Consider the following 54,938-nt stretch of genomic DNA (forward strand, 5'->3'; position numbering starts at 1 on the left):
GCCTGGTACTTGGCGCGCAGCTCGACGATCGACTTGTAGGTCGCCTTTTCTTCGTCGGTGACCAGCAGCGCCTCGACCTTGGCCATGGTCTCGCTGCCCTTCTTCACGCTCTCGGAGATCACGTCGGCGAACAGCATCGGCAGCGCCTCGTCGGTGGTGCGCGCGATCATCGAGGTGCGCGCGATGGCCGAGTAGGTCAGCACGTACCAGTCGGAAATGAGCCGCTCCTTGGCCAGCGGGCTCTGCATCATGATGCGCGTGGCTTCGGCGTTCTTGTGCGCCGACATCAGCCCCACGGCGCTGGAGATGAGCGTCAGCCCCAGCACGACGGCGAAGGCAAGGGTCAGGCGGGTGCCGATGCGCAGGTTCGAAAAGAATGTCATGGGGTGGTCCTCAAACGGTGGCGGCGGCTTCGATAAGGCCCATTTCTTCGCTGGACATCAGCCGGTCGATGTCCACCAGGATCAGCATGCGTTCGTCCAGCGTGCCCAGGCCGATCAGGTAGTCGGTGTCGAGCACCGAGCCCATCTCGGGCGCCGGCTTGATCTGCTCGGCCGTGAGCGTGATCACGTCGGACACGCTGTCCACCACCATGCCCACCACGCGGCCCGCGATGTTCAGCACGATCACCACCGTGAACTGGTCGTAGGTGGGCGCGCCCAGCTCGAACTTGATGCGCATGTCGATGATCGGCACGATGATGCCGCGCAGGTTGACCACGCCCTTGATGTAGTCCGGCGCGTTCGCGATGCGCGTCACGGCGTCGTAGCCGCGCAGCTCCTGCACCTTCTGGATGTCGATGCCGTATTCCTCGTCGCCGAGCTTGAAGGTCACGACCTCCAGGCGGTTGGCCACGGCGGACGCGGACGGCGCCGCGCCATTCGATCGCGGTGATGTGTCTCTGGTGTTGTTCAACATGTGTTCTTCTCCTCGTTCAATACGCATCCCGGGCGCCGGCACCCTCGCCCGCCCCGGTCCTGAATACCCCTGCGGCCCGGACCAGGCCCTGCGCCTGTTCCTGCAGCGACTGCGCCGTGGCCGACGCTTCCTCGACCAATGTGGCGTTCTGCTGCGTCACCTGGTCCATCTGTGCGATGGCCTGGTTGATCTGCTCGATGCCCGAGGTCTGCTCCTGGCTCGCCGTCGTGATCTCGCCCATGATGTCGGTCACGCGCTTCACGCTGCCGACGATCTCCTGCATGGTCCGGCCGGCCTCGGCCACCTGCTTGCTGCCCGCCTCGACCTTCTCCACCGAGTCGCCGATGAGGGTCTTGATTTCCTTCGCGGCCGCGGCCGAGCGCTGCGCGAGGCTGCGCACTTCCGACGCGACCACGGCAAAGCCCTTGCCCTGCTCGCCCGCGCGCGCGGCTTCCACGGCCGCGTTCAGCGCCAGGATGTTGGTCTGGAACGCGATGCCGTCGATCACGCCGATGATGTCGACGATCTTTTTCGACGAGGCGTTGATCGAGCCCATCGTGTCCACGACCTGCGACACCACGGCGCCGCCCTTCACCGCCACTTCGGAGGCGGAGACGGCCAGCTGGTTCGCCTGCAATGCGTTGTCCGCGTTCTGCTTCACGGTCGAGGTCAGCTCTTCCATCGACGCCGCCGTCTGCTCGAGCGAGCTGGCCTGCTGCTCGGTGCGCGAGGACAGGTCCTCGTTGCCCGAGGCGATCTGGCTCGACGCCGACATCACGCCCGCGACGTTCGCGCCCACGTCCGCGACGATCGCGAAGAGGTTGGCGCTCATCTGGTTCAGCGCGCGCAGCAGCCCCGCGATCTCGTCGCCCGGCCGCACCGTGAAGCGCACGAGGTCGCCGCCCGCGATGGTGCGCGCGACCTCGATGGCTTCGTCGAGCGGACGGAACACCGTGCGCCCGAGGAACGCACCCAGGCCCAGCCACGCCAGCGCGGCGCCAAGGCTGCCCGCTGCCACGGCGGTGGGCAGCCAGCTGTGCGCGCCGGACGCAGCGGCCAGACGGGACGCTTCCATCCAGCCCATCGCGCCCAGGCCCGCTGACAGCGCCGCCGCCGCGACGGTCACGCCGAACACGCGGCGCCGCACCGGGATGCGCCGCAGCCGCGCCAGCGGATTGGTCCAGCCGCTGCGCACCACCTCGCCCTGCAGCAGTTCGAGGCCCTTGGCCTCGCCCTCGCGCATGCGGCGGTAGAGCGCATCGGCGGCGGCCACGTCCTCGCGCGCGGGGCGGCTGCGCACGGACATGTAGCCCTCCACGCGGCCCTGGTGACGGATCGGCGTGACGTTGGCCAGGACCCAATAGAAGTCGCCGTTCTTGCGCCGGTTCTTGATCAGGCCGGTCCACGGAAGGCCCTGGTCCAGCGTGCGCCACAGGTCGGCGAAGGCCTCGGGCGGCACGTCGGGATGGCGCACGATGTTGTGCGCCTTGCCCAGCAGTTCGCCGGCCGTGAAGCCGCTGGCCGCGACGAAGGCCGGGTTGACGTAGGTGATGCGGCCCTTGAGGTCGGTGCGGGACACCAGGGCCTCTTCCTTCGAGAGTTCGTATTCGATGTCGGTGACGGGCAGATTGACACGCATGGCCGGTGCGTCGCCTTCAGGCCAGGGCCAGCGCGTTGCTGTGGGCGCTGCTGCCGCCGAGGCGGAACACGCCGACGACCTGCGACAGGCTGCCGGCCTGCTCCTGCAGCGACTGCGCCGCCGCCGAGGCTTCTTCGACCAGCGCCGCGTTCTGCTGCGTCACCTGGTCCATCTGCGTGATCGCCTGGTTGATCTGCTCGATGCCCGAGGTCTGTTCCTGGCTCGCTGCCGTGATCTCGCCCATGATGTCCGTCACACGCTTCACGCTGCCCACGATCTCTTCCATCGTGCGGCCGGCTTCTGCGACTTGCTTGCTGCCTTCTTCGACCTTCTCTACCGAGTCACCGATCAGGGTCTTGATTTCCTTCGCAGCGGCTGCGGAGCGTTGGGCCAAGCTGCGGACTTCGGAGGCGACCACGGCAAAGCCACGACCTTGCTCGCCAGCGCGTGCGGCTTCAACGGCCGCATTCAACGCCAGGATGTTGGTCTGGAACGCGATGCCGTCGATCACGCCGATGATGTCGACGATCTTCTTGGAGGACGCATTGATCGAGCCCATCGTGTCTACGACCTGCGAGACCACGGCGCCGCCCTTCACGGCCACTTCCGAAGCGGAGACGGCCAGCTGATTCGCCTGCCGTGCGTTGTCCGCGTTCTGCTTCACCGTCGAGGTCAGTTCTTCCATCGAAGCCGCCGTCTGCTCCAGCGAGCTGGCTTGCTCTTCGGTGCGTGACGAAAGATCCTGGTTTCCCGAAGCAATCTGCCCCGAGGCCGTGGCGATCGTCTCCGTGCCCGTGCGCACTTCGCCCACCACCTTGGCGAGATTCGCGTTCATGTCCTTCAGCGCCTGCATCAGCTGGCCCGCTTCGTCGCGGCTGTCCACACGGATGTTCGCGCTCAGGTCGCCGGCCGCCACGGTCTCGGCCACTTCGAGCGCATGGCCCAGCGGGCGCACGATGCCCAGCGTGAGACGCCAGGCGAACAGCGCGCCCAGCGCCAGCGCGATGGCCGACAGCACGAGCAGCGTGGTGCGGCCTTCGGTGTGGTCGGCCGCGATGCCCTTGGCGGCGGCGTCGATCTTCTCGCGCTGGTGGTTGGCCAGGTTTTCGACGGCGCCGGCGTAGACAGAGAGCGCCGCGCTGAACTTGGTGTCGACCAGCACATTGGCTTCGTCGATCTTCTTCTCGTCCTTGAGCTTGTTGAGCGTGCCCACGGTCTCGAGCACGACGACGCGCGCCGCGACCACCGCGGCATAGAGCGCCTTTTCTTCCGGCGTGGCGAGCATGGCTTCCAGCTGCTTCTGCGCCGGCGTGATGCGCGCCGAGCCGGCCGCCTGGAGCTTGGCGAAATAGGCCGCCACCTCGGGGTCGGTGGTCTTGACCATCGCGTAGTTGGCCACCGTGTTCGACTTGAGCAGGCTGAGCCATTCGGCCGCCAGCCGCTCCTTGACCAGCGCGCCCTGCACCATCTCGTCGGTCGCCTGGCCCACGTTCGTGAGGCGCAGCACGCCCGTGCCCGCAATGAACGCCATCAGCAGCAGCAGCACCGCGAAGCCGAGCCCCAGGCGGGTGCCGATTTTCAGATCCTTCAAACTCATTGCGCTTCTCTTCCTTCAATAACGGGGGACGGTGGCCGCATCGCGCGGCGGGCCACCGGCATGACATGACGGCATGGCGGGACGGCGGCCTGCGCCACCCCGTCTCCCTGTTATCGGCAGCGCGCCGCCAGACTTGAGTCTTTTTTCTAAAGAAAGGCGCGGATCGGGACGCGGGCGCATGCGTTCTCTGTCAGGCGTCGGTGGCGTTGACGTGCTGGAACACCCGGTCCAGCCGCTCGGCGACCTTGGCGTCATGGTGACTTGCACGGGCTCGTGCGTGCGCCGCGACGCCCGCGAGACCCAGGCCCGTCAGGCCGGCGGCGCCCGCCAGCGCCCACACGGCATGGAGCGCCCAAGCGCAGCCGGTGCCGACATGGAAGCCGAGGAAGAGCGCCACGGCCAGCAGCAGGAGCAATGCGGCGAAGCCCATGCCGACGCGGCGCAAGGCTTTCGGATGGAAATGCGTGGACACGGGGCGTTCAGGCCGCAACGGCTTCGTCGGCGTCGAGCTTGAAGGTGCTCACGGCCTCGACCAGAGCGCCGGCCTGTTCCTGCAGCGACTGCGCCGCGGCCGAGGCCTCTTCGACCAGCGCCGCGTTCTGCTGCGTGACCTGGTCCATCTGCGTGATCGCCTGGTTGATCTGCTCGATGCCCGAGGTCTGTTCCTGGCTCGCAGCGGTGATCTCGCCCATGATGTCGGTCACGCGCTTCACGCTGCCGACGATCTCTTCCATCGTGCGGCCGGCTTCTGCGACTTGCTTGCTGCCTTCTTCGACCTTTTCTACCGAGTCGCCGATCAGCGTCTTGATTTCCTTGGCGGCTGCGGCCGAGCGTTGGGCGAGGCTGCGGACTTCGGAAGCCACGACCGCAAAGCCACGACCTTGTTCACCAGCGCGTGCTGCTTCCACAGCAGCGTTCAACGCCAGGATGTTGGTCTGGAACGCGATGCCGTCGATCACGCCGATGATGTCCACGATCTTCTTGGACGAGGCATTGATCGACCCCATCGTGTCCACGACCTGCGACACCACAGCGCCGCCCTTCACTGCCACTTCCGAAGCAGAGACGGCCAGCTGGTTCGCTTGACGTGCGTTGTCCGCGTTCTGCTTGACCGTCGAGGTCAGCTCTTCCATCGACGCCGCCGTCTGCTCCAGCGAACTCGCCTGCTCTTCCGTGCGCGACGACAAGTCCTGGTTGCCCGCCGCGATCTGCCGCGACGCCACCGCGATCGAATCGGTCGAGGCCTTGATGCGCGTCACGAGGTCGGTGAGCGTGTCTTCCATCTCGCCCATGCCGCGCAGCAGCCGGCCGAAGTCGCCGCCGCGCTCGGTCTCGAACTCCTGGCTCAGGTCGCCGGAGGCCACGGTCTCGGCGATCAGCAGCGCCTCGGCCACCGGATCGGCGATGCTGCGCGTGAGCAGCCATGCGAGCACCGCGCCCAGCGCCAACGCGGCCACGGCCAGCGCGACGATGTAGATGAGGCCTGCGCGGTACTGCGCGTCGATGGCGGCGGCGGTGCTGTCGATGTGCTTCTGCTGGTGCGTCACCATGGCGCGGATGCCCGCGTCGTAGCCGTCGAGCATCGGCAGCAGCTGCGTGTCGGTGCGCGTCGCGGCCTCGTCCTTGCGGCCTTCGGTCTTCAGCTGGAGGATCTGCTGGCGCAGCGCGATGTACTCGCCGCGCCGCTTCTGGATGTCGGCGCTCAGCGCCAGCTCTTCCGGCGACACGAGCAGCGCCTCGAGCGCCTTCTGCGTCTCGGAGATGGTGGCGCTGGTGGCGGCGATCTGCTTTTGCAGGTGGGCCTGCACCTGCGCGTCGTCGCTCTTGAGCAGCGAGAAGGTGCGCACGCTGTTGGTGGCCGTGCCCAGCTGCCAGGCCGTGGCCAGGCGCTCCTTGGACAGGGTGCGCGAGGCCATGTCCTGCGTGGCCTCGCCCACGCCCTGCAGCCGCAGCACGCCGATGCCCGCCACGGCCACCAGCAGCGCCAGCACCAGCGCAAAGCCGGCGCCCAGCCGCATTCCGATCGTCCAGTTCTTTATCGTCATTCGCTTGTCTCCTCTCGGGGCCTCTCGTGTCGTTGTTCTCGGGTCCGGGCAGTCAGGCTGTGCGAGCGGCTCAGCCGAACTTCTGCATGATGCGAACCAGCTTCTCGCCGTACTTCGGGTCGGTGGCATAGCCCGCGCGCTGCAGGCCGTGCGCGGCCTCGGCCGGATCGGCGGTCGCCAGCACGTTCGCGTAGCGCGGGTTGCGCGTGATGAAGCGCGCGTAGTCGGTGAAGGCCTCCTCGTACGAGGCGTAGGCGCGGAACTTCGCGCGCACCTTCTGCGGCTCGCCGTCGATGTATTCGGTGGTGGTGGTCTCGACCGTCGCGCCCTTCCAGCCCTTGTCGGCCTTGATGCCGAAGAGGTTGAAGCTTTGCGTGCCGTCGTCGGCGCGGATCTCGCGCTTGCCCCAGCCCGATTCGAGCGCGGCCTGCGCCAGGATCAGCGGCGCCGGCACGCCGCTGGCGGCGCTGGCCGCCTGTGCCGAAGCGCCCATGCGGTCCACGAACGCATCGACCTGGCCTTGCAGCGAGGCGTTCGCGGCCGGTGCGGGACCGCTCTTGACTTGATAGACGCCCAGATCGGCAGCCGTCGACACGCGCGCGCCCGGCGCCGAGCCGATGGGAATGCCCGCGCGCGGGCCGTACGGCAGGCCGGCGGGTGGCTCCAGCGACATCGGCCGCGTGCCGATGCCCTCGTCGGCTTCAGGCGCCGCCGAAGGCAATTGCCGCCGCAGCTGCGCCAGCATCGCCTCGGCCAGCCCCACGCCGCGCCCCGAGAGGTTCTGCGTGAGCTGCTGGTCGAACATCGACAAATAGACCTTCTGGTCCTGGCTGTCGAGCAGGCCGCTCGACGGCGTGGCCTCGCGCATGCTCTTGAGCACCATGTTCATGAACAGCGCCTCGAACTGGCGAGAGACCTGCTGCAGGCCCTCTTCGGGCGAGGTGCGCACCGTGCGCCGCAGCGCATCGACGCCCTGCACGTCGAGCGCAAAACGCTGGTCGAGCGCGCCGCTGCGGCTGGCCGCGTCGGTGCCGGTCCATGCGCTGTGGGGAGAGATGGTCATGCCGTCGGCCTCAGATGATCTCGAGCTCGGCGCTCAAAGCGCCGGCCGACTTCATGGCCTGCAGGATCGACACCAGGTCCTGCGGGTTCGCACCCAGGCTGTTCAGCCCCTTGACCACATCGGCCAGCGAGGCGCCGCCGCGCACCATCTGGATCGCGCCGCCGCCCTGGTTGACGGAAATCTGCGAGGTCTGCGCCACCACCGTGCTGCCGCCCGAGAACGCGCCCGGTTGGCTGATCACCGGCTCGGTGTTGATCACCACCGACAGGTTGCCGTGCGCGATGGCGCAGTCTTTCACGCGCACCGCCTGGTTCATCACGACCGAGCCCGTGCGCGCATTCACCACCACCCGCGCGCCCGCCTGCGTGGGCGTGACCTCGAGCTCCTGCAGCTGCGCGAGAAAGCCCACGCGCCGCTGCGGCTCGGGCGCCTGCACGCGGATCACGCGCGCGTCCATCGCTTCGGCGGTGCCGGCGCCGAACTGGCGGTTGATGGCGTCCGTGGCGCGCTGCGCGGTGCCGAAATCGGAGCGGTTCAGCTCGATGGTGAACGAGCCTTCCGCGCCCACCGGCGCCTCGACCGTGCGCTCCACCAGCGCGCCGGCGGGAATGCGCCCCGAGCTCAGCTGGTTGACCTGCACCTTGCTGCCGTTGGCCGACGCACCCGCGCCGCCCACCACCATGTTGCCCTGCGCCACCGCATAGGTCGCGCCGTCCACGCCCTTGAGCGGCGTCATCAGCAGCGTGCCACCGCGCAGGCTCTTGGCATTGCCCATGGACGACACGGTGACGTCGATGTTCTGGCCCGGCCGCGCGAACGATGGCAGCGTGGCCGTCACCATGACGGCCGCCACGTTCTTCAGCTGCATGTTCACGCCCTGCGGGATCGTGATGCCCAGCTGCTGCAGCATGTTGTTCAGGCTCTGCGTGGTGAACGGCGTCTGCATCGTCTGGTCGCCCGTGCCGTCCAGGCCGACCATGAGGCCGTAGCCGATGAGCGGGTTGTCGCGCACGCCCTGGATGCTGGCGAGTTCCTTCAGGCGCTCCGCATGCGCGGGCGCGATGAACAGGAGCGCGCACAGCGCTGCGATGCGCCAGCGATTCGAAGCAGGTGAAGCCTGGAGGTGTGTCATCAGAAAGGCATCACGTTGAGGAAGATGCGCTGCATCCAGCCCATGTGCTGGGCCTCGTCGATGTAGCCCTTGGCCGAGTACTCGATGCGCGCATCGGCCACCAGCGTCGAGGGCACGGTGTTGTTGCCCGACACGGTGCGCGGGTTCACCACGCCCGAGAAGCGGATGTACTCGGTGCCCTGGTTGATGCCCATCTGCTTCTCGCCGCTCACGAGCAGGTTGCCGTTGGACATGACGTCGGTCACGGTGACGGTGATCACGCCGTTGAAGGTGTTGTTGGCATTGGCGCCGCCCTTGGCGTTGAGCGTGTTGGTGCCCGACAGCTTGGTGTCCTGCCCGTCGAGCAGGCCGCCGATGAGCTTGGGAATGGCCGCGAACACGCTGGTCGTGTTGCCCGTGCGGCTGGCATTGGCGCCCGAGTTCTTGGTCGCGTTGACCTTCTCGCTGATGAGGATGGTGAGGATGTCACCGACGTTGCGCGGGCGGCGGTCTTCGAACAGCGCGTTGGCGCCGGGGCCGTCCTGGAAGATCGCACCCGGCGCGCGGCGCGCCTGCACCGCCGCGTACTGGTCGGCGCGCGCCGTCATCGGCTGGTGCACCAGCGGCTCGCGCGGCACCTGCGCGCAGCCGGCGGCCAGCGCGGTGGCGAGCAGCAGCGCCGCCGCACGGCGAAGAAGACGCACCCCCGCCCGCATCACAACTGGGCCAGGCGCTGCAGCATCTGGTCCGAGGTCTGGACCGCCTTGCTGTTGATTTCGTACGAGCGCTGGGTGGCGATCATGTTGACCAGCTCTTCCACCACGTTGACGTTGGAGGCCTCGACATAGCCCTGGCTCAGCGTGCCCGCGCCGTCCACGCCGGGGTTCACCTGGTTGGGCGCGCCCGAGGCGTCGGTCTCGGCGTACAGGTTCTCGCCCTGGCTCTGCAGGCCCGTCGGGTTGACGAAGGTCGCGAGCTGCAGCTGGCCGACCTGCACGGTGTTGGTACCGCCCGCCTGCACCACCGACACGATGCCGTCGCGGCCCACGGTGATGCTGGTGGCGTTGGCCGGGATGGTGATGGCCGGCTGCACCGGGAAGCCGCTGGCGGTGACCAGCTGGCCGTCGCGATCGGTCTGGAACGAGCCGTCGCGCGTGTACGAGGTGGTGCCGTCGGGCATCAGCACCTGGAAGAAGCCGCTGCCGCTGATGGCCACGTCGGTCGGCTTGTCGGTCTTCGTGAGGTTGCCCTGCGAGTGGATGCGCTCGGTGGCGACCACGTGCACGCCGGTGCCCACCTGCAGGCCCGAGGGCAGGCGCGTCTGGTCGGAGCTCTGGCCGCCGACCTGGCGCAGGTTCTGGTAGACCAGGTCTTCGAACACGGCGCGGCTGCGCTTGAAGCCGGTGGTGCCGACGTTGGCCAGGTTGTTGGAGACCACGTCGAGCTGCGTCTGCTGCGCGTCCAGGCCGGTCTTGGCGATGTAGAGGGAGCGGATCATTGAAAGGAGTTCCTGGAAGAGGGTCAGCCGTAGGCCAGCAGCTTGTTGGCGGTCTGCGCGTTGATGTCGGCGGTCTGCAGCGACTTCATCTGCATCTCGAAGCTGCGCGCGTTGGCGATCATGGCCACCATGGCATCGACCGGCTGCACGTTGCTGCCCTCGATGGCGCCGGAGATGAGCGTGACGGCCTCGTCGGCCTCGGCCGGCGGCAGGTCGGCGCGCATGCGGAACAGGCCGTCGTCGCCGCGCACGAGGTCGGTCACGGGCGGGTTGACGAGCTTGAGACGGCCCACCTCGGCGATGCCGGTGAGCACGGTCGAGGCCGCGTCGCGCGAACCCACGAGGCCGTTGGACGCAATGCTCACGGCCGAACCCGGCGGCACGGTGAGCGCGCCGTTGTCGCCCACCACGGGGCGCCCGCCCATCGTCGTGAGCTGGCCGTCGGCGCCGATCTGCAGGTTGCCGACGCGCGTGTAGGCCTCGCTGCCGTCGGCCGCCTGCACCACCAGCCAGCCCTGGCCGCCCACGGCCACGTCGAGCGCGCGGCCGGTCTGCGTGAGCGGGCCGTGCGTGAAGTCGGCGCCGGGCGTGGTGGCGGCCACGAAGGCGCGCGTGGGCGCTTCTTCGCCGATCACGGGCACGGCGCGGAAGGTCGCGATCTGCGCACGGAAACCCGGCGTCGAGACGTTCGCCATGTTGTTGGCGACCACGGCCTGCTGCTCCATGGCCTGCTTGGCGCCGCTCATGGCGACATACAGCATTCGATCCACGAAGTGCTCCTGCTCAGCGGATGTTCATGAGCGTCTGCATGACCTGGTCCTGCGTCTTCACGGTCTGCGCATTGGCCTGGTAGTTGCGCTGCGCGACGATGAGGTTCACCAGCTCGGAGGTCAGGTCGACGTTGGACGACTCCAGCGCGCCCGAGGCCAGCGAGCCGGCCTTGGTGCCTTCGCCCGGCGTTCCGGTGAGCGCATTGCCCGAGGCCTGCGTCTCGGCCCACACGTTGTTGCCCTTGGGCTCCAGGCCGTTCGGGTTGGCGAAGGACGACAGCACGACCTGGCCCAGCAGGCGCGTCTGCTCGTTGGAGAACTTGCCGGTGATGGTGCCGTCGGGGTTGATCGAGAACGCGGTGAGCTCGCCCGACTTGTAGCCGTCCTGGCCCAGCTTGCTCATGCCGTTGGCGCTGCCGAACTGCGTGGTGCCCGTGAGGTCGACCGAGGCGGTGAGCGGCGAGGCGCCGTTGGTGAAGGTGAGCGGCCCGATGTTGAACGCGCCCGAGGCAGGCGCGGTCATGACACCCTTGGCGTCGAAAGTCACGTTGGACAGCGCGGCGCCACCGTTCAGCGGCGCGCCGTCGGAGGTGCCGTACACGCTCCAGGTGTTGGCCGCGGTCTTCACGAAGTACACGGCCACGTCGTGCGGGTTGCCCAGCGAGTCGTAGATGGGGCCGATGGCGTTCGGGTAGTTGTAGGTGGCGGCGTCGGTGGGGTTGAACGGCGTCTTGGCTGGCACCGTGCTGCGCGCGTCGAGGTTGAACTGCGCGTCGATGTTGGCCGTGGGCTTGGGCGGCATCATGCCGCCCTGCACCTGGATCGGGCCCGGCGTGCCGCCGCTGATGCCGCCGCTGGCGTTGGCGCCGTAGCCGGTGAGCTGCAGGCCCTGCGCGTTGACGATGTAGCCGTCCTTGTCGCGCGTGAACTGGCCGTTGCGCGAGTAGAAGACCTCGCCGCTGGGGCTGGCCAGGCGAAAGAAGCCGTCGCCGTTGAGGATGGCCACGTCCAGCGGGCGCGTGCTCGACTGCGTCACGCCCTGCGTGAAGTTCTGCGTCACGCCCGACACCGAGGCGCCCAGGCCCACGCGCGAGCCGGCGTACACGTCCTGGAAGGTGGCGGCGGCCGACTTGTAGCCCACCGTGCCCGAGTTGGCGATGTTGTTGCCGATGACGTCCAGGTTGGCCGCGGCCACGCCGAGTCCGCTGATGCCTTGGGAGAAACTCATGAGGGGGTCCTTGTTCGGTGCGAGGAAGAAGAGTGCGAAGGGCGCGGCCCGCACGGACCACGCCGAAGACGAAGACGAAAGCTCAGAGGAACAGGCGCACGTCGCCCAGCCCGATGCTGGCGCCCGAGGCCAGCTCCAGCGTGACGCCGCCGGCGCCCTGCTTCACGGCGGCCACCTGCGAGAAGGTGAGCGCGGTGGCCTTCACCGTCGTGCCGTTGTTGCTGGCATCGACCGTGAAGCGGTAGGCGCCCGGCGGCACCGCCACGCCCAGGTCGTCCTTGCCGTCCCAGGTGACGGCGTTGACGCCTTCCTTCATGGCGCCCGCGTCGAGCGTGCGGATCACCTTGCCGGTGCTGTCGACGATCTTGATCTCGACGTCGGCGGCGGTGCCCGGCAGCTGCACGGCGAAGGCCTGCGTGGCGGGGTCCTTGCCGTCCTCGGGCTTCTTGGTGGTGAGCACGTCGCCGGGCGACAGCACGTTGTAGCCGATGAGCGAGGTGGCCTGCAGCAGCTGGTTGGCGCCGGTCTGGTTGACCAGGCCGGAGAGCGTGGCGTTGAGCTTCTCGATGCCGCTCACGGTGCTCATCTGCGCGAGCTGCGAAGTGAGCTCGGCGTTCTGCATCGGGTTGAGCGGGTCCTGGTTGTTCAGCTGCGTGACCAGCAGCTTGAGAAAGCGCTGCTCGCTGTCGGCACTGGAGACGTTGTTGTTGCTGTTCGCCGCCGTGGGCGCGTTCAGCCCGCTGATGGACGAGGTGTCGGAAAGGGCCATGGGGTCGGTGTTCTTCCTGCGGGAGGCGCGTGTGCGTGCGTGGGTTACTGGCCGATGGTCAGCGTCTTGACCATCAGCGTCTTGGCGGTGTTGAGCACCTCGACGTTGGCCTGGTAGCTGCGCGAGGCCGAGATCATGTTGGTCATCTCCTCGACCACGTTGACGTTGGGCATCGCCACGTAGCCCTCGGCGTTGGCGTGCGGGCTCTTCGGGTCGAACACCAGCTTGGCGGGCGACGGGTCTTCGATGACACCCGCCACCTTGACGCCGCCGATGTCGCGCCGGCCCGAGACCGCCACCTCGAACACCACCTGCTTGGCGCGGTAGGGCTGGCCGTCGGGGCCGGCCACGCTCTCGGCATTGGCGAGGTTGCTCGCGGTCACGTTCATGCGCTGCGATTGCGCGGTCATGGCGGAGCCCGCCACGTCGAAGATGTTCATGGCTGTACCGCCGACAGGAGCGACTTGATCTTGGCGTTGATGAGGGTCAGGTTCGACTCGTAGCGCAGCGCGTTGTCGGCGAAGGCCACGCGCTCGACGTCCATCTCGACCGTGTTGCCGTCGAGGCTGGACTGGTGCGGTACGCGGTACAGCAGGTCGTCGCCGGCCGTGGCCTGTGCCTGGCCCGCGAGGTGGCGCGACGAGGTGGTGGCCATCGACACCGACGATGCGGCGCGGCCGCGCTCGACGGCGTCGCTCAGGCGCGCGCCGAAGTCGAAGTCGCGCGCCTTGTAGTTCGGCGTGTCGGCATGGGCGATGTTGGCCGCGAGCACCTCCTGGCGCTGGGCCCGGAGATGGAGCGCTTCGCGGTGGAAGCGAAACGCCGCATCCAGCTTGTCGATCATCTTTGTTCCATCTGTTGAGGCGTCGCCAGTGCACGGGGCGCAGCGACCGATGGAAAGCAAGTCTATGCATGCGGCGCGTTGGCAATCGCCCGAACAAAGGGGGGTTTCGCCTGCTGCTCGCACCTTCGCCGACGGGGTGAATTCATAAGAATCCAGGGGCGCCGGTTGCGGCTTATCTGCACCGGCGACCTCATTTTTCTGGCCCTCTTCTTTCGCTTTCGATGACCCTCTCGCCGCTTCGCCAACGCCTGCTGCGCACCGCCTGCGCGGTGGGGCTGTCGTGCGCGGTGTCGACCGGTGCGATCGCAGGCGATGTGGCCGCGAAGGCCGTCGAGACCTACCTCCAGGTGCAGAGCGCCGGCCTGCCGGGCAAGGTGACGGTCAGCCTCGAAGGACGCGGCACCGAGGCCCTGCCCGCGTGCGAAGCCCCCGAGGTGTTCCTGCCGCCGGGCGTCACGCCGTGGGGCCGCCTCTCGGTGGGCGTGCGTTGCCATGCCGAACGGCCGTGGACGCGCTTCGTGCAGGCACGTGTCGCGGTGGAAGGCCGCTACCTGGTGGCGGCGCGCGCCATCGACGCGGGCCGGACGCTGGGCGTCGGCGACGTGGTCGAGCGCATCGGCGACCTCACGCGGCTGCCGCGCTCGGTGGTCACCAGCGCGGCCGAACTGGTCGGCGTGGTGAGCGCCAACCGCGTCGCGCCCGGCGCCCCGATCCGCAAGGAGCTGCTGCGCGGCGTCGCCGTGATCCAGCAGGGCCAGGCCGTGAAGGTGGTGGCGCAGGGGCCGGGCTTTGTCGTCAGCACCGAGGCCAAGGCCCTGAGCGGCGCCGCGGTGGGCGCCGTGGTGCAAGCCAGGACGCTGGACGGCCGGGTGATCCGCGGCGTGGCCGACGAGGAAGGACAGGTCCGGCTGGTGCAGTAGCGGCCGCCGCGCTCGCGCAGGCTTCACTTCATGCACGCCCTTCCTAAAGTTCTTGCACCGGCTGCCGATATACGGGTCAGCCCCTGAGGAATCACCTTGAAAATCGATCCCACCGCCCCTTCGGCCACGCCCCTGCACCGCACGCCCGCACCCGGCGCGCCGGCTCCGTCGACGCCCGCCGAGGCCGTGCAGCGCCCGAAGGAAGCGGCGCCCGTTTCCGCGCTCGTCCATGCGATGCCCGCCGCCGTGGGGGGCAGCGATTTCGACGCCGCGCGCGTGGCCGCCATCCGCGAGGACATCCGCGCCGGCCGCTACGAGATCCGCCCCGAGCGCATCGCCGACGGCCTGCTGGCCAGCGTGCGCGAGCTGCTCGCACCGAAGGGCGAGGCATGAGCACCTTGCTGGCGCACCTGCGCGCGGAAGCGGGCTGCATCGGGGAATTCCTCGTGGCGCTGGACCAGGAAGCGCAGGCCATGTCGGACAGCGACTTCGACGCGCTGAACGCCATCGCCGGCCGCAAGACCGCGCTGCTGGACCGCATGGCCGAACTCGACCGGCAGCGCGAATCGCTGCAGGCGGCGCAGGGCTTCGCGCCCGGCCGCGCGGGTGCGGATGCCGCCGCGGCCGCGGGCGGTGCGCCGACGCGCCAGGCCTGGAGCGAACTGCTCACGCTCGCCGAAGACGCGCGCAACCGCAACCTGCACAACGGCACGCTCGTGTACGCGCACCTGGACTTCACGCAGCAGGCGCTGCACTTCCTGCAGGCCCGCGCCCAACCTTTCTACGGCCCCGACGGCGTGCGCAAGACGCAGGCCGGCGCGGGCACCCGGCTGGCCGCCGGCTGAACAGCAGCCGTGAACGCATCCGCACGCTTCGCCCCCCGACGCACCGCGATCCTGCGGGTGCTGATGCTGTGGCTCGCGTGCGCCGGCGCCCATGCCTTCGAACTGGCGCCCGCCGTGCGCCCGGACGACGCCATCAACCTGGGCCAGCTGCACCCGGTGCGCGCGGCCGTCGGCGAGACGGCGCGCATCGCCTACTCGGGCGCGGCCATGGCCATCGCGATGTCGGCCGCCTACGTACCGACGTACCGGCCGGGCGAACAGTCGATCGGCCTGGCCTTCGGCAGCTACCGGGGCTATTCGGCCGCAGCGCTGGGCTTCAAGCGCAGCTCGGGCGACGGCGACATGGCCTGGGGCATGGGCGTGTCCAGCACGGGCCGGGACTGGGGCTTCAACGCGGGCATCGGCTGGAAGCTGCCGCGCAGCACGGCCGCCGCCCGCCCCTGAGCCCACGCCATCGCCCCGGGACGCCCTTCACCACCTTCGCATGGATGCCACCGACATGAAGACCTCTCCTGCCACGCCAACGCCCCGCCACGAGAAGGTCGCACGCCGGGGAGCCCGCGCGTGATGGCCGCGCAGCAGGGCGCGCGCCGCATCGCGATGGTGGGCTGCGACGAGGCGCAGCAGGCCGGCTGGGGCAACCGCCTGCGCCTGATGGGCTGCGATCCCGTGTGCTTCGACGACAGCACGGACTTCCTGCTGGCGATCACCCAGGGCCTGCAGTTCGGCCTGCTGCTGGTGGTGCTGAAGGACGAAGGCGCCTGGCCGATCCTCACGGCGATGTGCCGCGCGCTGCGCATTCCCATTTTTCTGGTGGCACGCGCCTCGCAGCGCGACCTGCTGGTCGACGTGCTGTCGGCCGCGGGCGGCGAGACGCAGGGCGCGAGCATCGACTTCGCGGTGCTGCCTGTCGACGAGTTCGAGGTGGAGCTGCGCGTGCGCGAATCGCTGCGGCGCAACCGCACGTTGCTGCAGCCGCACGCCACGGCCGCGTGCTTCGGCGACTACCAGTTCCTGGGCGAGCGCCGCGTGGTCGTGTGCCACGGCACCGAGGTGCGCCTGAAGCCGCGCGAGTTCGAACTGGCGCTGCTGCTGTTTCGCAACGCCGGCCGGCTGCTGGAGCGCGACTGGCTGCTGGCCTCGCTGTGGGTGGATGCGCGCATCGAACGCACCAGCCGCACGCTGGACTGCTGCGTGGCCAGCATCCGCCGCAAGCTGTCGCTGCACAAGGGCGGCGAGTTCGTGCTGGTCTCGGTGTATGGGCGCGGCTACGAGCTGCGGCACATGCCGGCCGCGCGGTGTGCCTCTGACGTCGACGAGGCGCCGCTGATCGACACCGCGGACTTCCCGGACACCTCGAACGAGCCGGTGTGGCTCGGCGAAAGCGCGCGGGCCTGAACATGCGCCCGCGCGACCCAAAAACCGTGACGACCTCCGGCCTCGAGGAACCACCCCGAAGGGCGGGTGCCGAAGCGTCCTCTACCAACGCCAGAAGACCGTCGCCGCCAGTATCCGCGCCTTACCTGAAGACAGGCTGAAGCCCCGCATAAAACCCTTCTGCTTCCGCACTCAGCCGCCAGTCAGCGAACGCACGTTCAATGGCAGGCCACATCGTGAGGGGGAGATCGATTGCAGGACACCATGAGACTACTCGCAGAGGCATCGCTGATTCTTGCCCTGGCCATCGTCCTCGGCGGGTTGGTGCTCGGGCTGCTGGCGGGCCCGCAGGATTCCGACGACTAGTGGGGTGTCCGGGGTCGTGAAGGGTTGGCGGGCCACGCCCCTCTGAGACAAATCTGCACGCCCATGCAGATCGACATGCGCCAGTGTGTCGAGGTACCTCTTCCGCCGCACGACGGAAGTGCATGACTCCGGCCGATTGCGTCGTCGCACGCATGCCAAATCGCCTCAAAAAGCGCATCATCGTCACTGACGAACCCATGGTGCGGACTGTTCGCGAGGCAGAGCATGACTTGGTTCAAGAAGCTTGTCTGGATCGGCGCGGGACTCGCCGTGGGAGGCGGGCTTGCCCTGTTCGTGCTGGACGAATTGAAGACGTCCCGGCTGCAATCGGCCCTGTGGCGCGACCTGGCCGAGGGCGCCCGCTTCAGCGTCGAAGACGGTGCCAGCGACGCCATCCGCTTTCCCCGGACCGGGCCCTACGACGAGCGGCTGGGCTACCACCAGCTGCCGGGCTACATCGAGCGCCTGGCGCCGCAGGGCTATGTCGTCACCCGCCAGGCCCGCATGTCGCCGCGGCTGATCGAACTGCAGGACTACGGGCTCTTCGCGCCCTACCGCGAGAAAAACCAGGCCGGCCTGACCGTGCGCGACTGCCGGGACACGGCGCTGCTGCACACCCGCGTGCCCCAGCGCGCCTACGAGCGCTTCGAGGAGGTGCCGCCGCTGCTGGTGAGCGCCCTGCTGTTCGTCGAGGACCGCCACCTGCTGGACGCGCAGCCGCTGCAGCGCAACCCCGCGATCGATCCGGAACGCTTCGCCAAGGCGGCGCTCGAGCAGGCGCTGCGCGCGGTCGGCCTGGGCCAGACGGCGACGGGCGGCAGCACGCTGGCCACCCAGCTCGAGAAGTACCGCCATTCGCCGCAAGGCCGCACCGGGTCAGTCGGCGACAAGCTGCGCCAGATGGCGTCGGCCTCGCTGCGCGCCTACCAGGACGGCGACGACACGCAGGCGCGGCGCCGCCAGATCGTCGTCGACTACCTCGACACCGTGCCGCTGGCCGCGCGCCCGGGCATGGGCGAGGTGCACGGGCTGGGCGACGGCCTGTGGGCCTGGTACGGGCGCGACTTCGGTGAAATCAACCGCCTGCTCGCCGACCAGGCGGAAGAGGCGGCAGCGCCCACGGACGAGGCGCTGCGGCAGCAGGCGGAGGCCTTCAAGCAGGCGCTGTCGCTGATGATCGCGCAGCGCCGCCCGTCGCAGCACCTGCTCGGCGACGGCGCCAGCCTGGCGCGGCTGACCGACAGCTACCTGCGGCTGATGGCCGAGGCCGGCCTGATCTCGCCCACGCTGCGCGACGCGGCGCTGCCGCTGTCCTTGCACCTGCAGCCACCGCTGCCGCCGACGCCCCGGCCCGACTTCGTGCAGCGCAAGGCCGCGACCGCGCTGCGCACCCACATCGCCACGCTGCTCGACGTGCCGCGGGCCTACGACCTGGAGCGCCTCGACCTCGAGGCCGAAACCAGCCTGGACGGCGAAGCGCAAGCGCTGGTGGCGCGCGTGCTGGCCGGGCTGCGCACGCCCGCCGCGACGAAGGCCGCGGGGCTAGTCGGCTCCCACATGCTCGACCCGGGCGCCGACCCCAGCCCGCTGATCTACAGCTTCACGCTGTTCGAGCGCAGCGCCGGGAGCAACCTGCTGCGCATCCAGGCCGACAACATCGACCAGCCGTTCGACGTGAACCAGGGCGCGCGGCTGGACCTGGGCTCGACCGCCAAGCTGCGCACCCTGGTGAGCTACCTGGAGCTCGTGGCCGAGCTGCACGCGGGCTGGGTCGACCTGAGCCCGGCCCAGCTGTCGGCGCTGGCGCCGAACCCGCGCGACCCGCTGGGCACGTGGGCGCGGCAGTACCTCCTGCGCACCAAGGATCGGCGTCTTGCGCCGATGCTGGAGGCGGCGATGGAGCGCAAGTACTCGGCGAACCCGGGCGAGGCCTTCTTCACCGGCGGCGGCCTGCACCAGTTCGAGAACTTCGAGCGCTCACGCAACAGCAGTTCGATGACGGTGCGCGAAGGCTTCAAGCATTCGGTCAACCTGGTGTTCATCCGCCTGATGCGCGATCTGGTGCGCCACCGCATGTTCGGCGGTGCGTCGGGCGCCGAGCGCCTGCTGAAGGACCCTGCCGACCCGGGCCGGCGCGAGTTGCTCGCACGCTTTGCCGACCGCGAAGGCTCGGCCTTCCTCACCCGCTTCCATCGCAAGTACCAGCACCTGCCGGCCGCGGACGCCGAAGCGCTGCTGCTGCGCGGCCTGAGGCCATCAGCACCGCGCCTGGCGAGCGTGCTCTTCACGATCGAGCCCGAGGCCGACGACGCACGGCTCGACGCGCTCCTGGTGCAGCGGCTGGGCCGCGGCGCCGACTCGCCGCGCGCATTGGGGGCGCTGCGCCGCACCTACGCCGGCCTGTCGCTGGCCGATCGCGGCTACGTCGCGCGCGTGCATCCGCTGGAACTCTGGCTGGTCGGTTACCTGCGGCGCCACCCCGGCGCCTCGCTGACCGAGGTGCTGGACGCGAGCACGCGCGAACGCCAGGAGGTCTACGCCTGGCTCTTCAAGACACGCCACAAGAGCGCGCAGGACAGGCGCCTGCGCGAGCTGATCGAGCTCGACGCCTTTGCACAGATCCATCGCTCATGGCAGCGCGTGGGTTACCCCTTCGCATCGCTGACGCCGTCCTACGCGAGCGCGATCGGCGCGTCGGGCGACCGGCCGGCCGCCCTGGCGGAGCTGATGGGCATCCTCGCGAACGACGGCGTGCGGCTGCCCACGCAACGGGTCGGCGCCTTGCACTTCGCGCGCGACACGCCCTACGAGACGCGGCTGGAGCCGCGCCATGCGAGCGCGCAGCAGGTGCTGCCCGCCGAGGTGGCTGCCACGGTGCGCCGTGCCTTGGTCGAGGTGGTGAACGACGGCACCGCACGGCGGCTGAAAGGCGCGCTGGTGGACGAGAGCGGCCGCGCCCTCGAGATCGGCGGCAAGACCGGCACCGGCGACCACCGCTACGAACAGACCGGCCGCGGCGGACGGGTGATTTCGCAGCGCAAGATCGACCGCTCGGCCACCTTCGTGTTCATGATCGGCGACCGCTACTTCGGCACGATCCTGGCCTACGTCCACGAGCCCCACGCCGCCCGCCACCGGTTCACGAGCGCGCTGCCGACGCAGCTGCTGAAGTCGCTGGGGCCGCAGTTGCTGCCGGTGCTGCAGCGCAGGGGGTGTGGGGAGCCGCAGCAGCGGGCGCAATGAGACGCGACACTGCATGCTCATACAGCAATTTGCGAGGTCATCTTGCTTTGCAATGGCGGCTCGTGGCGCTCTCGCCCCCAGGTTTGCAGCACCCGGGCTGCCCGCGGTTGGCGGGACTTCCGCAAAGCGGACCCAGCCTACTGGGGAAAGACCTGACAGGCCCGCCCACTCAGCCCCAAAACCCTGGACATCAGACCTGCCGCCCGTGCTCCACTACGCCCGTATCCTGACGAGCAAAGACGGCGGGACCATGGTCGACGGGCAAGAAATCAGCTTCCGGGACGTCCAGAGCAAGGCGCTTCACTCGCGGCAGACCTAGTGGTGCGCGGTGCACCAGAAACGGGGGCCGGAGGGTGGCGGCTTCTTCTGGCCGCCCGGAAAGCAGGCGGGATATCCACCCACAGGCAGTACCCGCGAAATACGACCCAAGCGTGATATCGCCCGCGAGCATCTATTCGGGAGGCCCGCGTTCGGCGCCATCACCGCGTAGCAGCCGGCGCCAAACATCTATTCTTGGCTGACCCTCTGGCCTCAAAGGGACAAGCCGAGGCACCCGCTCAATCAGGCGTTCCGCGCATCGGACGCATCGCCTTCATCGCGAGTCTGGTGCGACTTCTGAATCGGCTTGAGAGATTGCCGCTTCAGTTGGAGGGCGGGCCTCTCAACGAAGAACCACGATACACACGCCATCCCTCGCGTGACCACTACGGGAAGGGAAAAGTTCGGCACCGCCAGCACCAGAAGCAAGTTGATCACCGGCATGTGCCAAACACAGGTCCCGTAGCTTAGGTCGAAGCCGAGTCGCACGAACGGCGTGCCAAAGGAGAACCAAACGACCAGCGCAACGTACGCGACGAAGTAGAAAAAGCCGATGCGATTCCCCGCCGCTCCAGTTCGTTAGCGCCACAACAGCCCGCCAATCGTCACGAAGACCAAGCCTGGAAAGAGCCGCAGGAAGCGATTTTGAAAGTAGCGCGGCCCGGGCGCGTTGATGTACGACGCGTAGATCAGGAACCCACTTACGAAGAGGAAGGCCGGCACGCCTGGGAAGCGCTTCAGAAAACCCACAAACGCAAAGTGAGCGTTCAGGTACTCAGAAGCATGCACCACCACCTACAGCGCGAACAACAGCCACAACCACTCAAGGTTATTGTGCTTCGGGAACGAAAGCTCAGTACGCGGCATGCTTGCAAAACTCTGTGCATCATCCTCCCAGAAGGCGCCGGAACCTCCCAGCCTGGAAAGGACTAGAACATTCTTCGCAGGACGGAAGTCGCCCAAGGCGGGTGGAACCCGGCCCCTACAATCTCGCGCGGGATACCACATATGAAGATTCAAGAACTTACCGTCACACATCTTTTGGCCATGATGGCCGGGATCGTCATATTTATCTCAAGCTGGGCGATTGATACGCTCTTCGGAGGTATATCCGCTTTTCGGATTTTCTTAGCAGCGACCTTGCTTCTTTTTATTTGGAACGGGCTTCTAAAAGATCGTGTGGGCAAGCCAAATCCTGGGGAAATAGGATTAGTCCTGTTTGCAATCTGGGCAATGCTCAGTTATTTTTGGTCATTAAAACCAGAATTGACGGCAGCCATCATTGAATATGTGTACGTCGCGGCTGTCGCCATGTTCATTGTCACGAAAAGAATTTCAGCAAATGTCAAATTTTGGAGATTTCTGGGTTACGCCTATATCCTTGGCTGCGTAGTGGCGAGTATTCTCGTGATCAATAATGCCGCTACTTTTGCGGCTCAGGGCGAGCGGGTGGGTGTTGGAGAACTTAATCCGAACTATATTGCCTACTCATTAGTGACGAGCATCCCAGTTTCATTGGCGCTATTGACGACGAAGCGTCATCGTCTCTGGTTTAAGTCAGCGCTTGTTGGCGGCATGGCAATGACTATGTTCGCGACCATGATCACCGGCTCTCGTGGTGCTTTGCTCGCAGCGCTACTTTGCATATTGAGCTTCTTCGTGGTGAGAGCGACAAGAAACTTTTTGAAATCCATGCTCTGGATTGCCCTGTCTGGAATCGGATTGACTGTTTTTTGGGAGTACCTCCCAGGAGAAATTAGGGAGCGCCTCAATGTGTTCGCCATGATTTTTTCAGGCGATGCATCTTCAGTTGATCTTTCCGGCCGAGCCGACATTTGGCCACTCGCAATGCAATACTTTGAGGACAATCTCCTTGCCGGCATAGGAGCCGGAGCGTTTAAAGGAGTAAACCCGTTTGGCATCGAAGGCCATAATGTATTTCTAACGGTTGCAACAGAAACTGGAATCATCGGACTATTGATATACGCCCTCACGATCTTCTACATCTTCTTCGAATTGATATTTCAATCTAAGACACGAGAAATTAGAAATGCGGGAATTGCAATGCTCGCTGTTTGGGTCCCCATTGCAATGACTGGCGTTTGGGAGGGCTCAGTGGTCGCGTGGCTTGTTTTTGGCTGGCTATTGGCGGCGTCGCAGCATGAGGCAGACCCGCTCCTAGCCACAACGAAGCAGAGGCGCCGCATCCGCTTTGCGTTCTGAATGGCGCTTGCACCAATGGCGAATCGCCAGTTTCCGCGCGCTGCTCTAAATCAAGGGTTGACGATCCCGGTGGCCAAGAACCGCCGCCGCTTCTTGGAGCTTGGACTCACGCTGCTCCCGACGGTGGCGACGGCTCAGGAGCCGGGCCCAGCGCGGCCCGAGGCCTTGTTCGATGCCGAAATCAAACGCAGCCTGGCTGCTTCATCTGGAAAGGACCAAGGGGCAGGACGCATAGGGTATGACGGGGGCAGCGTCAAAGATGCCCTTGACGAGGCGAAGACATTGCAAGGCTACGAGGCTTTGCTTGCCTACCGTGGAACAGCCGTTGGGGTTCGAATTACGACACCGGGAATCGCTGGTCCATTCCGATACAACCGATCCTTGCCCAACACCACCAACGGCGGCACGCGGTTCGCCCACTCTTCGGGTAAAGGGGCGTGGGAGCGATTGTTCGACGGTCCTGTTTGGCTTACTTGGTTCGGGGCAAACGGGGATTGGAACGGCAGTACAGGAAGCGATGACACAGCTGCGATCATCGCCGCGATCAATGAGTGCAAGAATGCCGCTGTGACGGACTCCGGCGTACCTAGCGGTGAGCTCTCCGGCAAACCGCTGTACATCCCGCCTGCACGTGGAGCCTATCTGTGCAAGTCAAGCCTCCTGATTGATCGACCCATCACCATCGTGGGCGACGGCCAGGGCCGAGCGCTGAACAATCAAACAAGTTCAAGACTCTTCTTTCAGAACTCACACGGCTTGGTGTTCACCAAGGATGCATACCTCTTCGACATTCGCGGCGTGCGTATCGACGGGGTGAAGAAGGGCGGCCTGTTGCTCGAAGAGCCGGAGGCTTCGAAGCGTCGATTTGGCAACGCAGCGCTCGTATTCAACGACGGCTTGTCGCGTGGGCGATTTGAAAACTGCCAGTTCAACGGCTTCGACATTGGCAAGCTCGGCTATGGCCCGTCGGAGCGAACGAGCACGCCAGGCTGGGCAGGTGCCTACAAGTACTTCAATTACTGCGGCTTCTTGAACTGTACGTACTCGGTCTGCAATCTGGATTTCGTCACTGACGAGACGTATTTCCAGACCTACTTCCGATGCGACAGCACCGTGGACGGGTATTTCCTGATCTCAGCTCCCTACGGCGGGGCCTCTTATGCAACGCTTAATCTGATTGGCTGCATGGCCGAAGGCATTTGCAGAAAACGCGACCCGCAAACGCCGTACTTCGACTTCCAGGCACGTGGCTTCAAGTTCAAAGGCCGCACCGATGTGATCATCACTGGCGGCTACTACGAGTTCAACACCTGGTTTGTAGACGCAGGGGCGACGCTCACCAGCAACGCTTGGTTGTCACCACGCTACTCGGATCTGTTCGGAGGCGGCGGGTTGATCAACCTGAACGGATCATTTGCCAATGCTCGCACCCTCGATTTTCCAGATCTCGCCCAACCCTACTGGAACAAGACCGGTCTCTTGCACACCGGATTTTCCGTAGTCGGCGACCAATACGCCGAGCAGCTCACCGTCCAAGGACGCGGCGCGTCACTCACGGGAACAGACCTCGCCGTAGATCGACGACTCGCGATGAGCGCATTACCGAACTCCTATCGCGAGATTTTCGTCATGTGTGAGGTCGAGTACCACGCGCGCGCGGGTGTTTCATTGGCTCCAAGCATCACGGCCAAGAACGCCAACGGCAAGGCTACTACACCCTCTCCAGAGAGCTACGCAACACCGGGCCTCTACAGCGGGCTGGAGGGGTGGAAAAGGATAACCTACACCCTCCCCTTGCCAGCGCTGATCGACGCGAAAAGGATTGCATCTATCAGCCCAGCAGTGTTGGTTTTCGGTGCCAAGAGCGGAGACGTGATCTCAATACGCCAGCTGCGCTACACCGTTCTCTCCCGATAAACGCTATCTCACTGTGCGCCCCCCTGGAGGCTTGTAGCACCCTATTTCGCCGTCAGCGCGTCGCATCTGAGTGTTCGCAGGCGAGCCCGGCAATCCTGAGTCGATCAGCGCATTCCGCCAGCCCTCCCGCTCGTTTGTCAGACCTGCCGAGCACGTCGACGAGCAGACCGATGAGATCGGCGCCAGGCTGGCCCTAGCTTGGATTGAGATCGCAGGATTACGCGCGGGCTGGAATGGCGGCGCCGACGGCTGCGTTGTGCACGCCGACAGAAGCAGCGCCAGCGCGGCGAACGTCATCCCCAAGGGATGCCATGCGAGATTGGGCATTTGAAGCCTCCTGTGTGATGGCCGGGGCGCGGCGTTATTCTTCGGTGCGCTAGCCCCGATCGGCCAACCGGGCCGATTCGGCCATGGTGCTGCGGTACTCGGCGAACTCGCGGCGTGCGTCCGCAGCGTCTGTGCGCGCGCGCCGGCCGAGCGCGTGCGCTCGATACCGGCCGTGGGCAGTGCAGCCACCAACCCAATGCCGAGAGCCCAGAGCAGCGGGGTCTTGAGGTCAGGCAACATGGTTGAATCCCCACAGTTCGCGCGGACAGTCGGCGGACATGCGGCCCTCCATGCCGCACGCGATGCACGTCATGACGCTGCGCATGTCTCGGCATCGTCGGCCCGTCGATTGGCTAGGCCCCAGGACCCGGGCGTTGTCGCTCTCCCACTTCTGCAGGAAACCTATCAGATAGGGGCTGCCTGCGACCAGCGTGGCGCCAGCAACGAAGATTGCTCCTGACAACACCGCGCGCATTCACGAGAGCCCCTCCTGCCCAGTGAGTCCCCTGCGCTCGGCCTACTCCTTGAGTCGGCGGCCTCACTCCGACTCTTCGTGCCACCACTTGCACAGAAGATAGAGGATCTGCAGCACCACCAACACGCCAGTGAGGAATGCGGTCCAGTTGATCTGCGCGTACCAGGCGATGCGGCTCGCAGGCGTCGTCCGCATCGCAAGCTCGGTAGCGATGCCTTTGATTTCTTGCTTCATGCCTTCCTTTCGGGCAATAAAAAACCCGCCGAGACGGGCTGTGTTGAAGTCGCTAGGCCTACAAGGGATAACCGGTTGCCCTTTCATGCCCGCTCACAAGAGGCTGAGACGAAGGTCATAGGTTGTGGCTGGATCGAGATCACCGCGAATCTCGAAGTCTCCGGAAACGACCAGAGAAAGCGGAGGCGTCGCGGCCTGATCGGTCTTTACCCCGCCGACGACCTTATCGCCCAGTCGAACACCTGCGATGCCCACATCCGCACCTCGCGCACGTAGACGAAGCGCCCGGCCGCGTCCGTGCGGTTGAGCTCGGTCAGCAGCATGCCCCGGTCAATCTCGGCGGTCGCTAGGTGGCCGAGCCCGGCTTCAGATGCATCTCGATCCCTCGCAGCGCATTCGCGCGGTAGTCGGGCGTCACGTCCTACCGTCCATTCCAGAACGTCGACAGCGCGCGTTTCCGCTTGGTGACGGGCGCTACCCCTGCCCGCAGGTCCTTCCGCAGCTCTGCGCACTTCACCCTGGCCTCCGCCAAGCTGATCAGCGGGTACTCGCTCAGCGACTTCGTTTTTGGCTTGCCGTCGACACGAAAGGCCATGCGCCAGACCTTTACGCTGAGAACAGATAGAGACCATGGACGTCGAACAGCTTGCGGTCCTTCTCGGACGGCTTGACGCGTTTGCAGACTGAGTCGGTGAGTGTGTTTGTAGGCATCTTGAATCAGATGCCGCTCGATGGCTACACGGATGCCTAACGACTGCCGGTGTGAGACGGCTTTGGAAGGTAGGGGGATGGACCGGAACGCAGGAGCACAGAAACGGCTAGAGCCCTGATTCTGCGTGGACCTCGGTGGGGAATCGGCAAAAAAATAGCCCCTTACGGGGCCATTCTTGGAGGAGAGGGAGGGATTCGAACCCTCGGTACTATCGCTAGTACGCCTGATTTCGAGTCAGGTACATTCGACCACTCTGCCACCTCTCCGGTGCTGTCGAGCCTCAGATTATAGCCAGAAAAATCTGACTTTTGACGCCCTGCGCTTCAACCGCGCAAAACTTCGAGGCCGCCGAGGTACGGACGCAACGCCGCCGGCACGTTGATCGAGCCGTCTTCGTTCTGGTGGTTCTCCAGCACGGCGACCAGCGCGCGGCCCACCGCCAGGCCAGAGCCGTTGAGGGTGTGCACCAGCTCATTCTTGCCCTGGGCGTTCTTGAAACGGGCCTGCAGGCGGCGCGCCTGGAAGGCTTCGCAGTTCGACACCGAGCTGATCTCTCGGTACGTGTTTTGCGCGGGCAGCCACACCTCGAGGTCGTAGGTCTTGGTGGAACCGAAACCCATGTCACCGGTGCACAGCAGCACCACGCGGTACGGCAGCTCCAGCGCCTGCAGCACGGCTTCGGCGTGACCGGTCATCTGCTCCAGCGCGTCGTAGCTCTTCTCGGGGTGCACGATCTGCACCATCTCGACCTTGTCGAACTGGTGCTGGCGGATCATGCCGCGCGTGTCGCGCCCGGCGCTGCCGGCTTCCGAGCGGAAGCACGGCGTGTGGGCCGTGAGCTTGATGGGCAGCTGCGCCTCGGGCACGACCTCGTCGCGCACGAAGTTGGTCAGCGGCACTTCGCTGGTCGGGATGAGGTACAGCGCCGAATGGTCGGGCGCGGGCTCGCCGTCCTGGCCGCCCTTCTTCGCGGCGAACAGGTCGCCTTCGAACTTGGGCAACTGGCCGGTGCCGCTGAGCGTGGCGGCGTTGACCACGTAGGGCACGTAGCACTCGGTGTAGCCGTGCTGTTCGGTCTGCAGGTCGACCATGAACTGGGCCAGCGCACGGTGCAGGCGGGCGATCGGGCCCTTCATGACGGTGAAGCGCGAGCCCGAGAGCTTGGCGCCCATCTCGAAATCGAGCCCCAGCGGCGCGCCGAGGTCGACGTGGTCCTTGGGCGCGAAGGCCAGCGGCGTGGCGTTGGCGCCGGCGCCGCCCTGGGGCGCCCAGCGGCGCATCTCGACGTTGCCGGCTTCGTCTTCACCGAGCGGCACGCTGGCGTGCGGCAGGTTGGGCACGGCCAGCAGCAGCGCGTGCAGCTCAGGCTGGATTTCCTCGAGGCGCTTGGACTGCGATTCCTGCTCGGCCTTGAGCGCGTTGACCTCGGCCATGAGCGCGTCGACCGACTCGCCCTTGGCCTTGAGCGGGCCGATCTGCTTGTTCAGCGTGTTGCGGCGCGCCTGGATTTCCTCGGTGCGGGTCTGCAGCGTCTTGCGCTCGGCCTCGAGCGCGGTGAACGCCGAGACGTCGAGGTAGGGCTGGTTCTTCTTGCGTTTTTCGAGGCCGGCCACAGCGGAGGCCAGGTCTTTGCGGAGCAGGGTGATGTCGAGCATGGGGAGATTTTAGGTGGGCGCCCGGCCCGCGCCCGCCCTCCCCGCTCGCACGCCTGCGGCGACTCAGGCGACCGTGGCCGGATCGACGTTCGCCCCGCAGATGATCAGGCACACCTTCTCGCCCTCGCGCGGCACGTAGACGCCGGTCTGCAGCGCCGCCAGCGGCAGCGCGGCGGCCGGTTCCACAGCGAGCTTCAGCTCCTTCCACAGCCACTGCTGGGCGGCGCGGATGGCCTCGTCGGACAGCAGCAGCGCGTCGCGCACCCGCTGCTGCGTGATCTCCCAGGCGATGGCGCCGATGCGGCGCGCGCCGAGCGAATCGGCCGCGATGCCGCCGACGTCCACATCGACCGGTTCGCCCGCCTCGCGAGCGCGGAACAGCGTCGGGGCCTTTTCGGGCTCGAGCGCCACCACGCGGGCGCGCTGCTCGAACCAGCCGGCCAGGCCGCCGATCAGGCCGCCGCCGCCCACGCTCACGAGCACGGCGTCGGGCAGGCCGCCCTGCGCCTCGATCTCGCGGCCGAGCGTGCCGGCGCCGGCCACCACTTCGGGCTGGTCGTAGGCATGCGTGAGCAAGGCGCCCGTTTCCTTCTGGCGCGCCAGGCAGGCGGCCAGCGCGTCGGGGTACAGCTCGCCGACCACGACCACTTCGGCGCCCAGCGCCCGCAGGCGCGCGCGCTTGGCTTCGGGCGACACGCCCGGCAGGAACACCTGGCAGGGCACGCCCAGCGCCTTGGCGGCGGCCGCCGTGGCAATGCCGGCGTTGCCGCCCGAGGCCACGATCACGCCCGCGGCGGGGATGTCGTTGGCCAGCAGGCGGTTCATCATGCCGCGGGCCTTGAAGCTGCCGCTGACCTGCATGTGCTCCAGCTTGAGCCAGACTTCGGCGCCGGGCGCGGCCACGCCCAGGGCGGCGGCCGGCAGCTTCCACAGTGGCGTTTCACACAGGAAATGGCCGGCGCGTTCGCCCAGCCTGCGGGAGGCGCTCTCGATGTCGGAGCGCCAATCGGTGTTTGTCATGATGTTCAGGAGATGTGCCCAGGGGGCGGGATGTCGTCGAGCTTGAGGCCCTTGGGAAGCGGGAACTTGATGGTTTCCTCGATGCCGTCCATCTTGCGCACCGACACGGCGCCGAAGGCGCGCACGCGCTCGATCACCTCGTGCACCAGCACCTCGGGCGCCGAGGCGCCGGCGGTGAGGCCGATGCGCGACTTGCCCTCGAACCATTCGGGCTTGAGCTCGTCGGCCGAATCGACCATGTAGCTCTCGGTGCCCAGGCGCTGCGCCAACTCGCGCAGGCGGTTGCTGTTGGAGCTGGTGGGGCTGCCGACCACGATCACGAGGTCGACCTGCGGGCTCATGATCTTCACCGCGTCCTGGCGGTTCTGGGTGGCGTAGCAGATGTCTTGCTGCTTGGGCTCGCGCACGTTGGGGAAGCGCGCGCGCACGGCGGCGGCGATCTCGGCGGCGTCGTCCACGCTGAGCGTGGTCTGGGTGACCACGGCGAGCTTCTCTGTCTGCAGCGGCGAGGCGTTGGCCACGTCGGCCACGTCTTCCACGAGGTGGATGCCGCTCGACAGCTGTCCCATCGTGCCTTCGACCTCGGGGTGCCCCTTGTGGCCGATCATGATGAATTCGTAGCCCTCTTTCGCGAGCTTGGCCACCTCGACGTGCACCTTGGTCACCAGCGGGCAGGTGGCGTCGAAGATCGAGAAGCCGCGGTCGCGCGCCTCCTGCTCCACGGCCTTGCTCACGCCGTGCGCGCTGAACACCAGCGTGGAGCCGGGCGGCACGTCGGACAGCTCCTCGATGAAGATCGCGCCCTTGGCCTTGAGCTCGTTCACCACGTAAGTGTTGTGCACGATCTCGTGGCGCACGTAGATCGGCGCGCCGAACTTGGCGAGGGCGCGCTCGACGATCTCGATGGCGCGGTCCACGCCGGCGCAGAAGCCGCGCGGCTCGGCCAGAAGGACTTCTTCGATGTTCGGGTTCATAGCACGCCGATCAGCTTCACTTCGAAGGTGACCGGTTGCCCGGCGAGCGGGTGGTTGAAGTCGAAGCGCACGCCGGTCTCGTTCGACTCGACGACCGCGCCCGCGTAGCTGCCCGAGCCGTCGGGCGTGGGGAACTGCACCACGTCGCCGACGGCGTACTGCTCGTCGGGATCGCCCATCTGGGCCAGCAGCTTGCGCGCCACCCACTGCTGCATGTCGGGGTTGCGCTCGCCGAAGGCCTCGCCGGCAGGCAGCTCGAAGGTGGCGTGCGCGCCCTCTTCCATGCCCATCAGGCGCTGCTCCATGGCCGGCGAGAGCTCGCCGGTGCCCAGCGACAGCGTGGCGGGCTTGTCGGCGAAGGTGTTGATGATGTCGCCCGCCGGACCGGCCAGCCGGTAGTGCAGGGTCAGGAAGGAGCCGGAAGTCACAACTTGGGACATGGGTGCAGCGAAGGTGGGCAAAGACGAGGGAGGTGTCCCGATAAACTGGCCCTCATTTTAAGGATCGGGGCAACACCTCGCCCCGGCCCAGGTTTCAGCAGGGTTTCATGGCATTCAAGGATCTCCCTCTCGACGCCCGGCCGCGCGAAAAGCTCATCGCGCGGGGCGCCGCCGCGCTGGCCGACGCCGAGCTGCTGGCGCTGCTACTGCGCACCGGCGTGGCCGGCAAGAACGTGCTCCAGCTGGCCCAGCAACTGCTCGAGCGCTTCGGCGGGCTGTCGGGGCTGCTGCACACGGCGCCCGATGACCTCAAGGCAGTCAAGGGCATGGGCGGCAGCGCCAAGCGCTCCGAACTCACGGCGGTGCTCGAACTGGCGCGCCGCGCCATGGGCGAGCGCCTGAAGGAGCGCACGGTGTTCGACTCGCCCGAGGCGGTCAAGCAGTACCTGCAGATGCACATCGGCTCGCGCCCGCACGAGGTGTTCGCGGTGCTGTTCCTCGACGTGCAGCACCGCCTGCTCACGCTCGAGGAGCTGTTTCGCGGCACGCTCACGCAGACCAGCGTCTACCCGCGCGAGGTCGTCACCCGCGCCCTGCACCACCAGGCCGCGGCCGTGGTGCTGGCCCACAACCACCCCAGCGGCAGCATCGAGCCCTCGCGCGCCGACGAATCGCTCACGCAAACCTTGCGCGCCGCGCTGGCGCTGGTCGACGTGCGCGTGCTCGACCACGTCATCGTGAGCCCGGGCCAGAGCTTCTCGATGGCGGAACGGGGGCTGCTCTGATGGCATCGTCTTCTTCGCGTCCCCCGGCCCTGAAGAACCTGGCCGACCTCAAGCAGGTGCAGCGCGTGCTCGCCGAAACCCGCGAGCGCGAGGCCGCCGAAGCCGCCGCGCGCGCCGCGGCCGAGCGCAAGCGTGCCGCCGAGAAAGACCTGTTCACGCGCGCCATCGGCGCCACCGAGCCGCTGCGCCGCAAGGCCGCCGTGGCGCTCGCGCCCGAGCCGCCCGCGCCCATTCCGTTTCAGCACCAGCTCGACGAGCAGCGCGTGCTGCGCGAATCGCTGTCCGACGAGTTCGACGTGACCACGCTGCTCGACGTCGACGACGCCATGAGCTTTCGCCGCCCCGGCATCGGCACCGACATCACGGCGCGGCTGCGCAAGGGCGACTGGGCGATCCAGGGGCAGGTCGACCTGCACGGCCTGCGCAGCGACGAGGCGCGCGAGGCGCTCGGCGGCTTCATCCGCAACGCCCACAAGCAGGGGCTGCGCTGCGTGCGCGTGGTGCACGGCAAGGGCCTGGGCTCGCCCGGCAAGCAACCGGTGCTCAAGACCAAGACGCAGCGCTGGCTGATCCAGAAGAACGAGGTGATTGCGTTCGTGCAGGCGAAACCGGCGGAGGGTGGGGCCGGGGCGCTGGTGGTGCTGCTGGCCCCCGTGCGGCGCTGACAGGGCACCGCACGGTGCCCTGCCCTTCTTACTTGCTCAGATCGACCTTGTAGACCGAGCGGCCCTTGCCGTTGCCGTCATCCGCGGTCAGCAGCGAGATGTTCGTCAACCCCGCGTCCGTGGCCGCGCTCAATTGCCCCTGGCCCGACGTGATCGTCACGTTGCCCGCGGTCGTCACCTTGGTGAAGCGCCAGCTGCGCGCCGCGCCGTCGGCCGCGCGCGTGATCGTCTTCTTCGCCTTGATGTAGGCGATCAGCACATCGCGGTTCGCATCGGGCGAGGCGTAGATCGTCGCGCGCCCGTCCAGCGCCGGAATGAAGCTCGCACCGCTGGTCGCGCGGTAGTTGTTCGTCGCAATGACGAACTCCTTCGCCGGGTCGATGGGCGCGCCCAGGTACATGAGGTTCTTGATGCGGCTGCCCACGGCCTGCGTCACGTCGATCTCGTACTGCATGTCGGGCGTGGTGAACATGTCGAAGTTGTAGCCCGGGAAGGGGCTGATCAGCGACTGGTCGGTCGTGAGCGCCGGGTCGATCCTGTTGAAACGCTTGGCCGCGGCCTCGAGCCAGCCCTTGATCTCGGCGCCCGTCACCTTCACCGCGTACACCGTGTTCGGGTACAGGTACAGGTCGGCGGCACTGAAGATCGCGAGGTTGCCTACGGCCACGTCGGTGTAGTCGCGTCCGCCCTCGAAGCCCGACTTGAAGGGCGCGCTCACCGACAGCACCGGCAGGCCCGCGTACTGCGGCAGGTTGGCCTGAAGGTAGGTCTTCACGTAGTCGGCCTGGGCCTGGTTCACGATCTGGATCGCGCCCGGGTCGCCGACGTCGGCAAAGAAGGTGTTCATGCGGAAGTCGGTGGTGCCGATCGGCGTCTTCACGTAGTCGATCGCGGCCTGGTGCTGGGTGTCGACCATCGGCGCCACACTCGGGTCGGCGTCGACGTACACGCCCTTGCCGATCTGGGTCGAGCGCGCCTCGACCAGCGTCTTGCTCTTGTCCACGCCCCAGGCCTTGCCGTCCCACACGAGCTCCAGCTTCACGAGGCCCAGTGCCTTGCCCCACGAACTGGGCATGACGGCCGGCACGCCGTTGACGGTGCCGGCGGCGTTGTCGACACCCGCCTGCGTGTAGCCGGGCTTGGCGCCGCGGTCGGGGAACAGGCCGTGCTGGTGGCCCATCATCAGCACGTCGATGCCGGGCACCTTCGACAGGTACAGGCCCGGGCTTTCCATCGTCGGCGAGTACGGCGAGGCGTCGAGGCCGCCGTGCTGCAGCGCCACGACGATGTCGGCGCCCTTCTCGCGCAGCTCGGGCACGTAGCGCTTGGCGGCCTCGACCGCGCCTTCAGTGCGCAGCTTGCCTTCGAGAAAGCGCTTGTCCCAGTTCATGATGCCGGGCGTGGTGAAGCCGATCACGCCGACCTTCACCGGCACCGTCACGCTCTTGCCGTCCGGCGCGGTGGCGGTGAACTGCTTGGTGACGATGGTGTAGGGCGCCACGAGCGGCTTGCCGCTCTTGAGGCTGTGCACGTTGGCCACCACCATCGGGAAGCTCGGGCCTGCGCACTTCTTGCTGCCGTCCACGCCCTCGACATCGAGGCCGCCGCCGAGCACCTGGTTGAGAAAGTCCAGGCCGTAGTTGAACTCGTGGTTGCCCAGCGTGCCGGCGTCGTAGCCGGTGGCGTTCATCACCTTGTACATCGACAGCGGCTGCGTGCACGGGATGCGGCTGACCAGCGCTTCGTAGTCGGCCAGCGCGGTGCCCTGGATGGTGTCGCCGTTGTCGAACAGCATCGTGTTCGCGAACTCCTTGCGCGCGGCGTTGATGAGCGTGGCGGTGCGCTCGTAGCCGTACGACTTGTCTTCGGCGAGCTTGAAGTAGTCGTAGCTGCGCACGTTGAAGTGCAGGTCGGTCGTTTCGAGCAGCGCGACCGTGGCGCGCGTGCCGGCGGCCACGGGCGCCGGGGCCGGTGCGGGCGCAGGAGGCGGAACGATCGGGGGGAACGTGGTGCCGCCTCCGTTGCCACCGCCACAGGCGGTGAGCACGGCGGCCAGGACGGCGGCACAGGTGGACATGGGGGCGAGGCGCGCCAGCGACGCGGCCACTGCGTTGTTCATCGAGAGGTCTCCCTGCGGATATGAGGAAGACCAGTCTCCGAAAGCCGGGTGACAGACCGGTGAATCCGGGCCTGCCGTGCAGCGCCGTTGCGACAGCCGTTACGCCAGGTTCAGGCCAGATGATTCTTTAGTGGTACCGCCGCGTCCGCCACCGCTTCGGGCGCGGGGCTGCGGCCCGCTTCGAGCAGCTTGCGGCTCATCATGTGATCGACCGGCGCGTTCACCGATTCGACGCACACGAGCTGGCCGTCGACGTAATGGAACAGCGAGAACGCCTCGGGCTTCGGCCCCGCGCGGCGCACGCTCACCAGGCCCGGCGTGCCTTCGGCCGGCATGAGGCCCGCCATCTGCAAACGCAGACCGCCCTGGTCGGACCAGAACCACGCGACCGCGTCGTGATCGCGCGCCGCGCCGGTCAGCGTGGCCACGGCCGTGCGTGCCTGGTCGTTCGCGTTCTGCACCGATTCGAGCCGCAGCGCGCGGCCCGCGCGGCGGTCGGGGAAGCGCGTGCAATCGCCCACCGCGAGCACGTCGGCCGCGCTGGTCTGCATGTGGCCGTCGACCACGATGCCGTCGGCGCACTCGAGGCCCGCGGCCTGCGCGAGCGCGGTCTCGGGCACGGCGCCGATGCCCAGCAGCAGCAGGTCGATCGGCTGCTTCACGCCGTTGACCTCGACCGACACGAGCCGGTCGCCCACGACCTCGAAGGCGCCGGTCTGCGCACCCAGCACGACGTCGATGCCGGCCGCGCGGTGCGTGGCCAGCACGTGCGCCGACAGCTCGGGCGACACGGCGCGGCCCAAGAGGCGCGGCGCGCATTCGATCACCTGAACGCGCTTGCCCAGCGCCTGCGCGGTGGCCGCCACTTCGAGGCCGATGAAGCCGCCGCCCAGCACCGTGACCTGCTGCGCATCCGCCAGCCGCGTGCGCAGGCGCTGCGCCTCGTCGGCAGCGCGCAGGCTCGCGACGTTCTCCAGGCCGGCCTGCAGGCCAGGCATCTGGCGTGCGCGCGTGCCGGTGGCCAGCACCAGGCGCTCCCACGGCAGCACCGCGCCGGAGCGCAGCGTGACGGTGTGCGCCTCGCGGTCGATGGCCACGGCGGCGTCGCCCAGGTGCAGCGTGATGCCCGCTTCGCGGTACCAGTCGGCGGCCTTGTGCGGCTGCGTGGTTTCGTCGGCGCTCTTGAGGAAGGCCTTCGACAGCGGCGGGCGGTGGTACGGCTCGCAGGCCTCTTCGCAGACCAGGTGCACGCGCGCGCCCTGCCCGGCTTCCGCCAGGCCCGCACAGAGCTGGGCCGCGGCGTGGCCGCCGCCGATGATGACGATGGAATTCATGGAGAACAGTCTTTCGGGAATCGGTGTCGGGGTCACTCGCCGCGGTTGCGCATCCAGTCGGCGGTCTTGAAGAAGGAGTCTCTGAGGCGTGCGCGCAGGTCTTCAGGCACGCCGGTCTCGCCCATCGCCTGGTCCATGCAGGCCAGCCACTGGTCGCGCTCCTTGATGCCGATGGTGTGGCCGCCGATGGCCTGCGGCAAATGCCGCGCGCGCAGCATCGGGTGGCCGAAGCGGTCGGTGTAGTGGGCGGGCCCGCCGAGCCAGCCGCACAGGAACCAGAACAGGCGCTGGCGCGCGTTGTCCAGGTCGGTGCCGTGCACGGCGCGCAGTTGCGCGTAGGCCGGCTCGAGGTCCATCAGGTCGTAGAAGCGCTCGACCAGCGCCTCCACCTTGGGCTCGCCGCCGATCCACTCGAAGGGCGTGCCGGCGGGCGGTTTGTCTTGAATCTGCATGAAAGCGAGTATCCCCTCAGGTCGCTCTAGAGTTGGATCAGATCGGGAATGCCCACATCGGTGCTCACGTCGGCCGCGTAGTCCACACCGTCGACCGCAAAGCCGAACAGGCGCAGGAACTCGGTCTTGTAGCCCGCGAAATCGGTCAGCTCGTTGAGGTTGGCGTCGGTGACCTGCGGCCAGAGTTCCTGCACGCGCGCCTGCACCTGCGGCGCCAGTTCCTTGTAGTCGGCGCGCAGGCGACCTTCGTCGTCCAGGTGCGGCGTGGCGCCGTACAGGCTGTCGGCGTACAGGCCGTGCACCTGCTCAATGCAGCCTTCGTGCGTGCCTTCGGCCTTCATCACCTTGAACAGCAGCGACAGGTACAGCGGCATCATCGGAATGGCCGAGCTGGCCTGCGTGACCACCGCCTTCAGCACCGACACGCGCGCGTCGCCACCCTTGGCCGCCAGCTGCGCGCGGATGTCCAGCACCTTCTCGTCCAGATCCTTCTTGGCGGCGCCGATGGAGCCGTTCCAGTAGATGTCGTGCGTGATCTGCTCGCCCAGGTAGGTGAAGGCCGTGGTCTTGGCGCCGTCGGCCAGCACGCCGGCCTGCTGCAGCGCGTCGATCCACATCTGCCAGTCTTCGCCGCCCATGACGGCCACGGTGTTGTCGATCTCTTCCTGCGTGGCGGGCTCGAGCACCGATTCCTTCACGGTCCCGCTGTCGGTGTCCAGGCCACGCAGCGTCACGGCCTTGCCGATGGGCTTGAGCACGGAGTTGAAGACCTGGCCGGTCTTGGGGTGCGTGCGGCGCGGCGCGGCCAGGCTGTAGACCACGAGGTCGACCTGGCCGAGGTCGGCGCGGATGGTCTCGATGGCCTGCTGCTTCACCGCGTCGGAAAAGCCGTCGCCGTTGATCGTCTTGGCGTAGCGCCCCTCGGCCGTGGCGGCGCGGTGGAAGGCGGCGGTGTTGTACCAGCCGGGCGAGCCGGGCTTGGTCGCGCTGCCCGCGCGTTCGAAGCACACGCCCAGCGTGTCGGCGCCGCAGCCGAAGGCCGCGGTGATGCGCGCGGCCAGGCCGTAGCCGGTGGACGCGCCGATCACCAGCACGCGCTTGGGGCCACCCGCGATGGGAGGTTTGGCTTTGACGTACGCGATCTGTTGCCGGACATTGGCTTCGCAGCCCACGGGGTGGGTGGTGACGCAGATGAAGCCGCGCACGCGGGGTTGGATGATCATGAAAAGCTCGCTCGGTAAGACATTCGGGGGACGGCGGCGGGGCACGTCGCGGCGTCGCGAATTTAACCCAGCCGGCAACAGGCCGATTCATCAGCCCCATATGCATATGTCGATTGACGATTTAATAATCTTGGGTTTTATTGATATGGTTCCGGCCTGAATTTCACTCTGGAGAGAGGACGATCCCCACCATGCGCCACACCCTGCTTGCCGCGGCCCTTGCCGCTTCCGCCCTGCTGACCGGCGTTGCCGCCCATGCGGACCAGCTCGCCGACATCAAGAAGAAGGGCGAACTCGTGGTCGGCGTGCTCGGCACCGACGAGCCCGCCACCTTCATCGATCCGAAGACGCGCCAGATCGTCGGCTACGAGGTCGACCTGGTGAACGCCATCGCCAAGAAGATCGGCGTGAAGCCGGTGCTCAAGCAGATCGCCGTGGCCGCGCGCATTCCCGAGCTGCAGCAGGGCCACGTGGACCTGGTGGCCGCCGGCCTCACGCACAACAAGGAGCGCGAGGCGCAGATCGACTTCTCGCTCACCACCTTCGTCACCGGCCAGAAGGCCATCGTGAAGAAGACCAGCGGCATCACCGACGTGCCGCAGCTCGGCGGCAAGAAGGTGCTGACCATCCGCGGCGGCACGCAGGAGCCCAACATCCGCAAGGCCGTGCCCACCGCCGAGGTCGTGACCTTCGACACCAGCCAGCAGGCCTTCCAGGCGCTGCAGCAGGGCAAGGGCGTGGGCTACGTGGACGACGAGGCCGCGCTGCTGCGCAGCTACGCCAAGCTGGGCCCGCAGAAGGCGCAGTACGTGGTGCTCAAGCAGAACCTGAGCACCGAGTCGCTGGCCATCGGCATCAAGAAGGGCGAGAGCGGCCTGAAGACGGTGGTGGACGACACGCTGCGTGAGCTCGAGAAGTCGGGTGAAGCGCAGAAGATCTTCCTCAAGTGGTACGGCCCGAACACCGCGTCGGGCTTCCAGACGCGCGACTTCAAGCTCGAGACCGACAAGATCGACTGAGCCCGCGCGCTCGGCACACCAGGGGCGGGCCGCCATGCGACCCGCCCTTCGCTTTTGAGCGGCACGGCGCGCATGCGTACCATGTGCGCCCCGGCGCCTTTCGCCGTGCCTCCCGTTTCCCATGCCCCTGTTCGACTATTCGCTGCTGTTGACCGGCCAGTACCACGACATGCTGGTCGCGGGCCTGTGGCTGTCGCTGCAGCTGCTCGCGGTCTCGCTCGTCTTCGCGCTGCCGCTGGCGCTGGTGGTGGCGCTGCTGCGGCTCTCGCCGCTGGCGCCGCTGCGCTGGCTCGGCTTTGCGTACGTGGAATCGATCCGCAACATCCCGCTGCTGGCCCACATGCTGTTCTGGTATTTCGGCGCGCCCGAGCTGCTGCCCGAGGGCCTGAAGACCTGGCTCTATGAAGGCCACATCGAGGCCTACAGCGCGATCGTGGCGCTGTCGCTGTACACGGCCGCTTTCATGGCGGAGGACATCCGCAGCGGCATCCGCTCGATCCCGGCCGTGCAGTTCGAGGCCGGCCGCGCGCTGGGCTTCAGCTTCCTGGCCACCATGCGCCGCGTGGTGCTGCCGCAGGCGCTGCGCGTGACCGTGCCGCCGCTCATCTCGCAGACGCTGAGCCTGTGGAAGAACACCTCGATCGCCACGGTGATCGGCGTGGCCGAGCTGATGTACCAAGCGGGGCAGGTGGAAAGCGCGACCTTCCGCAGCTTCGAGTCGTTCGCGTTCGCGAGTGCGGCGTACCTGACCGTGTCGCTGGCCATCACCGGCCTGGCGACCTGGTATCACCACCGCTTCCCGGTGCGGACCATCTGAAGGCGGCGCGCTGATGCTCGAAATCATCCACGACTACTGGGTCTACTTCCTCATCGGCCAGTACCCGAACGGCCCGCTCGGCGGGCTGGTGCTCACGCTGCTGCTGGCCTCGTGCGGGTTGGTGCTGGCGCTGCCGCTGGGCATCGTGCTCGGCCTGGCGCGCGTGAGCCCGTGGCGCTGCGTGCGCTGGCCGGTCACGGCGCTGGTGTTCGTGGTGCGCGGCCTGCCGCTGTTGATGGTGATCTTCTGGGCCTACTTCTTCCTGCCCAGCGTCACGGGCGTGAAGACCGACCAGTTCACCACCATGCTGATCGCGCTGGTGATCTTCGATGCCGCCTACCTCGCCGAGATCGTGCGCGCCGGCATCCAGGGTCTGCCGCGCGGGCAGATGGAAACCGCGCGCGCGCTCGGCCTGAGCTACTTCGGCGCGATGCGCCTCGTGGTGCTGCCGCAGGCGCTGCGCAGCATGCTGCCCTCGCTGGTGAACCAGTTCGTCTCGACCATCAAGGAGACCTCGCTGGGCTACATCATCGGGCTGGCCGAGGTGTCATTCATCGCCACGCAGATCAACACGCAGGTGTTCACCAAGCCGGCGCAGATCTACCTGATCCTGGGCCTGACCTACTTCATCCTGTGCTTCGGCCTCTCGCGCTTCGCCTACTGGCTGGAGCGCCGGCTCGCGCGCCGCGGCCTTCCCGCCGCGACCCTCAAGGTGCCCGCATGATCGAACTCCAACAAGTCAACAAGTGGTACGGCAGCTACCACGCGCTGGTCGACGTGACCGAAACCATCCACAAGGGCGAGGTGGTCGTAGTGTGCGGGCCCTCGGGCTCGGGCAAGTCGACGCTGATCCGCACCTTCAACCGGCTGGAGCCGATCCAGTCGGGCCGCATCACGCTCGACGGGCAGGACATCCACGCGCCGGGCCTGGACGTGAACGCGTTCCGCTCGCGCATCGGCTTCGTGTTCCAGCAGTTCAACCTGTTCCCGCACCTGAGCGTGCTGCAGAACTGCACCATGGCGCCGATGCAGCTGCACGGCCTCTCGCGCAAGGAGGCCGACGCGCGCGCGATGGCGCTGCTGGAGCGCGTGGGCCTGGCCAACAAGGCCAATGCCTGGCCCGGCGAGCTGTCGGGCGGCCAGCAGCAGCGCGTGGCCATTGCGCGCGCACTCGCCATGAAGCCGCCGCTGATGCTGTTCGACGAGCCCACCAGCGCGCTCGACCCCGAGATGGTCGGCGAGGTGCTGCTGGTGATGCGCGACCTCACGCGCGACGGCATGACCATGGTGTGCGTGACGCACGAGATGGGCTTCGCGCGCGAGGTGGCCGACCGCGTGCTCTTCATGGACCAGGGCCAGGTGCTCGAACGCGCCACGCCCGACGATTTCTTCAACCGCCCGCAGCACCCGCGTGCGCAGCAGTTTCTGTCCGACATCCGTTCGCCTTTTTCGAGAGACGCATGACCGACTCCTCCCTCCCCCTCATCGACGTCGCCCCGCTGGTAGCCGGGACGCCCGAACGCGAACGCGTGGCGGCGCAGATCGGCGACGCCTGCCGCGCGCACGGCTTCTTCTACGTCACGGGCCACGGCGTCGACGCCGCGCTGATCCAGCGGCTCGAAGACCTGAGCCACCGGTTCTTCGACCTGCCCGAGGAAACCAAGATGCAATGGCGCATGGCCCTGGGCGGCCGGGCCTGGCGTGGCTTCTTCCCGCGTGGCGGCGAGCTGACCTCGGGCCGCCCCGACTGGAAGGAAGGCCTGTACCTGGGCACCGAGCTGCCCGCCGACCACCCGCTGGTGCAGGCGAAGACGCCGGTGCATGGGCCGAATCTCTTTCCCGACGTGCCGGACTTTCGCGAGACCATCCTCGCGTACATGGACGCCGTCACGCAGCTGGGTCACCGGCTCATGGAAGGCATCGCGCTGAGCCTCGGCCTGCCCGCTTCCTATTTCGCTGAACGCTACACGGCCGACCCGCTGATCCTGTTCCGCCTCTTCAACTACCCCACGCAGGCCGTGCCCGAGGGGCTGGACGTGCAATGGGGCGTGGGCGAACACACCGACTACGGCCTGCTCACGATCCTGCACCAGGACACCGTGGGCGGCCTCGCGGTGCACACGCCGGGCGGCTGGATCGATGCACCGCCGGTGCCCGGCGCCTTCGTCTGCAACATCGGCGACATGCTCGACCGCATGACCGGCGGGCTCTACAAGTCGACGCCGCACCGCGTGAAGCGCAACACCTCGGGCCGCGACCGGCTGTCGTTCCCGTTGTTCTTCGATCCGAACTTCGAGGCCCGCGTGCAGCGCATCGAAGGCCTGGCCGGTGCCGACGCGCTGGACGACAGCGCCGAGCGCTGGGACCGCGCCAACGTGCACGCGTTCAGCGGGCGCTACGGCGACTACCTGCTGGCCAAGGTGTCGAAGGTGTTCCCGCAGCTGCGGGACGAAGTGCTCTGAGCCTCGGCCCTGACTTCGTCAGGGAAACCAGCGCGGCACGTGCGGCATCGCGTCGTGCAACGAATCGAGCACATGAAAGGCCTGAGCGACGATCGCCTCGGGCGGATGCTTGAGGTCGGGCACCACCACCACGCGCATGCCGGCGGCCAGCGCGGCCTTGGCGCCGTTCTCGCTGTCCTCGAAGGCGACGCAATCGGCCGGGTCCACGCCCAGGCGCTCGGCCGCGAGCCGGTACAGCGCCGGGTCGGGCTTGGCGCGCGCCACCTCGTCGCCGCCCGCGAAGGCCTCGAAGTGGTGAAGCACGTCGAGGCTGCCCAGGCAGGCCGCGATCTGCCCGCGCGTGGACGACGAGGCCACCGCGCAGCGCGTGCCGCGTCCGCGCAAGGCGGCAAGCAGCTCGGCCGCGCCGGGCTTGATGGGAAAGAGCGGTCGGGCGTCGCCGTCGGCACGCTCCAGCTGCAGCGCGGCGGTCACCTGCGTCGCCGCGTGCTGGTAGGCGGCGGGGCCGCCGAGCAGCGCGGCAAGGATCTGCTTCGATTCGCTCATGGCCAGCCCCACGCATTGCAGGTACTGGGCGTGCGAAAGCTCGACATCGAGCGTGCGGGCCGCGGCGATCCAGGCGGCCATGATGGGGCGCTCCGAATCGATCAGCAGCCCATCCATGTCAAAAATGGCGGCGGTGAACATCGAGGCGAATCCTAAGCGAGCCACGCAGCGGCCATGAAAAAAGGGGCCATCGGCCCCTTCGTTCGAGAAACGCTGCCGGTCAGTCCCGCGCCAGCGCCCGGTTCAGCCCCAACGCCGCCAGCGTGCCGAGCGCGCCCGACAGCAGGTAGATGCTCACGAAGGCCAGGCCGAAGTGGGCCGACAGGCCCAGGGCGACCAGCGGGGCAAAGGCCGCGCCGATGAGCCAGGCCAGGTCGGCCGTGAGGGCCGCGCCCACGTAGCGGTACTTGGGCGCGAAGTTGGAGGTCACGGCGCCGGCCGCCTGGCCGTACGACAGGCCCAGCAGAGCAAAACCCAGCACGATGAAGATGTCCTGGCCGATGCGTCCGCCGTCGAGCAGCGTGGGCGCGAAGCCGCTGAACACGGCGATCATGGCGGCCAGGCCGCCGAGCGTGAAGCGACGGCCGATGCGGTCGGCGATCAGGCCCGAGGCCACGATGCCGATGGCGCCGAACACCGCGCCGACCATCTGCACGATCAGGAACTCGGTGATCGACTGGTCGGAGTACAGCGAGATCCACGACAGCGGGAACACCGTGATCAGGTGGAACAGCGCGTAGCTGGCCAGCGCGGCGAACGCGCCGATCAGCAGGTTGGCGCCCTGCGAACGGGTCAGCTCGACCACGCTGGTGGGCTGCAGCTCGCGCTCTTCGAGCAGGCGCGCGTACTCGTCGGTGGCCACCAGGCGCAGGCGCGCGAACAGCGCCACCACGTTGATGGCGAAGGCCACGTAGAAGGTGTAGCGCCAGCCCCAGTCGAGGAAGTCGGCCAGCGGCAGGCTGGAATACAGGTACGCGAACAGCGCGCTGGCCAGGAAGAAGCCCAGCGGCGCGCCCAGCTGGCCCAGCATGGCGTACCAGCCGCGCTTGTTGGGCGGTGCGTTCAGCGCCAGCAGCGACGGCAGGCCGTCCCACGAGCCGCCCAGCGCCAGGCCCTGGGCAAAGCGGAAGATCGACAGCAGCACGATGGCCGTGAAGCCGATGCTCGCGTAGCCCGGCAGGAAGGCGATGCCGGCAGTCGAGGTGCCCAGCAGGAACAGCGCGATCGTCAGCTTGGTCTCGCGCCCGAATCGCCGCTGGATCGCCATCGAGATCACGGTGCCGAAGGGGCGCGCGATGAAGGCGAACGAGAAGATCACGAAGGCCCAGAGCACGCCTTCCAGGCGCTGCTCGAAGGGGAAGAACACCGCCGGGAACACCAGCACCGAGGCGATGCCGTAGACGAAGAAGTCGAAATACTCGGAGGCGCGGCCGATGACCACACCGACCGCGATCTCGCCCGGGGCGATGTGCGAATGGTCGGCGTCTGCGGCGCGGGCGCCGCCTTCGGTCGGGTGCGACACAGGCTGGGCGCCTGGTGGACTGATGCTGGACGTCGTCATCTTGCTAGCTGGCTGGCTGTAATTCGGGTGTCATGCCGGGGCACGACACAGGGGAAATTCTGGACACCCTGTAGCGTCTCACCGAATTGCGTTTACCGCCATAGGACAAAACGTCCAATAGGCGGAATCCCTTGGGCGGCGTAGATTGCAGGGTCATTTTTGCGCGGCCTTCGCACTTTCCTCTCCCGGCATGCACATCCTCAAGACCCTTCGCCGAGCACTTCTGCTGCTTTCCGCCATTTTCCTGGCGGGCTGCAACACGGTGCTGTTGAACCCCTCCGGCGACATCGCCAACCAGCAGGGACGCCTGATCGTCGTCTCCACGGTGCTGATGCTGATCATCATCATTCCGGTGATCGCCCTGACCATCTTCTTTGCCTGGCGCTATCGCCAGTCGAACAAGGAGGCCACCTACAGCCCCGACTGGGACCACTCCACGCAGCTCGAGCTGGCGATCTGGGCCGCGCCGCTCCTGATCATCATCGCGCTGGGCGCGATCACCTGGATCAGCACCCACACGCTGGACCCGTACCGCCCGCTGAGCCGCCTGGACGCGCAGCGCCCGATTCCCGCCGAAACCAAGCCGCTGGTGGTCGAGGTGGTGGCGCTGGACTGGAAGTGGCTCTTCATCTACCCCGAGCAGGGCATCGCCACGGTGAACGAGCTGGCCGCCCCGGTGGACCGCCCGATCAGCTTCAAGATCACGGCCTCGTCGGTCATGAACTCCTTCTTCATCCCCGCGCTGGCCGGCCAGATCTATGCCATGCCGGGCATGGAGACCAAGCTGCACGCGGTGATCAACAAGCCGGGCGAGTTCGACGGCTTCTCCGCCAACTACAGCGGTGCGGGCTTCTCGGGCATGCGCTTCAAGTTCCACGGCCTGAGCCATGACGGCTTCGACCAGTGGGTGGCCAAGGTCAAGACCGGCAAAGAGGGCGAACTGACCCGCGAGCAATACAAGAAGCTCGAAGTGCCGAGCGAGCGCGAGCCCGTGCGCCACTACGCCGCGGTCGACCCCGCCCTGTACGACGCCATCCTGAACCTGTGCGTCGACCGCAACAAGATGTGCATGAAGGAAATGATGGCCATCGACGCCGACGGCGGCCTGGGCAAGCCCGGCGCCTTCAACGTCGCCACCAAGCAGGCCTGGCAGGCCGACTCCCTCGACACGCCCAAGCGCAAGTACGTCACCGCGATGTGCACCACCGAAGACTAAGATGTTGCAGAACCTAGACCTGACGAAGCTCGTCTTCGGCCGCCTCTCCTGGGAGGCGATTCCCCTTCACGAGCCGATCCTGCTCGTGACCTTCGCGGCCGTGATCCTGGGCGGCCTGGCGCTGCTGGGCGCCGTGACCTACTTCAAGCTGTGGGGCACCTTGTGGAATGACTGGATCACCAGCATCGACCACAAGAAGATCGGCATCATGTACATCATCCTGGGCCTGGTGATGCTGCTGCGCGGCTTCGCCGACGCGCTGATGATGCGGGCCCAGCAGGCCGTCGCCTTCGGCGACAACGCGGGCTTTTTGCCGCCGCACCACTACGACCAGATCTTCACCGCCCACGGCGTGATCATGATCTTCTTCGTGGCGATGCCGCTGGTCACGGGCCTGATGAACTTCGTGGTGCCGCTGCAGATCGGCGCACGCGACGTGGCCTTCCCGTTCCTGAACAACTTCAGCTTCTGGATGACCACCTTCGGCGCCGGCCTCGTGATGGCCTCGCTGTTCGTGGGCGAGTTCGCCAAGACCGGCTGGCTGGCGTACCCGCCGCTGTCGGGCATCCTGTTCAGTCCTGACGTGGGGGTGGACTACTACATCTGGTCCTTGCAGATCGCGGGGGTCGGAACACTGCTCTCGGGCGTGAACCTGCTGGCCACCATCGTGAAGATGCGCGCGCCCGGCATGACCATGATGAAGATGCCCGTCTTCACGTGGACCGCCCTGTGCACCAACGTGCTGATCGTGGCCGCCTTCCCGGTGCTCACGGCCGTGCTGGCCCTGCTGTCGCTGGACCGTTACGTCGGCACCAACTTCTTCACGAACGACATGGGCGGCAACGCCATGATGTACGTGAACCTGATCTGGATCTGGGGCCACCCCGAGGTGTACATCCTGATCCTGCCGGCCTTCGGCATCTTCTCGGAAGTGGTCTCCACCTTCTCGGGCAAGCGCCTGTTCGGCTACGCCTCGATGGTGTACGCCACGGTCGTGATCACGATCCTGTCGTACCTCGTGTGGCTGCACCACTTCTTCACCATGGGCTCCGGCGCCAGCGTGAACTCGTTCTTCGGCATCACGACGATGATCATCTCGATCCCCACGGGCGCGAAGATCTTCAACTGGCTGTTCACCATGTACCGCGGCCGCATCCGTTTCGAGCTGCCCATGATGTGGACCATCGGCTTCATGATCACCTTCGTGATCGGCGGCATGACCGGCGTGCTGCTGGCCGTGCCCCCGGCCGACTTCGTGCTGCACAACAGCCTGTTCCTCATTGCCCACTTCCACAACGTGATCATCGGCGGCGTGCTGTTCGGCATGCTGGCGGGCATCACCTACTGGTTCCCGAAGGCCTTCGGCTACAAGCTGGATCCGTTCTGGGGCAAGTGCTCGTTCTGGTTCTGGATCGTCGGCTTCTGGATGGCCTTCATGCCGCTGTACATCCTGGGCCTGATGGGCGTCACGCGCCGCATGAGCCACTTCCAGGACATGTCGCTGCAGATCTGGTTCCAGGTCGCCGCCGTCGGCGCCGTGCTGATCGCGCTGGGCATCGCCTCGTTCCTGATCCAGCTGGTGGTGAGCTTCATCCGCCGCGAGTCGCTGCGCGACACCACGGGCGACCCGTGGAACGGCCGCACGCTGGAGTGGTCGACCTCGTCGCCGCCGCCCGCCTACAACTTCGCGTTCACGCCGCGCGTGCATGACAACGACGCCTGGACCGACATGAAGGCCCGCGGCTACCAGCGCCCGCTGGACGGCTTCAGCCCCGTGCACATGCCCAAGAACACGGCCGCCGGCTTCGTCATCGCGGCGCTGAGCGCGGTGTGCGGCTTTGCCCTGATCTGGCAGATGTGGCTCGTGGCCGGCATCGGCTTCGTGGCCATGCTGGTCGCGATCATCGCCCACACCTTCAACTACAAGCGCGACTACTACATCCCCGCGGAAGAAGTCGTTCGCACCGAAGAAGCACGCACGCGCCTCTTGGCCACCGCCCATGTCTGATACCACCGCCCTCCCCTCCCGGAACGCGAACGCACCGGCGTTCGACCTGTTCCACGTCCGCAACGAGGACCACCACCCCGAGAACGGCACGTTGCTGGGCTTCTGGCTCTACCTGATGAGCGACTGCCTCATCTTCGCCTGCCTGTTCGCGGTGTACGGCGTGCTGGGCCGCAGCTACGCGGCCGGCCCCTCGGGCGCCGACCTGTTCGACCTGCCGCTGGTGGCGATGAACACCTCGCTGCTGCTGCTGTCGTCGATCACCTACGGCTTCGCGATGCTCGAGATGCAGCGCAAGCGCATGGGCGGCGTGCTGCTGTGGCTGGGCATCACGGGCCTGCTGGGCCTGGGCTTCATCGGCCTGGAGCTGTACGAGTTCGCGCACCTGCTGCACGAAGGCGCCGGCCCGCAGCGCAGCGCCTTCCTGTCGTCGTTCTTCGCGCTGGTGGGCACGCACGGCCTGCACGTGAGCTTCGGCATCATCTGGCTGGTCGTGCTGATGGTCCAGTTGCCCAAGCACGGCTTCACCGCCGCCAACCGCCGCCGCCTGATGTGCCTGTCGATGTTCTGGCACTTCCTGGACGTCGTGTGGATCGGCGTCTTCACCTTTGTCTACCTCATGGGATCGATGGCATGAGCGCCCCCGCACACACCGCCACCGCCGCGCACGGCCACGGCGCACACGACAGCCACGGTCACGGCGACCACCACGACGACGGCCCCGTGAGCCACAGCACCTTCAAGGGCTACATGACCGGCTTCGTGCTGGCCGTGATCCTGACCGCGATCCCGTTCTGGCTCGTGATGGGCAAGGTGATCGCCAACCCGAGCACCACCGCCCTCGTCATCCTCGGCTTCGCCGTGGTGCAGATCGTGGTCCACATGGTGTACTTCCTGCACATGGACGCCAAGTCCGAAGGCGGCTGGAACATGCTGGCGCTGATCTTCACGCTGGTGCTCGTGGTCATCACGCTGGCCGGGTCGCTGTGGGTCATGTATCACATGAACACCAACATGATGCCGGCCATGGTCCACGACATGAAGAACATGCCCTGATGGCCTCGGCCGCCCGCCCGCGCTCCGTTGTCACGCGTGCGGCGCTGGCGGTCTGCGCCCTCCTGGCCTTTGCCGGCTTTCTTGCGCTCGGCACCTGGCAGGTCGAGCGCAGGGCCTGGAAGCTCGATCTCATCGCCCGCGTCGACCAGCGCGTGCACGCCCCGGCCGCCGACGCGCCGGCGCGACCCGAATGGCCCACGGTCAACGCGGCCAACGACGAATACCGGCACGTGCGCCTTCGCGGCACGTTCCTCCATGACAAGGAAGCGCTGGTGCAGGCCAGCACCCGGCTCGGTGCCGGCTTCTGGGTGCTGACCCCGCTGCGCAGCGCCGATGGCAGCATCGTGCTCGTCAACCGCGGCTTCGTGCCGCCTGAAGCGCGTGAACGCGCGGCGCGCACTGCCCCCGAGCCCCAGGGCGACACCACCGTAGCCGGCCTGCTGCGCCTGACCGAGCCCAAGGGCGGCTTCCTGCGCACGAACGACCCCGCGGCCGACCGCTGGTTCTCGCGCGACGTGCAGGCGATTGCCGCAGCGCGCGGCCTGGCCGACGTGGCGCCCTACTTCGTCGACGCCGAGGCCGGCGCTGCGCCCGCACAGGCCGCGCCCACATGGCCAGCGGGCGGCCTGACGGTCATCGCCTTCCCCAACAGCCACCTCGTCTACGCCCTCACCTGGTACGGGCTGGCGCTGATGGTGCTCGGCGCCTACGGGTTCGTGTGGCGCGACGACCGGCGCCGACGGGCATCGCAAGACGGTAGCGGCGAAAATGCACCGCATGCCGACGCCGCACGCCCCGACCCCGCCGATGCCCGCCGCGACTGACAAGCTCGTCGCGGTGGCCGGCGAACTGCACGCCCCGCGCGCGGGCGTCGCGAGCCTGGACAACGCCATCGGCCACCAGAACATGCAGCAGCTGATCCAGCTGCGCTGGTTCGCCGTGGTCGGGCAGGTGGCCACCATCCTCGTGGTGCACTACGGCTTCGGCATCCGCCTGCCGCTGAACCACATGCTGCAGGTGCTCACCTGCCTCGCGCTGTTCAACATGGTGAGCCTGCTGCGCCTGCGCATCCATGGCCGCGTGACCAACGAAGAGCTGTTCGTCGCGCTGCTGGTCGACGTGGCCACGCTCACGGCCCAGCTGTACCTCAGCGGCGGCGCCACCAACCCCTTCGTCTTTCTGTACCTGCTGCAGGTGATCCTGGGCGCGGTGCTGCTCAAGGCCTGGTCGACCTGGACCATCGTGGTCATCACCGGCCTGTGCTTCGCGGGCCTGGCGCTGTTCTCGCGCCCGCTGCCGCTGCCGCTGGACCACGACCGCGGCCTGTGGAGCCCCTACGTGCAGGGCATGCTGGTGTGCTTCGCGCTCAATGCGGCGCTGCTGGTGGTCTTCATCACCCGCATCAGCCGCAACCTGCGCGTGCGCGACGCGCGGCTGGCGGACCTGCGCCAGCGCGCCTCCGAAGAGGAACACATCGTGCGCATGGGCCTGCTGGCCTCGGGCGCGGCGCACGAGCTGGGCACGCCGCTGGCCACGCTGGCCGTGATCCTGGGCGACTGGCGCCGGCTGCCGCACTTCAGCTCCGACCCCGAGCTGCTGCAGGAAGTGGCCGAGATGGAAGTGCAGATCCAGCGCTGCAAGAGCATCGTCAGCGGCATCCTGCTGTCGGCCGGCGAGACGCGCGGCGAATCGTCCGAAGAAACCACCGTGCGCACCTTCCTGGACGACCTGGTCGAAGAATGGCGCACCACGCGCCCGGTCGAGGAGTTCGACTACGAGAACCTGTTCGGCCAGGACCTGCCCATGGTGTCCGACTCGGCCATCAAGCAGATGGTGTGCAACGTGCTCGACAACGCGCTCGAGGCCTCGCCGCACTGGCTGCGCCTGGAGGCCACGCACGACGCCGACGCACTCACCATCACCGTCACCGACGCGGGCCCCGGCTTCATGCCGGCCATCCTCGCGGAGTTCGGCAAGCCCTACCAGTCGAGCAAGGGCCGCCCCGGCGGCGGGCTGGGCCTGTTCCTGGTCGTGAACGTGGCGCGCACGCTGGGCGGACGCGTCGCCGTGCGCAACCGCCCCGAGGGCGGCGCCATCGTGACCATCACGCTGCCGCTGGCGGCCATCGTGCTCGAAGAGGACGACGAAGCAGCCGCCCCCCTCGCGGACACCGCCGCCCCCCAAGCCCCGAGCAGCCCATGACCCACACACCCGACACCGCCGAAGTCCGCCAGCTGCTCATCGTCGAGGACGACGAGGCCTTCGCGCGCACGCTCGCCCGCTCCTTCGAGCGGCGCGGCTACGTGGTGGTGCATGCGCGCAACCTCGAGGAGATGGAAGCGCTGCTCGAGGAAGGCGACGGCCCCTCGCCCGGCTACGCCGTGGTCGACCTGAAGCTCAACGGCGAGGCCTCGGGCCTGGCCTGCGTGCAGATGCTGCACCGGCACGACGCCGAGATGCTGATCGTGGTGCTCACCGGCTTCGCGAGCATCGCCACCGCCGTCGAGGCCATCAAGCTCGGCGCCTGCCACTACCTGGCCAAGCCCTCGAACACCGACGACATCGAGGCCGCCTTCGGCCGCGCCGCCGGTACCACCGAGGTCGAACTGACCAACCGCTCCACCTCGATCAAGACGCTGGAGTGGGAGCGCATCCACGAGATGCTGGCCGAGACCGGCTTCAACATCTCGGAAACCGCGCGCCGGCTCGGCATGCATCGGCGCACATTGGCACGCAAACTCGGCAAACAGCAGGTCAAGTAACATGATCTGCCGGTTTCGCGAATTCCTGCGGAACCAACACCGATCCCGGAGGCTCTGTTCCTGATGACGAATAGCCCGCCGCTGCAGCTGCAGCCCGCCCGTTCCACCACCGCGAAGAAAACCGCCGCGCGCGACCAGACCGCGATGGAAGAGCTCTTCAACGCCCTGAGCCACGGCCTGGGCCTGCTGCTGGCGATCGCCTCGCTGCCGATCCTGGTCTACAGCGCCGCCCAGAAGGGCCAGGCCGCGGCCGTGGTGGGCGCCTCGCTCTTCGCGGGCACGGCCATCGTGCTGTACCTGATCTCCACGCTGTACCACGCGCTGCCGATCGGCCGCGCCAAGGCCTGGTTCAACCGGCTCGACCACGCGGCCATCTACCTGTTCATTGCGGGCAGCTACATGCCCTTCCTGTTCGGCGTGCTGCGCGGGCCCTGGGGCTGGACGCTGTTCGGCGCCATCACCGCCGCCGCCGTGCTGGGCGTGAGCGCCAAGCTGTTCAACCGCCTGCGGCACCCGCTGTGGTCCACCGGCCTGTACGTGGCGATGGGCTGGATGGCGCTGATGGCGGCGGTGCCGCTGTACGAGCGCATGTCATCGGCGGGGCTGGCGTGGCTCGTGGCCGGCGGGCTGTTCTACACGGCCGGGGCTGTTGTGTTCCTGTTCGACAACAAGGTGCGCTACGCGCATTCGGTGTGGCACCTGTTCGTGCTCGCGGGCAGCACCTGCCACTTCTTCGCCGTGCTCTGGCACGCGCACGGCTGACCGATCTTCATCAATAGTGGGGTGGGAGTTCGTCACGCAGGTTGCGTGCGCCCCCGTCCTGCCCTGCGTTCTGGCTTTGCAGCCGCAGCTGCGCGACCTGCAGGATCAGGCTGTCGATCTGCTGCTGTTGCCGGTAGATCGTCATGTTCAGCTGCTCGAGCAGGTCTTCGGCATAGCTCGACTTGATCTCGAGGTCGTTCAGGCGCTCTGTCACGTCGTTCGGTGAATGTTCCATGCCGCTATTGGACAGGAAGATCCACCGCTTCTTGTTGACAGCGCCCCGCTCAGCGCCGGACCTTCGCCTCGAGCAGGTCGCCCATGCCGATACGCCGGGCGAAGTCGATGCGCACGCGTTCCGACACCTCGAAGACCTCGGCCGCACCGTCGCCCACGAAGTCGATCAGCGAACGCATCGGCCGCGTGCCGGCCGGCAGGCCCACGATGCGCACGATGTCGTCGGCCACGGCCTGCGGATCGGCGTGCTCGGGCGTGAGGGCGGACAGGCGCTCGCCGATGCGGTCCATCACGCCGTCGTAGCGGCCGTAGGCGGCGGCAATGGCCGCGTCGGAGGGCTTGCCCGCGCTCGGGAAGTGATCGGTGCCCCGGGTGAACGCGCCCGGCACGACGATCGAGGTCTCGACGCCGAAGCGCGCGATCTCGTAGGCCAGCGTCACGGCCAGCGAATCCATGGCCGCCTTGGCCGCGCCGTACGGGCCCATGAACGGCGGAAAGCCGCCCTTGGTGGTCGTGCTGCTGATCCACAGCATCAGCCCCGACTCCTGCTGGCGCAGGTACGGCAGCACCGCGCGGTTCACGCGCTGGGCGCCGAGCACGTTGGTGTCGAACACCCGGGTGATGTCTTCCGGCGTGAAGGCCTCGGTCGGCCCGACCACGAGATGGCCCGCGTTCTGCATCACCACATCGAGGCGGCCCTGCGCCTGGACGATGGTCGCCGCGGCGGCGTCGGCGGAGGCCTGCGACAGCACATCGAGTTCGATCGGATGCAGCTGAAGCCCCTGCGCCGCGGCCAGGGCACGCAGCTCGGCCGCGCGCGCCTTGTTGCGGCCCGCGATGTCGCGCATGGAGGCATAGACGATGTGGCCCGCTTCGGCGAGCGCCTTCGCGCTGAGCTTGCCGATGCCGGAGCCGGCGCCAGTGACGAGGATGACGGATTGCATGAGGGAACCCCTTGAATGAAGGTGAGAGGGAAGAAAGGAAAGTCCGGTGGTCAGCGCACGCGGCGCTGCAGCAGGTGGGCCACCCACGCCGCCATCGACCCGAGTGCCGCCGCGCCGGCCAGCGTGGCGAACAGCGACAGCGAAGGGGGCTGGTGGACCGCGAAGAACGCGATCAGCCCGAGGAAGTAGCACAGCAGGTTGTTCAGTCGCGGCACGCTGCGCATCGACACCACGAGGAGCGCCACGAACAGCACCACCACCGGCAGCGCCGCGGCGCCCGCGATCGGGGCCAGCGCGGCAATGGCCAGGGCCGCGCCCTTGCCGATCAGCAGGCCCAGGCTCACGCAGACGAGGTTGAACACGCCGTCGCGTGCGGTGACGCCGCGGGTGTAGAACGCCACCCAGCCGACGAACATCGCCCACACGGGCAGTTCGAGCACGAGCGCCATCGCCGAGGCGGCAGCGGCCACCACGGCCGCGGCGGCCGTGAACGCCGTGTACGCGAGGCTGAAGAAGCGCGGGGTGGCCGCGTGGGGTGAAGGCGGGTGCATGGTGCGTGCTCCGTGGATGTCGTGGGAAGCCACCGCTCAGGCCACGCCGCCGTTGGCCCGCAGCACCTGCCCGTTGACCCATCCCGCATCCGGCCCCGCCAGGAACGACACCACCGAGGCAATGTCTTCCGGCTGCCCCAGGCGCTGCAGCGGCGGCATCTGGGCGAAGGCCTGGATCTGTTCGTCGGTCTTGCCGTCCAGGAACAGCGAGGTCGCGACCGGGCCCGGCGCCACGGCGTTCACCGTGATGCGTCGGCCGCGCAGTTCCTTGGCGAAGACGTGCGTGAAGGCCTCGACCGCCGCCTTGGTGGCGTTGTAGATCGCGTAGCCCGGCATGTGCAGCGCGAGCGTGGTGCTCGAGAAGTTGACGATGCGCCCGCCCTCGGCGAGCCGGGTCGCGGCCTCGCGCAGGGTGTTGAAGGTGCCGCGCACGTTGATGTCGAAGGTCTGGTCGTAGAGCGCGTCGCTGTGCGCGGCCAGCGGCGCGGTCTGGAGCACGCCGGCGTTGTTGACCAGCACGTCGACCGGGCCGAGCTGCGCTTCGACAGTGTCGAACATGGCGCGCACCGCTTCAGCGTTCGCCACGTCGGCCTGCACCGCGAGGGCTCGGGCGCCGGTGGCCTTCAGTTCGGCGACCAGCGCTTCGGCGGGCGCGGCGCCCGCGGCGTAGTTGACGGCGACGGCGAAACCGTCGGCGGCGAGCCGGCGGCCGATGGCGGCGCCGATGCCGCGCGAGGCGCCGGTGACGATGGCGACGCGGGTGGAAAGAGCAGAAGAAGTGGCGGTGTTCATGGCGCGATTCCTTGGGAGTGGTGAGTGGATGAAGCGAATGGTCGGCCATTCCATCCAAAAGATAATCAGCGCCAAATCGTCAATAAAATTCCATTTACCTAAACAATAGACACGAAGGCTGACCCCATGGACCGCTTCCAGGAAATGCAGGCCTTCGTGCGCATCGCCGAGCGCCAGAGCTTCACGCAGGCCTCGGACGACCTGCAGATTCCGCGCGCCACCCTCACCACGCTGATCCAGCGGCTCGAATCGCGCCTGGGCGCCCGGCTGCTCGAGCGCACCACGCGCACCGTGCGCCTCACGCAGGACGGCGAGGCCCATTACCAGCGCTGCGTGCGGCTGCTGGCGGACGTGGAAGAGGCCGAAGGCGCCTTCACCCACGCGGCGCCCCAGGGCCTGCTGCGCGTGAACCTGCAGGGCACGCTGGCGCGGCACTTCGTGGTGCCGGCGCTGCCCGCCTTCCTCGCCCTCCATCCGGGCCTGCAGCTGCACATCGGCGAGGACGACCGGCTGGTCGACCTGGTGCGCGAAGGCGTGGACTGCGTGCTGCGCGCCGGCCCGCTGCAGGACTCGTCGCTGGTCGCGCAGCGCGTGGCGCTGCTGCCGCAGGTGACGGTGGCGAGCCCCAGCTACCTCGCGGCGCACGGCGAGCCCGCCGACCTCGCGGCGCTGGCCTCGCACCGCGCGGTGCACTACGTGTCGAGCAGCACGGGCAAGGCGCTGCCGCTCGAGTTCACGGTCGACGGTCAAGTGCGCCCCGTGCAACTGACCGCCACCGTGTCAGTCACAGGCGCCGACCTGTACACGGGCGCCGCCATCGTGGGCCTCGGGCTGGTGCAGGTGCCGCGCTACCGCGTGGCGGCCGAGTTGGCGGACGGCCGCCTGCAGGCGGTGCTGCCGGGCTTTGCGCCGCCGCCGATGCCGGTCTCGGTGCTGTATCCGCAGAACCGGCAGTTGTCGTCGCGGGTGCGGGTGTTCACGCAGTGGCTGCGCGGTCTCTTCGAGCAAGACACCGCGCAGGGCTGAGCACCGCGCCCGCAATGCCTCAGGAAACCGGGCACTCCAACGTCGCCTCCGGGTGATGCGACGGCGCCTCCCCGCGCAG

General features: G+C 67.5%; 56 protein-coding genes, 1 tRNA gene and 1 pseudogene (2 of these 58 only partly in view). 24 read left to right on the forward strand and 34 right to left on the reverse strand.

Going from position 1 to position 54,938, the window contains the following annotated elements; genetic code table 11:
- The 15 genes from AC1RAA_RS13280 to flgB form a co-directional block, all read right to left on the reverse strand.
- Positions 1-383, reverse strand: partial view of a methyl-accepting chemotaxis protein gene (locus AC1RAA_RS13280; protein ID WP_492728830.1) — the start only. It extends 1,336 nt beyond the left edge of the window; 383 of the gene's 1,719 nt are visible here — the first part of the coding sequence; it begins with the start codon at positions 381-383; the stop codon falls past the left edge of the window.
- Positions 384-393: 10 nt separating this feature from the next.
- Complete coding sequence (locus tag AC1RAA_RS13285) at positions 394-918, reverse strand: chemotaxis protein CheW (protein WP_255221027.1); 525 nt, start codon at positions 916-918, stop codon at positions 394-396.
- Between the two features lie 16 nt (positions 919-934).
- Positions 935-2,557 carry a methyl-accepting chemotaxis protein gene (locus AC1RAA_RS13290; protein WP_492728828.1) on the reverse strand — a complete coding sequence of 541 codons (1,623 nt, stop codon included), beginning with the start codon at positions 2,555-2,557 and terminating at the stop codon, positions 935-937.
- A gap of 16 nt (positions 2,558-2,573) precedes the next feature.
- The gene (locus AC1RAA_RS13295) at positions 2,574-4,154 is read right to left on the reverse strand and encodes a methyl-accepting chemotaxis protein (RefSeq protein ID WP_492728826.1); all 1,581 of its coding nucleotides are present in this window, start codon (positions 4,152-4,154) and stop codon (positions 2,574-2,576) included.
- Positions 4,155-4,344: 190 nt separating this feature from the next.
- Positions 4,345-4,626 carry a hypothetical protein gene (locus tag AC1RAA_RS13300; protein WP_492728824.1) on the reverse strand — a complete coding sequence of 94 codons (282 nt, stop codon included), beginning with the start codon at positions 4,624-4,626 and terminating at the stop codon, positions 4,345-4,347.
- Positions 4,627-4,633: 7 nt separating this feature from the next.
- Positions 4,634-6,199 (reverse strand): methyl-accepting chemotaxis protein, encoded by a 1,566-nt coding sequence (locus tag AC1RAA_RS13305; RefSeq protein ID WP_492728822.1) that lies wholly within the window; start codon positions 6,197-6,199, stop codon positions 4,634-4,636.
- Positions 6,200-6,269: 70 nt separating this feature from the next.
- Positions 6,270-7,262 carry a flagellar assembly peptidoglycan hydrolase FlgJ gene (gene flgJ / locus AC1RAA_RS13310; RefSeq protein ID WP_492728820.1) on the reverse strand — a complete coding sequence of 331 codons (993 nt, stop codon included), beginning with the start codon at positions 7,260-7,262 and terminating at the stop codon, positions 6,270-6,272.
- Positions 7,263-7,272: 10 nt separating this feature from the next.
- A complete protein-coding gene (locus tag AC1RAA_RS13315) occupies positions 7,273-8,394 on the reverse strand; it encodes a flagellar basal body P-ring protein FlgI (RefSeq protein WP_492728818.1) in 1,122 nt (373 codons plus the stop codon).
- Positions 8,394-9,089, reverse strand: a complete 696-nt coding sequence (locus tag AC1RAA_RS13320) for a flagellar basal body L-ring protein FlgH (protein WP_492728816.1) — start codon at positions 9,087-9,089, stop codon at positions 8,394-8,396. The genes AC1RAA_RS13315 and AC1RAA_RS13320 overlap by 1 nt, the downstream gene beginning before the upstream one ends.
- The gene (gene flgG, locus AC1RAA_RS13325) at positions 9,089-9,871 is read right to left on the reverse strand and encodes a flagellar basal-body rod protein FlgG (protein ID WP_062469245.1); all 783 of its coding nucleotides are present in this window, start codon (positions 9,869-9,871) and stop codon (positions 9,089-9,091) included. Before flgG ends, AC1RAA_RS13320 begins: the two co-directional genes overlap by 1 nt.
- 23 nt (positions 9,872-9,894) lie before the next feature.
- On the reverse strand, positions 9,895-10,641 hold the full coding sequence (locus AC1RAA_RS13330) for a flagellar basal body rod protein FlgF (protein ID WP_492728814.1): 747 nt from the start codon (positions 10,639-10,641) through the stop codon (positions 9,895-9,897).
- A gap of 13 nt (positions 10,642-10,654) precedes the next feature.
- Entirely contained in the window at positions 10,655-11,869 is a 1,215-nt protein-coding gene (gene flgE / locus AC1RAA_RS13335) for a flagellar hook protein FlgE (protein WP_095946600.1), read from the reverse strand.
- 82 nt (positions 11,870-11,951) lie between these two features.
- Complete coding sequence (locus AC1RAA_RS13340) at positions 11,952-12,638, reverse strand: flagellar hook assembly protein FlgD (protein WP_070061527.1); 687 nt, start codon at positions 12,636-12,638, stop codon at positions 11,952-11,954.
- A gap of 44 nt (positions 12,639-12,682) precedes the next feature.
- A complete protein-coding gene (flgC, locus tag AC1RAA_RS13345) occupies positions 12,683-13,078 on the reverse strand; it encodes a flagellar basal body rod protein FlgC (protein ID WP_492728811.1) in 396 nt (131 codons plus the stop codon).
- Positions 13,075-13,482: a flagellar basal body rod protein FlgB gene (gene flgB, locus AC1RAA_RS13350; RefSeq protein WP_159274363.1), complete on the reverse strand. Its 408-nt coding sequence runs from the start codon at positions 13,480-13,482 to the stop codon at positions 13,075-13,077. The genes flgC and flgB overlap by 4 nt, the downstream gene beginning before the upstream one ends.
- Before the next feature lie 221 nt (positions 13,483-13,703).
- Here flgB and flgA point away from each other — a divergent pair, with 221 nt between their 5' ends.
- The 8 genes from flgA (at position 13,704) to AC1RAA_RS13390 (ending at position 24,691) form a co-directional block, all read left to right on the forward strand.
- The gene (gene flgA, locus AC1RAA_RS13355) at positions 13,704-14,402 is read left to right on the forward strand and encodes a flagellar basal body P-ring formation chaperone FlgA (protein ID WP_492728809.1); all 699 of its coding nucleotides are present in this window, start codon (positions 13,704-13,706) and stop codon (positions 14,400-14,402) included.
- A gap of 96 nt (positions 14,403-14,498) precedes the next feature.
- Entirely contained in the window at positions 14,499-14,795 is a 297-nt protein-coding gene (gene flgM / locus AC1RAA_RS13360) for a flagellar biosynthesis anti-sigma factor FlgM (protein ID WP_070061524.1), read from the forward strand.
- Positions 14,792-15,247: a flagella synthesis protein FlgN gene (locus AC1RAA_RS13365; RefSeq protein ID WP_492728807.1), complete on the forward strand. Its 456-nt coding sequence runs from the start codon at positions 14,792-14,794 to the stop codon at positions 15,245-15,247. The genes flgM and AC1RAA_RS13365 overlap by 4 nt, the downstream gene beginning before the upstream one ends.
- 9 nt (positions 15,248-15,256) lie before the next feature.
- On the forward strand, positions 15,257-15,691 hold the full coding sequence (locus tag AC1RAA_RS13370; protein ID WP_492728805.1) for a YadA-like family protein: 435 nt from the start codon (positions 15,257-15,259) through the stop codon (positions 15,689-15,691).
- Positions 15,692-15,814: 123 nt separating this feature from the next.
- Positions 15,815-16,645: a response regulator transcription factor gene (locus AC1RAA_RS13375; protein ID WP_159278106.1), complete on the forward strand. Its 831-nt coding sequence runs from the start codon at positions 15,815-15,817 to the stop codon at positions 16,643-16,645.
- A gap of 570 nt (positions 16,646-17,215) precedes the next feature.
- Positions 17,216-20,233, forward strand: coding sequence for a transglycosylase domain-containing protein (locus tag AC1RAA_RS13380; RefSeq protein WP_492728802.1), 3,018 nt, complete (start codon positions 17,216-17,218; stop codon positions 20,231-20,233).
- A gap of 1,326 nt (positions 20,234-21,559) precedes the next feature.
- Positions 21,560-22,774, forward strand: a complete 1,215-nt coding sequence (locus AC1RAA_RS13385; protein WP_492728800.1) for an O-antigen ligase family protein — start codon at positions 21,560-21,562, stop codon at positions 22,772-22,774.
- 15 nt (positions 22,775-22,789) lie between these two features.
- Positions 22,790-24,691, forward strand: coding sequence for a hypothetical protein (locus AC1RAA_RS13390; protein ID WP_492728798.1), 1,902 nt, complete (start codon positions 22,790-22,792; stop codon positions 24,689-24,691).
- A 52-nt stretch (positions 24,692-24,743) separates the two neighbouring features.
- Here the strand turns inward: AC1RAA_RS13390 and AC1RAA_RS13395 are convergent.
- From AC1RAA_RS13395 to AC1RAA_RS13430, 8 genes and pseudogenes are all read right to left on the reverse strand, one after another.
- Positions 24,744-24,872 (reverse strand): annotated as a pseudogene (locus AC1RAA_RS13395) (DUF2514 family protein); the annotation flags it as partial.
- Between the two features lie 684 nt (positions 24,873-25,556).
- Positions 25,557-25,727, reverse strand: coding sequence for a hypothetical protein (locus tag AC1RAA_RS13400; protein ID WP_492728796.1), 171 nt, complete (start codon positions 25,725-25,727; stop codon positions 25,557-25,559).
- Between the two features lie 421 nt (positions 25,728-26,148).
- Positions 26,149-26,517, reverse strand: coding sequence for an Arm DNA-binding domain-containing protein (locus AC1RAA_RS13405; protein WP_492740585.1), 369 nt, complete (start codon positions 26,515-26,517; stop codon positions 26,149-26,151).
- 98 nt (positions 26,518-26,615) lie between these two features.
- Positions 26,616-26,705: transfer RNA gene (locus tag AC1RAA_RS13410), tRNA-Ser, on the reverse strand.
- A 57-nt stretch (positions 26,706-26,762) separates the two neighbouring features.
- On the reverse strand, positions 26,763-28,094 hold the full coding sequence (gene serS, locus AC1RAA_RS13415; protein ID WP_062469134.1) for a serine--tRNA ligase: 1,332 nt from the start codon (positions 28,092-28,094) through the stop codon (positions 26,763-26,765).
- Positions 28,095-28,157: 63 nt separating this feature from the next.
- Positions 28,158-29,114: a threonine/serine dehydratase gene (locus AC1RAA_RS13420; RefSeq protein ID WP_492728793.1), complete on the reverse strand. Its 957-nt coding sequence runs from the start codon at positions 29,112-29,114 to the stop codon at positions 28,158-28,160.
- 5 nt (positions 29,115-29,119) lie between these two features.
- Complete coding sequence (gene ispH, locus AC1RAA_RS13425) at positions 29,120-30,088, reverse strand: 4-hydroxy-3-methylbut-2-enyl diphosphate reductase (protein WP_095743996.1); 969 nt, start codon at positions 30,086-30,088, stop codon at positions 29,120-29,122.
- Positions 30,085-30,528, reverse strand: coding sequence for an FKBP-type peptidyl-prolyl cis-trans isomerase (locus tag AC1RAA_RS13430; protein WP_062469447.1), 444 nt, complete (start codon positions 30,526-30,528; stop codon positions 30,085-30,087). The genes ispH and AC1RAA_RS13430 overlap by 4 nt, the downstream gene beginning before the upstream one ends.
- Before the next feature lie 107 nt (positions 30,529-30,635).
- Here AC1RAA_RS13430 and radC point away from each other — a divergent pair, with 107 nt between their 5' ends.
- Positions 30,636-31,313 (forward strand): RadC family protein, encoded by a 678-nt coding sequence (gene radC, locus AC1RAA_RS13435; protein ID WP_062469128.1) that lies wholly within the window; start codon positions 30,636-30,638, stop codon positions 31,311-31,313.
- Positions 31,313-31,978 carry a Smr/MutS family protein gene (locus AC1RAA_RS13440; protein ID WP_070061513.1) on the forward strand — a complete coding sequence of 222 codons (666 nt, stop codon included), beginning with the start codon at positions 31,313-31,315 and terminating at the stop codon, positions 31,976-31,978. The genes radC and AC1RAA_RS13440 overlap by 1 nt, the downstream gene beginning before the upstream one ends.
- A 28-nt stretch (positions 31,979-32,006) precedes the next feature.
- Here AC1RAA_RS13440 and AC1RAA_RS13445 read toward each other — a convergent pair whose 3' ends face one another.
- The 4 genes from AC1RAA_RS13445 to fabV form a co-directional block, all read right to left on the reverse strand.
- A complete protein-coding gene (locus AC1RAA_RS13445) occupies positions 32,007-34,097 on the reverse strand; it encodes a bifunctional 2',3'-cyclic-nucleotide 2'-phosphodiesterase/3'-nucleotidase (protein WP_492728786.1) in 2,091 nt (696 codons plus the stop codon).
- A 110-nt stretch (positions 34,098-34,207) separates the two neighbouring features.
- Complete coding sequence (locus AC1RAA_RS13450; RefSeq protein WP_492728783.1) at positions 34,208-35,431, reverse strand: NAD(P)/FAD-dependent oxidoreductase; 1,224 nt, start codon at positions 35,429-35,431, stop codon at positions 34,208-34,210.
- 32 nt (positions 35,432-35,463) lie between these two features.
- Positions 35,464-35,883, reverse strand: a complete 420-nt coding sequence (locus tag AC1RAA_RS13455) for a group II truncated hemoglobin (protein ID WP_056578450.1) — start codon at positions 35,881-35,883, stop codon at positions 35,464-35,466.
- 26 nt (positions 35,884-35,909) lie between these two features.
- A complete protein-coding gene (gene fabV / locus AC1RAA_RS13460) occupies positions 35,910-37,106 on the reverse strand; it encodes an enoyl-ACP reductase FabV (protein ID WP_492728781.1) in 1,197 nt (398 codons plus the stop codon).
- Positions 37,107-37,297: 191 nt separating this feature from the next.
- Here fabV and AC1RAA_RS13465 point away from each other — a divergent pair, with 191 nt between their 5' ends.
- From AC1RAA_RS13465 to AC1RAA_RS13485, 5 genes are all read left to right on the forward strand, one after another.
- Positions 37,298-38,125, forward strand: coding sequence for an ABC transporter substrate-binding protein (locus AC1RAA_RS13465; protein WP_159274898.1), 828 nt, complete (start codon positions 37,298-37,300; stop codon positions 38,123-38,125).
- Positions 38,126-38,246: 121 nt separating this feature from the next.
- On the forward strand, positions 38,247-38,942 hold the full coding sequence (locus AC1RAA_RS13470) for an amino acid ABC transporter permease (RefSeq protein ID WP_056578440.1): 696 nt from the start codon (positions 38,247-38,249) through the stop codon (positions 38,940-38,942).
- A gap of 13 nt (positions 38,943-38,955) precedes the next feature.
- Positions 38,956-39,666, forward strand: a complete 711-nt coding sequence (locus tag AC1RAA_RS13475; protein ID WP_095946444.1) for an amino acid ABC transporter permease — start codon at positions 38,956-38,958, stop codon at positions 39,664-39,666.
- Positions 39,663-40,406, forward strand: coding sequence for an amino acid ABC transporter ATP-binding protein (locus tag AC1RAA_RS13480; protein ID WP_062469108.1), 744 nt, complete (start codon positions 39,663-39,665; stop codon positions 40,404-40,406). Before AC1RAA_RS13475 ends, AC1RAA_RS13480 begins: the two co-directional genes overlap by 4 nt.
- Entirely contained in the window at positions 40,403-41,404 is a 1,002-nt protein-coding gene (locus AC1RAA_RS13485; protein ID WP_492728778.1) for an isopenicillin N synthase family dioxygenase, read from the forward strand. The genes AC1RAA_RS13480 and AC1RAA_RS13485 overlap by 4 nt, the downstream gene beginning before the upstream one ends.
- An 18-nt stretch (positions 41,405-41,422) precedes the next feature.
- Here the strand turns inward: AC1RAA_RS13485 and AC1RAA_RS13490 are convergent, their stop codons facing one another.
- Both AC1RAA_RS13490 and AC1RAA_RS13495 read right to left on the reverse strand, forming a co-directional pair.
- The gene (locus AC1RAA_RS13490) at positions 41,423-42,091 is read right to left on the reverse strand and encodes an HAD family hydrolase (RefSeq protein WP_062469103.1); all 669 of its coding nucleotides are present in this window, start codon (positions 42,089-42,091) and stop codon (positions 41,423-41,425) included.
- 79 nt (positions 42,092-42,170) lie between these two features.
- The gene (locus AC1RAA_RS13495; protein WP_095743978.1) at positions 42,171-43,511 is read right to left on the reverse strand and encodes an MFS transporter; all 1,341 of its coding nucleotides are present in this window, start codon (positions 43,509-43,511) and stop codon (positions 42,171-42,173) included.
- 190 nt (positions 43,512-43,701) lie between these two features.
- Between AC1RAA_RS13495 and cyoA the strand changes: the two genes are divergently transcribed.
- From cyoA to trhA, 8 genes are all read left to right on the forward strand, one after another.
- A complete protein-coding gene (gene cyoA / locus AC1RAA_RS13500; RefSeq protein WP_062469097.1) occupies positions 43,702-44,727 on the forward strand; it encodes a ubiquinol oxidase subunit II in 1,026 nt (341 codons plus the stop codon).
- Between the two features lies 1 nt (position 44,728).
- On the forward strand, positions 44,729-46,735 hold the full coding sequence (gene cyoB, locus AC1RAA_RS13505; protein WP_492728775.1) for a cytochrome o ubiquinol oxidase subunit I: 2,007 nt from the start codon (positions 44,729-44,731) through the stop codon (positions 46,733-46,735).
- Entirely contained in the window at positions 46,728-47,369 is a 642-nt protein-coding gene (gene cyoC / locus AC1RAA_RS13510; RefSeq protein WP_062469091.1) for a cytochrome o ubiquinol oxidase subunit III, read from the forward strand. The genes cyoB and cyoC overlap by 8 nt, the downstream gene beginning before the upstream one ends.
- The gene (gene cyoD / locus AC1RAA_RS13515; protein ID WP_062469089.1) at positions 47,366-47,788 is read left to right on the forward strand and encodes a cytochrome o ubiquinol oxidase subunit IV; all 423 of its coding nucleotides are present in this window, start codon (positions 47,366-47,368) and stop codon (positions 47,786-47,788) included. Before cyoC ends, cyoD begins: the two co-directional genes overlap by 4 nt.
- Positions 47,788-48,612, forward strand: a complete 825-nt coding sequence (locus AC1RAA_RS13520; RefSeq protein WP_492728773.1) for an SURF1 family protein — start codon at positions 47,788-47,790, stop codon at positions 48,610-48,612. Before cyoD ends, AC1RAA_RS13520 begins: the two co-directional genes overlap by 1 nt.
- A complete protein-coding gene (locus AC1RAA_RS13525; protein ID WP_492728771.1) occupies positions 48,596-49,990 on the forward strand; it encodes an ATP-binding protein in 1,395 nt (464 codons plus the stop codon). The genes AC1RAA_RS13520 and AC1RAA_RS13525 overlap by 17 nt, the downstream gene beginning before the upstream one ends.
- Complete coding sequence (locus tag AC1RAA_RS13530) at positions 49,987-50,550, forward strand: response regulator transcription factor (RefSeq protein ID WP_492728769.1); 564 nt, start codon at positions 49,987-49,989, stop codon at positions 50,548-50,550. The genes AC1RAA_RS13525 and AC1RAA_RS13530 overlap by 4 nt, the downstream gene beginning before the upstream one ends.
- Before the next feature lie 63 nt (positions 50,551-50,613).
- Positions 50,614-51,312, forward strand: coding sequence for a PAQR family membrane homeostasis protein TrhA (trhA, locus tag AC1RAA_RS13535; RefSeq protein WP_492728767.1), 699 nt, complete (start codon positions 50,614-50,616; stop codon positions 51,310-51,312).
- Between the two features lie 10 nt (positions 51,313-51,322).
- Here trhA and AC1RAA_RS13540 read toward each other — a convergent pair whose 3' ends face one another.
- Genes AC1RAA_RS13540 through AC1RAA_RS13555 form a run of 4 tightly spaced genes read right to left on the reverse strand, consistent with a single transcriptional unit; the run spans position 51,323 to position 53,833 of the window.
- Positions 51,323-51,547: a SlyX family protein gene (locus tag AC1RAA_RS13540; protein ID WP_062469081.1), complete on the reverse strand. Its 225-nt coding sequence runs from the start codon at positions 51,545-51,547 to the stop codon at positions 51,323-51,325.
- 49 nt (positions 51,548-51,596) lie between these two features.
- Positions 51,597-52,490 carry an SDR family NAD(P)-dependent oxidoreductase gene (locus AC1RAA_RS13545; RefSeq protein ID WP_492728765.1) on the reverse strand — a complete coding sequence of 298 codons (894 nt, stop codon included), beginning with the start codon at positions 52,488-52,490 and terminating at the stop codon, positions 51,597-51,599.
- 50 nt (positions 52,491-52,540) lie between these two features.
- Positions 52,541-53,041: a DUF1097 domain-containing protein gene (locus AC1RAA_RS13550; RefSeq protein WP_492728763.1), complete on the reverse strand. Its 501-nt coding sequence runs from the start codon at positions 53,039-53,041 to the stop codon at positions 52,541-52,543.
- Positions 53,042-53,077: 36 nt separating this feature from the next.
- Positions 53,078-53,833 carry an SDR family oxidoreductase gene (locus AC1RAA_RS13555; RefSeq protein ID WP_492728761.1) on the reverse strand — a complete coding sequence of 252 codons (756 nt, stop codon included), beginning with the start codon at positions 53,831-53,833 and terminating at the stop codon, positions 53,078-53,080.
- A 126-nt stretch (positions 53,834-53,959) separates the two neighbouring features.
- On the opposite strand from AC1RAA_RS13555, the gene AC1RAA_RS13560 reads away from it, so the two are divergent.
- Positions 53,960-54,859: a LysR family transcriptional regulator gene (locus AC1RAA_RS13560; RefSeq protein ID WP_492728759.1), complete on the forward strand. Its 900-nt coding sequence runs from the start codon at positions 53,960-53,962 to the stop codon at positions 54,857-54,859.
- A 19-nt stretch (positions 54,860-54,878) separates the two neighbouring features.
- Here AC1RAA_RS13560 and AC1RAA_RS13565 read toward each other — a convergent pair whose 3' ends face one another.
- Positions 54,879-54,938, reverse strand: the 3' portion of a protein-coding gene (locus tag AC1RAA_RS13565) for an MFS transporter (protein WP_492728757.1). 1,467 nt of this gene lie beyond the right edge of the window; the window shows 60 of its 1,527 coding nt (coding positions 1,468-1,527); the start codon falls outside the window, past its right edge — the gene reads right to left on this strand; it ends in the stop codon at positions 54,879-54,881.

The organism is Variovorax sp. GW823-FHT04F07, assembly GCF_058795995.1.

What these genes read in the sequence shown, in the direction of transcription:
- flgC (WP_492728811.1), bottom strand. Translation starts at nt 13,078, where the DNA reads ATGAACATCTTCGACGTGGCGGGCTCCGCCATGACCGCGCAATCGCAG.
- AC1RAA_RS13315 (WP_492728818.1), bottom strand. Translation starts at nt 8,394, where the DNA reads ATGACACACCTCCAGGCTTCACCTGCTTCGAATCGCTGGCGCATCGCA.
- AC1RAA_RS13455 (WP_056578450.1), bottom strand. Translation starts at nt 35,883, where the DNA reads ATGCAGATTCAAGACAAACCGCCCGCCGGCACGCCCTTCGAGTGGATC.
- radC (WP_062469128.1), top strand. Translation starts at nt 30,636, where the DNA reads ATGGCATTCAAGGATCTCCCTCTCGACGCCCGGCCGCGCGAAAAGCTC.
- AC1RAA_RS13320 (WP_492728816.1), bottom strand. Translation starts at nt 9,089, where the DNA reads ATGCGGGCGGGGGTGCGTCTTCTTCGCCGTGCGGCGGCGCTGCTGCTC.
- AC1RAA_RS13305 (WP_492728822.1), bottom strand. Translation starts at nt 6,199, where the DNA reads ATGACGATAAAGAACTGGACGATCGGAATGCGGCTGGGCGCCGGCTTT.
- AC1RAA_RS13450 (WP_492728783.1), bottom strand. Translation starts at nt 35,431, where the DNA reads ATGAATTCCATCGTCATCATCGGCGGCGGCCACGCCGCGGCCCAGCTC.
- AC1RAA_RS13400 (WP_492728796.1), bottom strand. Translation starts at nt 25,727, where the DNA reads ATGAAGCAAGAAATCAAAGGCATCGCTACCGAGCTTGCGATGCGGACG.
- AC1RAA_RS13465 (WP_159274898.1), top strand. Translation starts at nt 37,298, where the DNA reads ATGCGCCACACCCTGCTTGCCGCGGCCCTTGCCGCTTCCGCCCTGCTG.
- AC1RAA_RS13420 (WP_492728793.1), bottom strand. Translation starts at nt 29,114, where the DNA reads ATGACAAACACCGATTGGCGCTCCGACATCGAGAGCGCCTCCCGCAGG.
- flgJ (WP_492728820.1), bottom strand. Translation starts at nt 7,262, where the DNA reads ATGACCATCTCTCCCCACAGCGCATGGACCGGCACCGACGCGGCCAGC.
- AC1RAA_RS13520 (WP_492728773.1), top strand. Translation starts at nt 47,788, where the DNA reads ATGGCCTCGGCCGCCCGCCCGCGCTCCGTTGTCACGCGTGCGGCGCTG.
- trhA (WP_492728767.1), top strand. Translation starts at nt 50,614, where the DNA reads ATGACGAATAGCCCGCCGCTGCAGCTGCAGCCCGCCCGTTCCACCACC.
- AC1RAA_RS13290 (WP_492728828.1), bottom strand. Translation starts at nt 2,557, where the DNA reads ATGCGTGTCAATCTGCCCGTCACCGACATCGAATACGAACTCTCGAAG.
- cyoA (WP_062469097.1), top strand. Translation starts at nt 43,702, where the DNA reads ATGCACATCCTCAAGACCCTTCGCCGAGCACTTCTGCTGCTTTCCGCC.
- AC1RAA_RS13495 (WP_095743978.1), bottom strand. Translation starts at nt 43,511, where the DNA reads ATGACGACGTCCAGCATCAGTCCACCAGGCGCCCAGCCTGTGTCGCAC.
- fabV (WP_492728781.1), bottom strand. Translation starts at nt 37,106, where the DNA reads ATGATCATCCAACCCCGCGTGCGCGGCTTCATCTGCGTCACCACCCAC.
- AC1RAA_RS13295 (WP_492728826.1), bottom strand. Translation starts at nt 4,154, where the DNA reads ATGAGTTTGAAGGATCTGAAAATCGGCACCCGCCTGGGGCTCGGCTTC.
- AC1RAA_RS13445 (WP_492728786.1), bottom strand. Translation starts at nt 34,097, where the DNA reads ATGAACAACGCAGTGGCCGCGTCGCTGGCGCGCCTCGCCCCCATGTCC.
- flgB (WP_159274363.1), bottom strand. Translation starts at nt 13,482, where the DNA reads ATGATCGACAAGCTGGATGCGGCGTTTCGCTTCCACCGCGAAGCGCTC.
- AC1RAA_RS13365 (WP_492728807.1), top strand. Translation starts at nt 14,792, where the DNA reads ATGAGCACCTTGCTGGCGCACCTGCGCGCGGAAGCGGGCTGCATCGGG.
- AC1RAA_RS13470 (WP_056578440.1), top strand. Translation starts at nt 38,247, where the DNA reads ATGCCCCTGTTCGACTATTCGCTGCTGTTGACCGGCCAGTACCACGAC.
- AC1RAA_RS13375 (WP_159278106.1), top strand. Translation starts at nt 15,815, where the DNA reads ATGGCCGCGCAGCAGGGCGCGCGCCGCATCGCGATGGTGGGCTGCGAC.
- serS (WP_062469134.1), bottom strand. Translation starts at nt 28,094, where the DNA reads ATGCTCGACATCACCCTGCTCCGCAAAGACCTGGCCTCCGCTGTGGCC.
- AC1RAA_RS13285 (WP_255221027.1), bottom strand. Translation starts at nt 918, where the DNA reads ATGTTGAACAACACCAGAGACACATCACCGCGATCGAATGGCGCGGCG.
- ispH (WP_095743996.1), bottom strand. Translation starts at nt 30,088, where the DNA reads ATGAACCCGAACATCGAAGAAGTCCTTCTGGCCGAGCCGCGCGGCTTC.
- flgA (WP_492728809.1), top strand. Translation starts at nt 13,704, where the DNA reads ATGACCCTCTCGCCGCTTCGCCAACGCCTGCTGCGCACCGCCTGCGCG.
- AC1RAA_RS13560 (WP_492728759.1), top strand. Translation starts at nt 53,960, where the DNA reads ATGGACCGCTTCCAGGAAATGCAGGCCTTCGTGCGCATCGCCGAGCGC.
- AC1RAA_RS13440 (WP_070061513.1), top strand. Translation starts at nt 31,313, where the DNA reads ATGGCATCGTCTTCTTCGCGTCCCCCGGCCCTGAAGAACCTGGCCGAC.
- cyoD (WP_062469089.1), top strand. Translation starts at nt 47,366, where the DNA reads ATGAGCGCCCCCGCACACACCGCCACCGCCGCGCACGGCCACGGCGCA.
- AC1RAA_RS13550 (WP_492728763.1), bottom strand. Translation starts at nt 53,041, where the DNA reads ATGCACCCGCCTTCACCCCACGCGGCCACCCCGCGCTTCTTCAGCCTC.
- flgE (WP_095946600.1), bottom strand. Translation starts at nt 11,869, where the DNA reads ATGAGTTTCTCCCAAGGCATCAGCGGACTCGGCGTGGCCGCGGCCAAC.
- AC1RAA_RS13555 (WP_492728761.1), bottom strand. Translation starts at nt 53,833, where the DNA reads ATGAACACCGCCACTTCTTCTGCTCTTTCCACCCGCGTCGCCATCGTC.
- cyoC (WP_062469091.1), top strand. Translation starts at nt 46,728, where the DNA reads ATGTCTGATACCACCGCCCTCCCCTCCCGGAACGCGAACGCACCGGCG.
- AC1RAA_RS13485 (WP_492728778.1), top strand. Translation starts at nt 40,403, where the DNA reads ATGACCGACTCCTCCCTCCCCCTCATCGACGTCGCCCCGCTGGTAGCC.
- AC1RAA_RS13390 (WP_492728798.1), top strand. Translation starts at nt 22,790, where the DNA reads ATGGCGAATCGCCAGTTTCCGCGCGCTGCTCTAAATCAAGGGTTGACG.
- AC1RAA_RS13380 (WP_492728802.1), top strand. Translation starts at nt 17,216, where the DNA reads ATGACTTGGTTCAAGAAGCTTGTCTGGATCGGCGCGGGACTCGCCGTG.
- AC1RAA_RS13545 (WP_492728765.1), bottom strand. Translation starts at nt 52,490, where the DNA reads ATGCAATCCGTCATCCTCGTCACTGGCGCCGGCTCCGGCATCGGCAAG.
- AC1RAA_RS13385 (WP_492728800.1), top strand. Translation starts at nt 21,560, where the DNA reads ATGAAGATTCAAGAACTTACCGTCACACATCTTTTGGCCATGATGGCC.
- cyoB (WP_492728775.1), top strand. Translation starts at nt 44,729, where the DNA reads ATGTTGCAGAACCTAGACCTGACGAAGCTCGTCTTCGGCCGCCTCTCC.
- AC1RAA_RS13525 (WP_492728771.1), top strand. Translation starts at nt 48,596, where the DNA reads ATGCCCGCCGCGACTGACAAGCTCGTCGCGGTGGCCGGCGAACTGCAC.
- AC1RAA_RS13430 (WP_062469447.1), bottom strand. Translation starts at nt 30,528, where the DNA reads ATGTCCCAAGTTGTGACTTCCGGCTCCTTCCTGACCCTGCACTACCGG.
- AC1RAA_RS13540 (WP_062469081.1), bottom strand. Translation starts at nt 51,547, where the DNA reads ATGGAACATTCACCGAACGACGTGACAGAGCGCCTGAACGACCTCGAG.
- AC1RAA_RS13490 (WP_062469103.1), bottom strand. Translation starts at nt 42,091, where the DNA reads ATGTTCACCGCCGCCATTTTTGACATGGATGGGCTGCTGATCGATTCG.
- flgG (WP_062469245.1), bottom strand. Translation starts at nt 9,871, where the DNA reads ATGATCCGCTCCCTCTACATCGCCAAGACCGGCCTGGACGCGCAGCAG.
- AC1RAA_RS13530 (WP_492728769.1), top strand. Translation starts at nt 49,987, where the DNA reads ATGACCCACACACCCGACACCGCCGAAGTCCGCCAGCTGCTCATCGTC.
- AC1RAA_RS13475 (WP_095946444.1), top strand. Translation starts at nt 38,956, where the DNA reads ATGCTCGAAATCATCCACGACTACTGGGTCTACTTCCTCATCGGCCAG.
- AC1RAA_RS13480 (WP_062469108.1), top strand. Translation starts at nt 39,663, where the DNA reads ATGATCGAACTCCAACAAGTCAACAAGTGGTACGGCAGCTACCACGCG.
- AC1RAA_RS13340 (WP_070061527.1), bottom strand. Translation starts at nt 12,638, where the DNA reads ATGGCCCTTTCCGACACCTCGTCCATCAGCGGGCTGAACGCGCCCACG.